The organism is Brumicola pallidula DSM 14239 = ACAM 615, from assembly GCF_000428905.1.
Taxonomy (GTDB): Bacteria; Pseudomonadota; Gammaproteobacteria; order Enterobacterales; family Alteromonadaceae; genus Glaciecola; species Glaciecola pallidula.
This window is the reverse complement of record NZ_KE386814.1, coordinates 365,758-423,428: the sequence shown is the minus strand read 5'-3', so window position 1 is coordinate 423,428 and position 57,671 is coordinate 365,758. Positions and strand designations below refer to the sequence as shown.

The 57,671-nt window shown below is 41.8% G+C and carries 48 protein-coding genes, 1 other RNA gene, 1 pseudogene and 1 riboswitch (1 of these 51 running past the window's edge); of the genes and pseudogenes, 26 read left to right on the top strand and 24 right to left on the bottom strand.

All coding sequences use genetic code 11. The features are described from left to right. Both G399_RS0112740 and G399_RS0112735 read left to right on the top strand, forming a co-directional pair. Positions 1-317, top strand: the final stretch of a protein-coding gene (locus tag G399_RS0112740; protein WP_006012999.1) for a YgiQ family radical SAM protein. It extends 2,005 nt beyond the left edge of the window; 317 of the gene's 2,322 nt are visible here — the last part of the coding sequence; the start codon falls outside the window, past its left edge; its stop codon occupies positions 315-317. 76 nt (positions 318-393) lie between these two features. Then, positions 394-1,122, top strand: coding sequence for a hypothetical protein (locus G399_RS0112735; RefSeq protein ID WP_034897038.1), 729 nt, complete (start codon positions 394-396; stop codon positions 1,120-1,122). On the opposite strand, the gene G399_RS0112730 is transcribed toward G399_RS0112735, so the two are convergent. Then, the gene (locus G399_RS0112730) at positions 1,119-2,054 is read right to left on the bottom strand and encodes a LysR family transcriptional regulator (RefSeq protein WP_006012994.1); all 936 of its coding nucleotides are present in this window, start codon (positions 2,052-2,054) and stop codon (positions 1,119-1,121) included. The genes G399_RS0112735 and G399_RS0112730 overlap by 4 nt on opposite strands. Before the next feature lie 240 nt (positions 2,055-2,294). Here G399_RS0112730 and G399_RS0112725 point away from each other — a divergent pair, with 240 nt between their 5' ends. After that, entirely contained in the window at positions 2,295-3,737 is a 1,443-nt protein-coding gene (locus tag G399_RS0112725; RefSeq protein ID WP_006012992.1) for an NADP-dependent isocitrate dehydrogenase, read from the top strand. Between the two features lie 86 nt (positions 3,738-3,823). Here G399_RS0112725 and acnA read toward each other — a convergent pair whose 3' ends face one another. From acnA to G399_RS0112710, 3 genes are all read right to left on the bottom strand, one after another. Further along, a complete protein-coding gene (acnA, locus tag G399_RS0112720) occupies positions 3,824-6,535 on the bottom strand; it encodes an aconitate hydratase AcnA (RefSeq protein WP_006012989.1) in 2,712 nt (903 codons plus the stop codon). Between the two features lie 46 nt (positions 6,536-6,581). Next, complete coding sequence (locus tag G399_RS0112715; RefSeq protein ID WP_006012987.1) at positions 6,582-7,889, bottom strand: class II fumarate hydratase; 1,308 nt, start codon at positions 7,887-7,889, stop codon at positions 6,582-6,584. A gap of 268 nt (positions 7,890-8,157) precedes the next feature. Further along, entirely contained in the window at positions 8,158-8,886 is a 729-nt protein-coding gene (locus G399_RS0112710; protein ID WP_006012985.1) for a DUF4114 domain-containing protein, read from the bottom strand. Between the two features lie 24 nt (positions 8,887-8,910). Beyond that, a riboswitch (cyclic di-GMP riboswitch) is annotated at positions 8,911-8,992 on the bottom strand. A gap of 1,357 nt (positions 8,993-10,349) precedes the next feature. Between G399_RS0112710 and G399_RS0112700 the strand changes: the two genes are divergently transcribed. From G399_RS0112700 to G399_RS21315, 3 genes are all read left to right on the top strand, one after another. Then, positions 10,350-11,093, top strand: a complete 744-nt coding sequence (locus G399_RS0112700) for a fibro-slime domain-containing protein (RefSeq protein ID WP_006012979.1) — start codon at positions 10,350-10,352, stop codon at positions 11,091-11,093. Between the two features lie 429 nt (positions 11,094-11,522). Next, a complete protein-coding gene (locus G399_RS0112695) occupies positions 11,523-13,001 on the top strand; it encodes a methyl-accepting chemotaxis protein (protein WP_006012977.1) in 1,479 nt (492 codons plus the stop codon). Between the two features lie 4 nt (positions 13,002-13,005). Then, complete coding sequence (locus G399_RS21315; protein ID WP_006012975.1) at positions 13,006-13,542, top strand: DUF6436 domain-containing protein; 537 nt, start codon at positions 13,006-13,008, stop codon at positions 13,540-13,542. Between the two features lie 69 nt (positions 13,543-13,611). Here the strand turns inward: G399_RS21315 and G399_RS0112685 are convergent, their stop codons facing one another. Next, on the bottom strand, positions 13,612-14,565 hold the full coding sequence (locus G399_RS0112685; RefSeq protein ID WP_006012973.1) for a calcium/sodium antiporter: 954 nt from the start codon (positions 14,563-14,565) through the stop codon (positions 13,612-13,614). A gap of 188 nt (positions 14,566-14,753) precedes the next feature. On the opposite strand from G399_RS0112685, the gene G399_RS0112680 reads away from it, so the two are divergent. The 3 genes from G399_RS0112680 to G399_RS0112670 all read left to right on the top strand — a co-directional run bounded on the left by G399_RS0112680 (position 14,754) and on the right by G399_RS0112670 (position 17,447). Next, complete coding sequence (locus G399_RS0112680; protein WP_006012970.1) at positions 14,754-15,749, top strand: potassium channel beta subunit family protein; 996 nt, start codon at positions 14,754-14,756, stop codon at positions 15,747-15,749. A gap of 244 nt (positions 15,750-15,993) precedes the next feature. Then, the gene (locus tag G399_RS0112675) at positions 15,994-16,518 is read left to right on the top strand and encodes a DUF3016 domain-containing protein (RefSeq protein WP_006012968.1); all 525 of its coding nucleotides are present in this window, start codon (positions 15,994-15,996) and stop codon (positions 16,516-16,518) included. Positions 16,519-17,123: 605 nt separating this feature from the next. Then, positions 17,124-17,447 carry a DUF2956 domain-containing protein gene (locus G399_RS0112670; RefSeq protein ID WP_006012966.1) on the top strand — a complete coding sequence of 108 codons (324 nt, stop codon included), beginning with the start codon at positions 17,124-17,126 and terminating at the stop codon, positions 17,445-17,447. Between the two features lie 275 nt (positions 17,448-17,722). Here the strand turns inward: G399_RS0112670 and G399_RS21310 are convergent, their stop codons facing one another. Continuing rightward, positions 17,723-18,328, bottom strand: a complete 606-nt coding sequence (locus tag G399_RS21310) for an Npun_F0296 family exosortase-dependent surface protein (protein WP_006012964.1) — start codon at positions 18,326-18,328, stop codon at positions 17,723-17,725. Positions 18,329-18,749: 421 nt separating this feature from the next. On the opposite strand from G399_RS21310, the gene G399_RS0112660 reads away from it, so the two are divergent. Beyond that, entirely contained in the window at positions 18,750-19,763 is a 1,014-nt protein-coding gene (locus G399_RS0112660; protein ID WP_006012962.1) for a formylglycine-generating enzyme family protein, read from the top strand. A gap of 143 nt (positions 19,764-19,906) precedes the next feature. On the opposite strand, the gene metE is transcribed toward G399_RS0112660, so the two are convergent. Beyond that, the gene (gene metE, locus G399_RS0112655; RefSeq protein ID WP_006012960.1) at positions 19,907-22,198 is read right to left on the bottom strand and encodes a 5-methyltetrahydropteroyltriglutamate--homocysteine S-methyltransferase; all 2,292 of its coding nucleotides are present in this window, start codon (positions 22,196-22,198) and stop codon (positions 19,907-19,909) included. A 134-nt stretch (positions 22,199-22,332) separates the two neighbouring features. On the opposite strand from metE, the gene G399_RS0112650 reads away from it, so the two are divergent. The 3 genes from G399_RS0112650 (at position 22,333) to G399_RS22045 (ending at position 23,857) form a co-directional block, all read left to right on the top strand. Beyond that, positions 22,333-23,220 (top strand): LysR family transcriptional regulator, encoded by an 888-nt coding sequence (locus G399_RS0112650; RefSeq protein WP_006012957.1) that lies wholly within the window; start codon positions 22,333-22,335, stop codon positions 23,218-23,220. A 235-nt stretch (positions 23,221-23,455) separates the two neighbouring features. Next, positions 23,456-23,635, top strand: coding sequence for a hypothetical protein (locus G399_RS0112645; RefSeq protein ID WP_148277437.1), 180 nt, complete (start codon positions 23,456-23,458; stop codon positions 23,633-23,635). A gap of 54 nt (positions 23,636-23,689) precedes the next feature. Continuing rightward, entirely contained in the window at positions 23,690-23,857 is a 168-nt protein-coding gene (locus G399_RS22045) for a hypothetical protein (RefSeq protein WP_154658920.1), read from the top strand. A 57-nt stretch (positions 23,858-23,914) separates the two neighbouring features. Here G399_RS22045 and nhaC read toward each other — a convergent pair whose 3' ends face one another. After that, the gene (gene nhaC, locus G399_RS0112635) at positions 23,915-25,327 is read right to left on the bottom strand and encodes a Na+/H+ antiporter NhaC (RefSeq protein WP_006012951.1); all 1,413 of its coding nucleotides are present in this window, start codon (positions 25,325-25,327) and stop codon (positions 23,915-23,917) included. A 268-nt stretch (positions 25,328-25,595) separates the two neighbouring features. On the opposite strand from nhaC, the gene G399_RS0112630 reads away from it, so the two are divergent. Then, the gene (locus tag G399_RS0112630; protein ID WP_006012949.1) at positions 25,596-26,744 is read left to right on the top strand and encodes an ADP-ribosylglycohydrolase family protein; all 1,149 of its coding nucleotides are present in this window, start codon (positions 25,596-25,598) and stop codon (positions 26,742-26,744) included. Here the strand turns inward: G399_RS0112630 and ovoA are convergent. After that, positions 26,716-28,878 (bottom strand): 5-histidylcysteine sulfoxide synthase, encoded by a 2,163-nt coding sequence (gene ovoA, locus G399_RS0112625; RefSeq protein ID WP_006012946.1) that lies wholly within the window; start codon positions 28,876-28,878, stop codon positions 26,716-26,718. The genes G399_RS0112630 and ovoA overlap by 29 nt on opposite strands. 1,175 nt (positions 28,879-30,053) lie before the next feature. Between ovoA and G399_RS22360 the strand changes: the two genes are divergently transcribed. Further along, positions 30,054-30,320, top strand: coding sequence for an Lrp/AsnC ligand binding domain-containing protein (locus tag G399_RS22360; RefSeq protein ID WP_081585824.1), 267 nt, complete (start codon positions 30,054-30,056; stop codon positions 30,318-30,320). A 650-nt stretch (positions 30,321-30,970) separates the two neighbouring features. On the opposite strand, the gene G399_RS0112600 is transcribed toward G399_RS22360, so the two are convergent. Further along, entirely contained in the window at positions 30,971-31,690 is a 720-nt protein-coding gene (locus G399_RS0112600; RefSeq protein WP_006012941.1) for a hypothetical protein, read from the bottom strand. 351 nt (positions 31,691-32,041) lie between these two features. Beyond that, positions 32,042-32,749 (bottom strand): annotated as a pseudogene (locus G399_RS23000) (IS6 family transposase). A 618-nt stretch (positions 32,750-33,367) separates the two neighbouring features. Here G399_RS23000 and G399_RS0112595 point away from each other — a divergent pair. After that, the gene (locus G399_RS0112595) at positions 33,368-33,973 is read left to right on the top strand and encodes a PEP-CTERM sorting domain-containing protein (protein WP_006012937.1); all 606 of its coding nucleotides are present in this window, start codon (positions 33,368-33,370) and stop codon (positions 33,971-33,973) included. 548 nt (positions 33,974-34,521) lie between these two features. Here G399_RS0112595 and gcvP read toward each other — a convergent pair. The 3 genes from gcvP to gcvT all read right to left on the bottom strand — a co-directional run bounded on the left by gcvP (position 34,522) and on the right by gcvT (position 39,150). Beyond that, on the bottom strand, positions 34,522-37,446 hold the full coding sequence (gene gcvP / locus G399_RS0112590) for an aminomethyl-transferring glycine dehydrogenase (protein ID WP_006012933.1): 2,925 nt from the start codon (positions 37,444-37,446) through the stop codon (positions 34,522-34,524). Positions 37,447-37,590: 144 nt separating this feature from the next. Beyond that, complete coding sequence (gcvH, locus tag G399_RS0112585) at positions 37,591-37,980, bottom strand: glycine cleavage system protein GcvH (protein ID WP_006012931.1); 390 nt, start codon at positions 37,978-37,980, stop codon at positions 37,591-37,593. 87 nt (positions 37,981-38,067) lie between these two features. Then, the gene (gene gcvT / locus G399_RS0112580; RefSeq protein ID WP_006012930.1) at positions 38,068-39,150 is read right to left on the bottom strand and encodes a glycine cleavage system aminomethyltransferase GcvT; all 1,083 of its coding nucleotides are present in this window, start codon (positions 39,148-39,150) and stop codon (positions 38,068-38,070) included. A 283-nt stretch (positions 39,151-39,433) separates the two neighbouring features. On the opposite strand from gcvT, the gene G399_RS22040 reads away from it, so the two are divergent. Both G399_RS22040 and G399_RS0112570 read left to right on the top strand, forming a co-directional pair. Continuing rightward, positions 39,434-39,577: a hypothetical protein gene (locus G399_RS22040; protein WP_154658919.1), complete on the top strand. Its 144-nt coding sequence runs from the start codon at positions 39,434-39,436 to the stop codon at positions 39,575-39,577. Between the two features lie 216 nt (positions 39,578-39,793). After that, positions 39,794-40,639: a LysR family transcriptional regulator gene (locus tag G399_RS0112570; RefSeq protein WP_026843706.1), complete on the top strand. Its 846-nt coding sequence runs from the start codon at positions 39,794-39,796 to the stop codon at positions 40,637-40,639. On the opposite strand, the gene G399_RS0112565 is transcribed toward G399_RS0112570, so the two are convergent. Together G399_RS0112565 and G399_RS0112560 are read right to left on the bottom strand one after the other, a co-directional pair. Next, positions 40,615-41,130, bottom strand: coding sequence for a hypothetical protein (locus G399_RS0112565; RefSeq protein WP_006012736.1), 516 nt, complete (start codon positions 41,128-41,130; stop codon positions 40,615-40,617). The two genes, G399_RS0112570 and G399_RS0112565, sit on opposite strands and share 25 nt — an antisense overlap. Positions 41,131-41,202: 72 nt before the next feature. Further along, entirely contained in the window at positions 41,203-42,327 is a 1,125-nt protein-coding gene (locus G399_RS0112560; protein WP_006012734.1) for an alkaline phosphatase D family protein, read from the bottom strand. 277 nt (positions 42,328-42,604) lie between these two features. Between G399_RS0112560 and G399_RS0112555 the strand changes: the two genes are divergently transcribed. After that, positions 42,605-44,242 (top strand): amidohydrolase family protein, encoded by a 1,638-nt coding sequence (locus tag G399_RS0112555; protein ID WP_006012729.1) that lies wholly within the window; start codon positions 42,605-42,607, stop codon positions 44,240-44,242. An 80-nt stretch (positions 44,243-44,322) separates the two neighbouring features. On the opposite strand, the gene G399_RS0112550 is transcribed toward G399_RS0112555, so the two are convergent. The 3 genes from G399_RS0112550 to G399_RS0112540 all read right to left on the bottom strand — a co-directional run bounded on the left by G399_RS0112550 (position 44,323) and on the right by G399_RS0112540 (position 47,724). After that, a complete protein-coding gene (locus G399_RS0112550; RefSeq protein WP_006012728.1) occupies positions 44,323-45,543 on the bottom strand; it encodes an FAD-dependent oxidoreductase in 1,221 nt (406 codons plus the stop codon). A gap of 113 nt (positions 45,544-45,656) precedes the next feature. Next, on the bottom strand, positions 45,657-47,003 hold the full coding sequence (gene pepP / locus G399_RS0112545) for a Xaa-Pro aminopeptidase (RefSeq protein ID WP_006012727.1): 1,347 nt from the start codon (positions 47,001-47,003) through the stop codon (positions 45,657-45,659). Positions 47,004-47,154: 151 nt separating this feature from the next. Further along, positions 47,155-47,724: a UPF0149 family protein gene (locus tag G399_RS0112540; protein WP_006012724.1), complete on the bottom strand. Its 570-nt coding sequence runs from the start codon at positions 47,722-47,724 to the stop codon at positions 47,155-47,157. A 177-nt stretch (positions 47,725-47,901) separates the two neighbouring features. Here G399_RS0112540 and ssrS point away from each other — a divergent pair. The 6 genes from ssrS (at position 47,902) to serA (ending at position 52,892) form a co-directional block, all read left to right on the top strand. Beyond that, positions 47,902-48,085, top strand: a non-coding RNA gene (gene ssrS / locus G399_RS21670) — 6S RNA. 38 nt (positions 48,086-48,123) lie between these two features. After that, positions 48,124-49,017, top strand: coding sequence for a ribokinase (locus G399_RS0112535; protein ID WP_026843704.1), 894 nt, complete (start codon positions 48,124-48,126; stop codon positions 49,015-49,017). A 110-nt stretch (positions 49,018-49,127) separates the two neighbouring features. Continuing rightward, positions 49,128-50,069, top strand: coding sequence for a nucleoside hydrolase (locus G399_RS0112530; RefSeq protein ID WP_006012718.1), 942 nt, complete (start codon positions 49,128-49,130; stop codon positions 50,067-50,069). Positions 50,070-50,084: 15 nt separating this feature from the next. Continuing rightward, complete coding sequence (locus tag G399_RS0112525) at positions 50,085-50,786, top strand: 5-formyltetrahydrofolate cyclo-ligase (protein ID WP_006012715.1); 702 nt, start codon at positions 50,085-50,087, stop codon at positions 50,784-50,786. Positions 50,787-50,891: 105 nt separating this feature from the next. Beyond that, positions 50,892-51,545 carry a ribose-5-phosphate isomerase RpiA gene (rpiA, locus tag G399_RS0112520; RefSeq protein ID WP_006012712.1) on the top strand — a complete coding sequence of 218 codons (654 nt, stop codon included), beginning with the start codon at positions 50,892-50,894 and terminating at the stop codon, positions 51,543-51,545. Between the two features lie 117 nt (positions 51,546-51,662). Next, a complete protein-coding gene (gene serA, locus G399_RS0112515) occupies positions 51,663-52,892 on the top strand; it encodes a phosphoglycerate dehydrogenase (protein WP_006012711.1) in 1,230 nt (409 codons plus the stop codon). A gap of 146 nt (positions 52,893-53,038) precedes the next feature. Here serA and G399_RS0112510 read toward each other — a convergent pair whose 3' ends face one another. Beyond that, positions 53,039-53,500 (bottom strand): Lrp/AsnC family transcriptional regulator, encoded by a 462-nt coding sequence (locus G399_RS0112510; RefSeq protein ID WP_006012709.1) that lies wholly within the window; start codon positions 53,498-53,500, stop codon positions 53,039-53,041. A 118-nt stretch (positions 53,501-53,618) separates the two neighbouring features. On the opposite strand from G399_RS0112510, the gene G399_RS0112505 reads away from it, so the two are divergent. Beyond that, positions 53,619-54,359 carry a tryptophan 2,3-dioxygenase family protein gene (locus G399_RS0112505; RefSeq protein ID WP_006012707.1) on the top strand — a complete coding sequence of 247 codons (741 nt, stop codon included), beginning with the start codon at positions 53,619-53,621 and terminating at the stop codon, positions 54,357-54,359. Between the two features lie 158 nt (positions 54,360-54,517). On the opposite strand, the gene G399_RS0112495 is transcribed toward G399_RS0112505, so the two are convergent. From G399_RS0112495 to G399_RS0112480, 4 genes are all read right to left on the bottom strand, one after another. After that, positions 54,518-55,267 carry a DUF481 domain-containing protein gene (locus tag G399_RS0112495; protein ID WP_006012704.1) on the bottom strand — a complete coding sequence of 250 codons (750 nt, stop codon included), beginning with the start codon at positions 55,265-55,267 and terminating at the stop codon, positions 54,518-54,520. A 102-nt stretch (positions 55,268-55,369) separates the two neighbouring features. Then, the gene (locus G399_RS0112490; RefSeq protein ID WP_226988987.1) at positions 55,370-56,095 is read right to left on the bottom strand and encodes a DUF481 domain-containing protein; all 726 of its coding nucleotides are present in this window, start codon (positions 56,093-56,095) and stop codon (positions 55,370-55,372) included. Between the two features lie 111 nt (positions 56,096-56,206). Continuing rightward, positions 56,207-57,028 carry an HDOD domain-containing protein gene (locus G399_RS0112485; protein ID WP_006012699.1) on the bottom strand — a complete coding sequence of 274 codons (822 nt, stop codon included), beginning with the start codon at positions 57,026-57,028 and terminating at the stop codon, positions 56,207-56,209. 176 nt (positions 57,029-57,204) lie between these two features. Continuing rightward, the gene (locus G399_RS0112480; protein ID WP_006012697.1) at positions 57,205-57,456 is read right to left on the bottom strand and encodes a DUF1289 domain-containing protein; all 252 of its coding nucleotides are present in this window, start codon (positions 57,454-57,456) and stop codon (positions 57,205-57,207) included. Between the last annotated feature and the right edge of the window lie 215 nt (positions 57,457-57,671).

The following is a 57,671-nucleotide window of genomic DNA, read 5'->3' as shown; positions in this document are numbered from 1 at the left end:
ATCCTGCCAATTGGCCATTGTTGCGTAAAACACTGATTGAAATGGGTAAGGCACATCTTATTGGCAACGGTCCTAAGTGTTTAGTTCCTTATGAGAGCAGAAACGAGCTTAAAGGTAATGAGCAAAAAGAATTTGCTAAACGCTCAGCTAACAAAGCTTATGCTAAAGGTAAAAACTCGAAAACACCTAAACACCAACAAGGTTTAACGCGCTTTAGTGATAACCAGCCACATAATATACAAGGTGGGCAAACTGGTAATACAGAGCTGACTCAAACAGATACAAAGCCGCGCAAGGCGAAGTATAAAAAACGCTAGTGGATGCGCCGCCGGGAAATCGGCGCGCGCAAACACCCAACGATAATATAAAATATATTAATTTGGATAAACAAAATTGCAAAAAATTATTGGCTATACCCTCGCTACTTTATTGATGGCCTTAAGTACTTGTGCCTTCGCGTCTAACACATCAGGAGTGCATGGCCCAGGAGTTAAGGAAGATGATCGAAGCATGCAACTTCGGCTGGCATTGTCACCAAGTGATGATGGTGACCAAGTAGATAATTGGGCTTACCGACTGCATTACCAACATTCTTTTAATGACCGAGTTAGAGGCAGAATTGTAATGCAATATAGAGACCGAGACACATTTGAATACGAATATGTTCGCGCTGAAATGCTGTATAACTTTAAGAAAAAAGAAACCGACGGTATGTGGTCCAGTGGTATTCGTTTCGATGTTCGCCAGCGCCGCAGCGATAATCCTGAAGAATTCGCAATGCACTGGACAAATCAATGGGACCTCAAAAATGGCATAAGAGTTAGAGGCATTGTAGTTGGCTCATGGGAATTCGGCGGTGATAACGCAGGTAGTGGTACTGAAATTCAAACACGCTCAAGTGTCAGCAAAAAATTAGATAACGGACTCACCGTAGGCGTGGAAATGTTTAACGACCTAGGTCGTATCGGTAGTTTTGGTTCTTTTAATAGCCAAAGTCATCAAATTGGGCCAATGGCAGGTGGCACCATCGGTGGCCTCAAGTATGAAGTAAGGTATCTTGCTGGTGTATCCAATGGCAGCAGAGATCACAACTTTGGCTTTCGCATCAACAAATCGTTTTAAGCATGCTCATTTGGCTTTTTGTGAGACAACCCTTGCGTCACGTGCTCACGAAAAGCCATTGCTGCATTTGAAACATGTTTTCCTTTAGGTAAAACCCAGTACCAACTATTCGGTATTGGAAAGCCGTGTACTGGCAACTCTATCAAATTACCAGGGGCCATATGATTTAGTGCATGCTGACTAATAATGGCGATACCCAAGCCCGCCATAACGGACTCTTTTATCGCTTCGTTACTAGCGATCGTTATAGGATTTTGCATTTTTATCCTATTTTCTTTAAAAAAGGCTTCAATTGCATACCTCGTCCCAGACCCATTTTCACGCATCAGCAAACGCTCTCCATACAACTCCTCCCATAAAATGCTTTTTTTATCTTTTAGCGGATGACCTTGCTTGGCTATCACTACCAGCGGATTCTTAGTTAGGAAATCAGTCGTAATATCAAGTTCTCTTGGCGGGTTACTAAATACGTACAAGTCGTCCAAGTTCTGTTTCAAACGTTGAATAATTTCTGCACGGTTGCCTATTTGAAATTCGGGTTCAATATTAGGATATGCTTGGCAAAATTCGCCAAGTAAGCTCGGAATGAGATATTTAGCGGTGGTCACAACGCTAATCTTTAATCGCCCCACGGACAGTCCAGATCTCGCAGCCAAGCGCATTTCTAGGTTATCCATAACATCAAACATAGCGCGTGTGGCGTCAAGAACCTCCTGCCCTGTATCGGTTAAATAGAGTTTTTTGGAGACCAATTCGAACAGTTGACAGTCTAAAGCCTGAGCTAACTTTGCAATTTGTGTGGATACTGTCGGCTGAGCAAGATGCAGCGCTTTAGCTGCCAAAGTAACGCTAGTGTATTGAGCCACTGTCATAAAAATTTCAAGCTGGCGAAACGTAGTTTGCCTTGTATGTAGGCGACGTGTCCAAGTCATATATCTATAATCATCTATACATAAATACGATTTAATCTATTATTACAGATGTAATATATCATTACAATCCTACATTACTTAACAAAACATTTAATTTTTAGCTTTCGCTGCTTTTCTTTCAAGTGCTTTTCTTTTAAGTGCTTTTCTTTTAAGTGTTTTTCTTTTAAGTACCTTAACTCACAGCGCGGGTTAATGAATACATGCTATTACATTGCTACCTAAACTAAAGACGGAGTTTTTATGACACACCCTATTGTTCCTATCACAGTCGCTTATGGCGATGGTATTGGTCCCGAGATTATGCGAGCTACTCTGAAAGTGTTAGAGGCAGCAGGTGCACAAATCGCACCTGAAACTATAGAAATTGGTGAAAAAGTATATTTGAGCGGACAAACTAACGGTATTCAAGCTAGTTCTTGGGGATCATTGAGAAGAACTAAAGTCTTTCTCAAAGCGCCCATTACCACACCTCAAGGCGGCGGCTATAAAAGCCTAAACGTCAGTATGCGCAAAGCGCTAGGCTTATACGCTAACATCCGCCCCTGTATTTCATATGCTCCCTTTGTAAAAACCAAACACCCGATCATGGATTTGGTCATCGTGAGGGAAAACGAAGAAGATTTGTATGCCGGTATTGAACATAGGCAAACTGAGGACGTTTACCAGTGCCTTAAGTTAATTACGCGGCCTGGTTGTGAGCGAATTGTCCGTTATGCTTTCGAATATGCAAAGCAACAAAACCGTAAGCGAGTAACTTGCTTTGTAAAAGACAATATCATGAAGTTAACCGATGGCTTGTTTCACCAAATATTTAAAGATATCGCTGCGCAATATCCTGAGATCCAGCACGACAGCATGATAGTCGACATTGGCGCTGCCAGAGTCGCCGACACGCCAGAGGATTTCGACGTGCTGGTTATGCCAAATTTATATGGCGATATAATTTCAGATGTCGCTGCACAAATTGCCGGGTCTGTCGGCATGGCTGGTTCTGCCAATATTGGTGATCAGTGTGCCATGTTCGAGGCAATTCATGGTTCCGCGCCCGATATTTCAGGTAAGAATATTGCCAACCCATCGGCTTTATTGCATGGTGCAATTCAGATGCTATCGCACATTGGACAAAATGATATTGCTGAAAAAATTCATCATGCTTGGTTAGTCACACTTGAACAAGGTTTGCACACCGCCGACATTTATAAGCAAGGTCAAAGCAACACTTTATTGGGCACCGTTGAGTTTGCCGATGCTGTGATTGCTAACTTAGGCCAGTCACCGAAACAACTTAAAGCGCCGTCATATGAAGGAAGCAAACCGCTTAAACTACCCGTCGTTGGCTACAAAAAACCCTGTAAAAAAGAATTGGTCGGTATTGATATCTTCCTGCAGTGGCAAGATGGGGTGCCTAAGAAACTTGGCGACAAGCTAGTTAACTATGGCACTGCGCAACTTGAGTTGAAATTAATCACCAATCGCGGTGTAAAAGTATGGCCAGAGGGTTTCCCAGAAACGTATTGCGTGGACCACTGGCGTTGCCGTTTTATGTCCCCCACCATGCAATTGAGCTTTGATGAGGTACTCAACGTGCAATCGCGTCTGCATGAAGCTGGGTTTGATGTTGTTAAAACTGAGAATCTATATAACTTTAATGGCGAACCTGGTTATGCAGCGGTGCATGGTTGAGTTATTAGAACGCACTTGGCATATTAAAAAGGCTCTCAACTCATTGTATCGACTAGAATTGAGAGCCTTAATCTACGCTATTTTGTTTACAGTAGTGAGCGGATCACGTACTGCAGGATCCCTCCATGGCGGAAGTATTCGAACTCATTTGGCGTATCAATACGAATATCGGTATCAAAACTGAATTCACTACCATCTTCTCTTAGTACCTTAACCTTGGCTTGCTTTTGCTTAGCTTTGACCGCTTCGATAGAAAACTGCTCGGTGCCGTCTAACTTATAAGTATGCGCTCCTTCCCCTGGTAAAAACTGCAAGGGTAAAATACCCATACCAATAAGATTAGAGCGATGAATACGTTCGTAAGTTTCTGCAATTGCGGCCTTTACACCCAGCAATAGTGGGCCTTTTGCCGCCCAATCTCGAGAACTCCCGGTTCCATATTCTTTACCCGCAATAACAATAGTAGGCACATCATCAGCGATATATTGCTGCGCCGCGTCAAACACAGTCATTTGTTCACCACTGGGTTGCTTGCGGGTGAAACCGCCTTCCGTACCAGGCGCTAATTCATTACGTAACCTGACATTAGCGAACGTGCCTCGCATCATTACTTCGTGATTACCGCGACGCGAACCATACGAGTTAAAATCTTTTGGCTCAACGTGATTGGCACGCAAATATTCAGCTGCAGGCGTATCGTTGCCAATTGCACCCGCTGGCGAGATATGGTCGGTGGTAACACTATCAGCCAACTTTAATAAACAGCGCGCTTTTTCAATCGCTTTTACCGGTTCAGGCTTAGCCTGCATATTGGTAAAAAAGCTGGGTTTTTTTACATAGCTGCTATCAGGCCAGTCATAAATATTTGCATCAACCGTTTCGAGGTTTTGCCATACGTCGCCGCCGTCATAAATACTGCCGTACTTATCGGTAAACATAGCTTCGTTGACGACGTCTGTCACGATGCTCTGAATACTTTCTTGGCTTGGCCATAAATCCCTAAGATAAACCGGTTTGCCGTCGTGACTAGTGCCCAGAGGTTCTTTGGTAATATCGATATTCATGTTACCTGCAATAGCGTAAGCAACCACTAATGGCGGCGAAGCCAAATAGTTAGCTTTTACCTCAGCGTGTATTCTACCCTCAAAGTTACGGTTACCTGATAACACTGCCGTCACCGTTAATTGGCCTTCTCTTATGGCCTCGGAAATAGGTTCTGGTAATGGCCCGGAGTTACCGATACAAGTGGTACAGCCATAACCCACTAAGTTGAAGCCCATTGTATCGAGTTCTTTAGACAAACCGGCTTTATCTAAATATTCGGTTACTACCTGTGAACCCGGTGCGAAACTAGTTTTTACCCAAGGTTTAACCTTCAGACCCAGTTCGTTGGCTTTTTTTGCCACTAATGCAGCGGCCACCAACACCGATGGATTAGACGTATTGGTGCAACTGGTGATAGCAGCGATGACCACAGCGCCTTCATTCAGTTCAAAATCCTGCCCATTCAAATGACAAGAAACGCTATTTTTTGGTGTTTCTCTTAAAGGACCACCTTCACTATCAAAGCGACCTTGCTGAGTATCATCGGGGGCAATAGCCAGAGCTTTTTGCTCCTCTATCCATGCTTTAAATGCGGATGATGCATGGTCTAAATCAATTCTATCTTGTGGTCTTTTAGGTCCTGCAATAGCCGGCACCACTTCACTCAAATTAAGCGTTAAAGTAGCGTGGTATTCGGCATCTTCCTGAGCTTCACTGCCCCACATTCCTTGCGCTTTGGAATAAGCTTCTATTATATCAATTTGCTGTTGACTGCGTCCGGTCAATGCAAGGTACTTACTGGTCTGTTCATCAATCGGAAATAAACCACAGGTTGCGCCATATTCGGGCGACATATTGGCTATTGTTGCACGATCCGCAACGGTTAAGTGTTTTACCCCAGCACCAAAAAATTCAACAAACTTGCCAACAACACCAAATGCTCGCAACTGTTGGGTAACGGCCAATACTAAATCAGTGGCTGTCGTGCCCGCGGGTAATTTACCGGTCAACTGCATACCGATGACTTCTGGTATTAACATGGTTACCGGTTGGCCAAGCATTGCAGCTTCAGCTTCAATACCACCAACGCCCCAGCCAAGGACACCTAAACCATTAATCATGGTGGTGTGAGAATCAGTCCCAACGAGCGTATCAGGAAACAAAACCAACGCGTCTTGCTGCTCTTCAACAAAAGTGACTCGCGCCAAGTATTCTAAATTCACTTGGTGCACAATGCCTTTTCCTGGCGGTACCACTTTAAAATTACTGAAAGCGCTTTGGCCCCACTTCAAAAATTGATAGCGCTCTTTATTGCGCTTAACTTCAATTTCAGTATTATTTTTAAATGAATCTTTACTACCAAACTCATCCACCATAATGGAATGGTCAATAACTAAGTCTACCGGTTTAAGTGGATTTATTTTATTAGGGTCGCCGCCTAAATCTAGCATTGCATCTCGCATGGCAGCCAAGTCTACTATCGCGGGTACACCAGTAAAATCTTGTAATATAACCCGGGATGGTACAAAAGCGATTTCAGTCTGGGATGAAGAGTTTGTATCCCACTTTGCTAGGGTTTGAATATCTTCTGGCTGGACATATTGTTCATTACTATGACGGAGTAAATTTTCTAACAAAATTTTAGCCGTCAGAGGTAGTCGTTTGATGTTGGTACCTGCACTGGATAAATCAAAATATTGATAGTTTTTATCTTGCACAGAAAGTACGGATATATATTTATTTGATGACTTCACTTTGGTTCCTTATTTTGTTTGAAATTTTCACTCTAACGCTTAACAGCTAAACTAAGTTTTTAGGATCCAGTAACTTACTCAGTTCTTGAGGGTCTATATCGGTCATTTCTTTTGCTACATCTATAATCGGCCTTTTAGTAGTATAGGCCCGCTTTGCTATTTCAGCGGCTTTTTCATATCCGATAAGACTGTTTAAAGCCGTCACTAAAATCGGATTATATGCCAATACACTTTGCAAATTTTCTTGGTTTACCTCGAATGTTAAAATCACCTTGGTAACTAATAGTTTTGCGCTATTGGCTAAAATATTGATGCTCTGCAGTAAATTATAGGCTATTACTGGCAAATAGGTATTAAGTTGAAAGTTACCACCTTGGCCGGCAATCGTGATTGTCATGTCATTGCCAATAACTTGCGCGCAAGCCATACAAACCGCTTCTGGAATAACAGGATTGACCTTGCCAGGCATTATGCTGCTGCCTGCCTGTAATTCAGGTAAGGTAATTTCGCCCAGTCCGGCCAACGGCCCACTGTTTTGCCAGCGTATGTCGTTACTGATTTTCATCAGCGACGTTGCTAATGTTTTGAGATGACCACTAACTTCTACTGCCGTGTCTTGACAACTGATTGCTTCGAAAAAGTTATCGTTTGGAGAAAATGTAATGCCCGTAATTTCACTCAACTCAGCACATGCTGAAGCACTAAATGCAGAGCTAGAATTTAAGCCTGTACCAATAGCTGAACCACCGAGTGCGAGCTTACCAAGCCGACTGTAACTCGATTCTAACCTTTCAATATTATTGACGATTTGCTTTTGCCAAGCGCCTAATTCTTGTCCCATAGTCATAGGAAGTGCATCCATTAAATGGGTGCGCCCGGTTTTTATGGTTGTTTGAAGAGAGTTGCTGCGAGTCATTAACGCATCGCTGAGAAGCCGAAGGCTGGGAATGAGATTATTTTTCAAGCCTGAATAAACGCTGACATGAATAGCACTAGGAATAGTGTCATTTGAACTTTGGCTCATGTTAACGTGATCATTAGGGTGTACTATTTCACCATATTCAGATCGACAAAGCTCGCTAAGTACCTCGTTCATGTTCATATTTGTGCTAGTGCCAGACCCCGTTTGAAAAACATCTAACACAAACTGCTCATCATGCTGCCCATTAATTACCTCGGTTGCAGCAGCCTTTATCGCTTTTACTCGTTTACTATCGAGCTTTCCTGTCTTTTGGTTTGCACCTGCACAGGCTTTTTTGATCATAGCCAAGCTGTGAATAAAATCTGTTGGCATGGTTATTCCGCTAATAGGAAAATTATCTAGCGCTTTTTTTGTTTCTTTTCCGTAAAGCATCATCGGTCCTAAGGGCTTAACAAGACTATTGATATAAACACACAAACGAGTTTTAGTACAAACGAACTTGATTTCAGAACAAAGAATAACACAAGGACTTCGGCTCCTAGCGACGACGACGGGGCGAATGAACCGTTTTATTTGGGCATTGCAATGTTGAGTTGGAGACGATATTCAGAGGAAAAAAATAAAAAACCCCATCAATTAAAAATTGATGGGGTTTTCAAGTTGGTCAGAGTTGTTGCTGATGAACAACTACCTTACAACATTACTTTGCGTTATTTTTTCTGCGTCTTGCAAAACCTAAACCGGCTAAACCAAGGCCCAACAATGCTAGCGTAGTTGGAGCTGGAACAGGCTTAGCTGATTCAACAAATATTACCATATCGTTGAAATCTTTATCGCTGCGGCTGTACAGAATGTCTTCAAATGCTAGTAACCAACCGCCCTGAGTCCAAGTTGTTTGATTTGCCCCTGGAAGTTGAATTCTATCAGAACCCTTACCTTGGAATGCTACCATTTGGTCATAACCATCAAGACCGTTTTTGCTTGCTTCAGAATAAAACGTTGTGGTTGGCGTCCCAATATAAAATCCGAATGTCGTTCCATTGAAGTTAACACCAGTATCTGTCACGACGTTCTGGAATATGCTGCCATCACCCATTATTTCAAAAACTGTTCTACTACCGTTTGTCTGACTACCAGAAAATATTTCAAAGAAATTGTTAATATTACTTGGGTCATATATACCAAAACTATTTTGGCTAGCGTTACCTGCCATTTCGGCAACGAAACGAACTGGTGTAATACCTGAATCAGTACTTTCCCAGATTTCATCTGGACTAGCTTGGTCAGTGTTAACGTCAACACTAGAGTTACCACCAACAGTAAAATCGTTCAATATGCCTTGTAAGCTATTACCTTGAATAATTGTTGCGTTCGCACCGGCTGTTGCAATAACAAGGCTCGCCGCGATTAGAATTTTTTTGAAGCTCATAAATATCCCCTTAGTAAGTGCTCTTAATGCAGCTAGGCTACCTTTTACTATCCTAAGGCCCTTGGCTTTCCGTCCCTACTTCACAACAGGTTTGGCTTGTTTATGTGTTTAATTAACAAATCTTATTTTTCACTAATAAGTATTGCTTATCAAAACATGTAGCACGTTCTGTGCCAAATAAAAATAAAGCAATAAAAACAATGAATTAATGAAAAGTAAGGATGTATTTTATGAATTTATATTTTAGAGTGTAAAAATTCTAGACACTATTTATTTTACTTTTATCGTCATTGCTCAGGTTCTTAAAGCCAGGGCGGTTGACGCTGTTGTAAAGAAAACTGACACCATACTGTTTACGCTGTGTCAGCTTGGCTGTAGTAAAAATTTCGATTTATATTCAAACAACACTTATTTTGATACCAACAAGCCAACAGCAGATAACGCGATAACAATTAAACCAAAGACCACGGGTAGCAACAGAGTAAAGAGAATAGATTCGATGCATTACCAAATGCGCCAGGTTCTGGAGGTCAAGAGTCATATAAATAGTTTAAGCCTAAGGATAGGACAGCATTATAGCTCGGATATATTCCATGCTGAAACTCGATGACATATTCAAATCTGAACTTCACAATGTTAATTGTTTATTTTAACAGCTTATCAATGCCTCATCGGCTTTAATATACAGCGTTTAGATAATATGTAGCACCGTGTTTCGTCTATGAAATAAAATTAATGTGTACGCTGTTTCGATACGATACATAGATAAAGCATAACTACTGGCAATAGTTCTTAGGCTTAAATACTCAACGACAGTAATTAATGACAGAACGTAAAGGTAAGCGAATAAATTCAGGTTTTTTTGATCATTGCCAAGCTGTGAATAAAATCTGTTGGCATGGTTATTCCGCTAATAGGAAAGTTATCTAGCGCTTTTTTTGTTTCTTTTCCGTAGAGCATGCGACATCCTAAATTGTTTGGCTTTATTACGTCCACTTATTCGTGTAGACATGTCTGAGTCTTAATTTTAATTAACCTAAGTATAACAACTCTATAGCAACATGCTTGACTGTCATGCGATATAATAGCATCCAGCTTAATATGTTCGTAGCTCCGAATTTTAGAGGAGCCAACCGTTTGGACAACAGTCAACGCTTTTTCATCCGTGTTTATCACTTGCACGAATCCTGCTACTGGTGACCCGCTAGGGCATGTTCTCTCAGCCTATCGATTTCAATGGCCAGCTAGCAAAAATAGACCATAAACAGAAGACTGCTATTCTGTGTCAGCTTTTTATACAATAATATTTTTACAAAAAAAAATACTCAATTAAAACAATTAATTAAAAACTGGTTCAAAATTTGCATCACTAATATTAAAGCACGCACTCAACAAATAACAGCTGTTTGCTTAGAGTCAAAAAAAATAGGTTGTTAACATTTACAATAGAAAAGAGAATTATTATGCAAAAAATGATAAAGCAATTAATAGGTTTAACAATGTTGGTGGCGAGCGGACTGGCTGCGGCCAGCGTCATTACATTAAATGCAACAGTTAGAGATTTTCAGGCGAGCCATCCTAACTTTCAAAATGGCGGTCCTTATGCCGTCTATACTGGTCTCGTGGGAAGTACTTTAGGGCCTGACGGAAAGCCTGTTTACGTGGGCGGCACGACATTAACCAACGCAATTGACTTTAATCAGTGGTACAACAATGTTGCCGGGGTTAATCAGGCCTTTTCAATTTCATTGGCAGCGGCGGAAACATTTGCAGGCTCGGGTATTTACAGTTATACAAATTCCTCGTACTTTCCGATAGACGGTTTGGGCTTTGGAAATGAAGGTAGAAGTCATAATTATCACTTCACTACTGAAATAAATAGTCAATTTACGTATGTAGGCGGAGAAAATTTTTCGTTTTCAGGTGATGATGACGTTTGGGTATATATTAATAACCAACTGGTCCTTGATTTAGGCGGCGTGCATGGTGCTGCTAGTGGTAGTGTTAGTATTGATAATTTAGGCTTAACGGCGGGACAGAATTATAGCTTAGATATATTCCATGCTGAACGTCAAACTACTCAGTCAAACTTCAACTTCACAACATCGGCTCTTTTAGTTCAGGCATCAGCACCTTCTGGCATCGCATTGTTAGGTCTTAGTTTACTAGGACTAGGATGGTCGAGAAAGAGACAACATAAAAACTGATAGTTAAATAATATATAAAGTTTGATTGGCTTATAAATTAAACCAAGCTAATAGATAGAAATTATCGATTAACTTGGTTTTTTTATGTCTGTTATCTAAGTGCATGAAAAGTAATACTAAACATTAGTTTGATGTTTGCTTCACTCTGTTTGATCGAGTTACCTTATTCAACCTGTTCCCCCACCTCCCTATACTCTGCCATCCGTCGGAATTACAATAAGAAGTGTCTATTTTATCAGCTTGTCTATACCTCATCGGCTTTAATATAGGACGTATAGATAATATGTAGCACCTTGTTTCGTCTATGAAATAAAATTAATGTATACGCTGTTTCGATACGATACATAGATAAAGCATAACTACTGGCAATAGTTTTTCTGCTTAAATATTAATCGACAACAATTAACTATAGAACGTAAAGGTAAGCGAATGAATTATCCCTGGCACAAAGAGGCAAACAACATATTTACTGGCGTACTTCTTATTCAGTGGATTGCAACAATTGTAATTGGTTTGTTCACCGACACGTTGGTTGTCGGAGCAACGCTGGGCACACTGATTGTTGCTTTACCATTAGTTTTGACAAGAGTAAGTCCTTATAATGCAGCCACGAGGCATGTCGTTGCGATTGGTACTCAATTAATCACTGCATTGCATATTCAGCAACTCATGGGCTTGACTGAGATGCACTTTGCCGTATTTGCCCTGCTTGCTTTTTTAAGTATCTATAGAGACTGGAAGGTCATCATCACTGGGGTCGCCGTTGTTGCAGTGCATCACTTCTTGTTTTTTGTGTTACAAAGTTCTATTTCTGGAATTTATCTTTTTGAGGATGGTCGTCTAACTTATGGAATGCTGTCAGTTCATGCATTCTTTGCTGTCGCGGAGGGAATTGTGCTTGCCATTTCTGCGCGCAGTGGCGAGTTGGAGTCTAAATCAGGGTTCGAGTTAAGCAACGCTGTTGATGGAATTGTCGGCACAGATAAAATCAACATCGGTAAAAGTGTTACAGGTGATGCTAAATCTATTCAAGACTTTAATCGGTTAATCGCGTCAATCCGCTCATTAGTTATAAACCTTAAAGCCAGTGGCGATAATTCGAAGAACCTATCTGACAGCTTATCTGAAAGCTCAGATAGTTCGATGATGAGGGCGAAAGAAAATCAAAGTGAAGTCGAGCAAATTAGAATGGCGTTAGAGCAAGTTAGCTTGGCAAATGCTGAAGTGTCCAGAAGCGTGGTTGATATTGATAATCTTAGTCAAGAAGCGAGTAAAGGAACTAACAGTGCAAAAAGTATTATTGACAGAAATTCAAACGATGCGAAAAATTTAAAAGCTGATATTGATACCGCCGCCTCTTCAATCGAGAGTTTATCCGCGATGTGTAACAAGATTGATACCGCGATGGCGGCAATTAAAAGTATTTCTGATCAAACAAACTTACTCGCACTGAATGCCGCTATAGAGTCTGCAAGAGCCGGTGAGCATGGCCGAGGCTTTGCTGTAGTCGCTGATGAAGTGAGAACCTTATCTGTTAAAACAGGCCAAAATGCAGAAGAGATAGGCAAAATAACCAGTAAGCTAATTGAAGGCTCTATTGAGGCTGTCGCGATTATGTCAGCTTGCGCAAAACGCGTTGAAGATAACGTCGCTGGCTCAACTGAGGCGAGCAAGAGTATTGGTGAAATAAACACCCTTATCGATAGATTAAGCCAAAACACCAGTTCAGTCGCGGCATCGTCAGAAGAGCAATCTATGATGTCCGTTACTATTTCTGGTTCAGCTAAAAAGTTGTCAGATTTGACTAATCTTCAAGTGAAAGATATTGAAGCTAATCTTTCAGAACTGATGGATTTAAAAGGTGAAATTGCAGCGCTGCACAGCGAGCTTGCTAAGTTCGAAGCCTAGACTGGTGGCGCTAAGTAAAAAAAACGCCCTCTTAGCCGTTATTATTCCTTTATGGTTAATAATCGCTACTGTTGGGCTTTTGTTTTCTAGCAAAAGCACTGAAAAACCTTTTGACCCTAGCGGTGCGCTTTATTTAGCGTCGAATAAACCTGATTTCGACAGTCAAGTTAATCGCATATTACATGGTGCTTTAGCTACTTCTTTAAATAACGTAGTCGTGCATATCACCAGTAATAATGACTGCCTTTGTCAGCTTACTGCCACCAGACATATCAAGTCGGTGAAAGACGCAGCTGAGCATATCGGTAAAAGAAACGAGACCGTCTACTTTGAAAATATTCAAGGCTTATCCTCTATACTAACAAGTACACCAGCCATCGCTGTGTTTGATGACCTCGGCAATCTGAGTTATTTAGGCCCCTATTCAACAGGAATTGGATGTCTCTCTGGCAATGGCACCGTTGAGCCTTATCTTGACGTCAAAAGCACGTTGGGAGCAATCGTTCCTTTGGAATCAACCGGTTGTTATTGCCGTGTTTAGTGCAGGCATTAAAGCCGACGCTAGCTAAAGTTATTGTCAGCATCGTTGGCAACAAAATCATCATCATGTTCAAAAAGCACTGCTGATCAAGTAACCGCTATAGCCGAAAAATACGGTGAGCAGCAAGGCCCCTTCCAACCGGTTGATCCGGCCCTGTTTTTTAAAACCAATACCCAATACAAATAGAGCAATAGTTAAGCCAAACATCAGTGTCCAGTCTCGGCTAAGGACAATGCCATCTACAGGCATTGGCTCAATTAACACCGCAATACCGACCACGGCTAAGGTATTAAATAAGTTAGAACCAATAATGTTGCCTAACGCGATATCGTGCTCACCTTTTTTAATGGCCATTAGTGATGAGGCCAGTTCAGGCAATGAGGTACCAATGGCCACGACGGTTAGGCCAATCACTAAATCACTCACTCCTAAGCCCTGTGCGATATAAACTGCGCCATACACTAGCAGGCGTGAGGCAACGATAAGTAATACCAGGCCTAGCACTAACCAACTGAGCGCTTGTTTTATTGTCATCGTATTGCTGCTTATATCGGTTGCTATTTTATCTTGCGAGTTGCGCAGACCTTGCCAAACCGACCAGCTAATGACAGCAGCAAACAACCCAAGTAGACCCCATGCATCAAATAGACTTAATTGATGGTCCAGCATCTGCCAGCCTGCAAATAGGGTAATTATCAGCAATAGTGGCAGTTCTTTTTTAAGTACTTGTGAGTTCACATTAATGGGGCTAAGCAAAGCAACTAAGCCAATTATTAACGCAATATTAGTAATGTTAGAGCCGTAGGCATTGCCCAGCGCCAATGCAGGGTTGCCATCGAAAGCCGCCATTGCAGACACCACCATTTCGGGTGCCGAGGTACCAAAACCAATCACCAACATACCAATAAGCAGCGGCGACATACCACCATAGCGAGCTGCAGCAACAGCGCCATCGACAAAACGATCCGAACTCCAAACTAACAACGCCAAACCGAAAATCAACGACAGGACTGCCAGCAACATAAGATACTTTCCTTGACTATATTATAAGCTTAAGCTTAGTAGTAATCGGATATTTTGGTATATACGGTCGCTTATTTATTTAGTTATGATTAAATACACTCAATCAGACTGAGCAAGTATTATGAAGCTCAGCTGCTCAGGGTAAGAATTTACTGCCGTGGTTAACATGTTAATTATAAGGAATAAAAATGGAATATCGTCGTTTAGGTAAAGCCGGACTCAAAGTTTCTGCATTGTCACTTGGCTCTTGGGTTACGTTTGGTAAGCAAGTTGATATGAATGATGCCAAGAGTTTGCTAAAAACTGCATACGATGGTGGTATCAATTTTTTTGATAACGCCGAGGGCTATGAAGCGGGCGAATCCGAGAGAATAATGGGTGATGCGATAGCGGGCTTAGGCTTAGCACGCGACACTTTTGCTGTGTCTTCAAAAGTATTTTGGGGTGGCGACAAGCAAATGCAGTTAGGCCTGAGTGCCAAGCATGTTCGCGATGCTTGTGATGCCGCACTAAAACGCTTACGCGTTGATTACCTGGACCTGTATTTTTGCCATCGACCAGATATCGACACTCCAATTGAAGAAACCGTGCGCGCCATGCATAACCTAGTGCAGCAAGGTAAAGTGATATACTGGGGAACTTCTGAATGGTCATCACAACAGATCACTCAAGCACATGCTATTGCAAAACAAGAGCACTTAACTGCCCCCACAATGGAACAACCTCAATATAACTTATTACATCGTGACAAAGTGGATGGCGAGTTTAATACCTTATATGAAGAGTTTGGAATGGGTACCACTATTTGGTCACCACTGGCCAGCGGATTACTAACTGGAAAATACAACGATGGCATTCCAGATGACAGTCGCCTCGCCCTGCCAGGGTACGAATGGTTGCGCGATTTGTGGACTAGCGAAGATGGCAAAAAGAAGCTGGAAAAAATCCGCCAATTAAGCATATTGTCAAAAGAGCTAGACATCAGTATGACGCATTTATCAATTGCTTGGTGCTTGAAGAATCCGAATGTAAGCACGGTTATTCTGGGTGCGTCGCGTTTATCGCAGCTAACGGATAACTTAGGCGCAATGAATGCCGTTGCTAAGCTAACACCAGAGGTAATTGCGCGCATCGAAACAATAGTTGCGAACAAGCCAGCGGCTGCGGAGCGTTTTGGCCAATAGGTAAAACGTTCGCAATTAGCGCATCGAACTGCCAGTATGAATGGCAAGTGAATCGACAAGTTAATGCGATTAAACCAGAGTAATGGAAAAATTGAGCTTATATGCAACTAATCGTCACATTGTGACGTAGTAATATTAGGAGTAATATAAGCAATGAACATTCAGCTGTGGTTCAGGCCATAGCGTCTAAGGTATTAAGTTATAACACCACAAATGCGTAAAATATGCGCCCGGGAGTTCAATCATGAAACATATCGCCATCGCTGCTTTTTCCGTTAGTTTACTGTTTTTTTCAGCCACCAGTCTGGCTCAGGCCGAAGTTGAAATAACTTGGCAAGATCCAGAAAAATTTGATGATGTCAGGTCAACATCTGAATCTCGAGTAAAATTTAGGGAACGTACCTTTAAAGAACTAGACGAATATATCAATGAACTAGCTGAAGATTTACCCAAGGGTCAAAAGTTAGTCATGAACGTCACCAATTTAGACTTAGCCGGTGACGTTTTACCTGCATCCTTTGCAGGCTTAGGTCAGAGCATGTCTGACGTGCGCGTTGTTAAACCTATATATATCCCGCGCATGAGTTTTAGTTATCAGTTATTAAGCAGCGACGGTACCGTGCTGCAAGAGAAAGAGGTGAAATTAAAAGACATGTCATTTTCAAACAGCCACAACCGTTTTTTTTCCAGTGACGCATTACGTTATGAAAAAAACATGATCGCAGATTGGTTTGAGGATGAGTTTGCAAAGTCAGATGCGAATAAATAGACCAAGCTATCGGGTCGTCGTTAATATTTGATGATGCAAAGCCACAAAAGATAGACGTCAAAAAGCCGGAATAATCCGGCTTTTTTTTCTTCGTGGTCAGCTAATTTCCATGCTAATCATGGTCCGTGAACGTTAGTGTCTATCGTTTCACTAACAGTTGGGCCCTTTATAAGGGCAGGATATCCCGAATTAACGGGTTTATTTGCCATCTACTGGCGACCGTCTTGTATGTTAGCTTATTCCTCTAGGTGTAAAACTAACTTTAATGTCATCGCTCACATTTGGACGATACAAAGCATAAACGACGATGACATTTAGCTACTCTTAGTAAGCAATTTTTTTTGCTTAAAGCAACCTGAGTCATGTCTAAAGCATAGTCCAAGATTCCAAATTTGAAAGGTACAATTGCTTCTTTCTTTGCAACAAATAAGACTAACAAAACAGGTTTTTATTACTTAATTCAATTTAGCTATTTTTATAGATTATGATAAAAATTCGCCGTTACACTCCATTCAACGATATGAAGATACGCGTCTAAATCAACCAATTTCAGCTATAAACTGTTAATATTCCCTCTAAGCTCTACTACGTTGTTAAATTTAAATATGAAAAATAAAGTATCACCTGAAGTTGAAGCGCAAGCGATGAAAATGGCCAAAGGCACGCAAAAAGCGGGGCAAACCAAAGACCAAACGAAGTTAATTGCCCAAGGTATTAGAAAAGGGATTGCTGAATATAAAAAACAGCAGGGCAAGAAGTCACGTGAAATGGATAAACAGCGTAAACAAAAGACAAAGCAGCGAGAGAATGAAAGCATTGAAACAGTCGATGAGGTATCGGCTAATAATTCGATAAAAGTTCTGCCATGGGTGTTGCTGGCGCTAAGCTGGTTGGGTTTTGTTGGCTATCTGTTTGTATTTCATGTTTAGTGATTGAGGTGTACTGTCAACTTATTGAATGGGCCTGTAAAAAAAGCACCACTAATTTCTCTGACCTGCTCGATTAACATTACTGCCTGACCGGTTCCCATTTGCGCGTTAACAGCAACTTAGTCTAGGAGCGAAACTCGGCTACAAAGAACGCATGACCGCTATATTACTGGATCCCCGTCTATAGATGTGTAACGGACGGGTTGTTTAATTGGCAAATATAAAAAAGCCACCTTGAATAAGGTGGCCTGAATACTAACTGGATTTATTCAACTTTAGCTACGTATTTTACGACGCGTAAACCCTAGACCAAGAAGTCCTAATCCAAATATAGCGATAATTGCAGGCTCTGGAACGACGCCGAACGAATGGTTATCAGTTTCAAACGCGAAGTTAGTACTTTTCAATCTAACCGTATCGTACATAACACCGCCTGTAAAAAAGAAGTTAATGTAGCGGTTGGAATTAAAACCAGATTGGCCACCATTTGCAAGGAGGGGGGCAACTTGAGACCCCGTATAACTTGCTACTTCCATACCATCATTCCAAAAACTGAGTGTATTGTAAGTATCAATAGAACCCCAGTACAAGCCAAAATAATTGTAATCAGCACCCAAGCCAAACTCAGCTGTGCCGTTACGTATTGGATTTGGAACACTGAGAAAATTACTAGTAATCCCAAAAGGTTGTGCTGACCCTGAGGCACTATTTGGGAATATCGTATAGTCGGCTAAACTCGTTGCAGTATAAGCACCAATAGTGTTGTCATTGAAATCTATTGTGGTCACACCGGCCTGAGTAGATGTTAGCTGTCCACCGCTTTCAAAGGTCAAAATAACCGCTGCACTTGCTGAAGTCGCAACCATACCCAAAGTCAACAACAGTAATCGTTCCTTGCCGATCCGAAAGCACGGCCGAGATAATTCCGTGAAAACGCTGTGCTGGTCATTGCTTCAACCTGCTTATTCAGGGAGCTACTTTGATCGATGTTGAATATATCTGACGTGTGAAACTCTTATATCTCAACCGCTTGCCACTGAGTTTGGTTGGCTAATTTGAATCTCTTTTGAATTGCACTGACCGCCAGTATATCAGGGGCGCCATGATCAAGGAGTATTGTCAGATGGCTGGAAGCTTTAAGTTAGCGAGCGTCCCGGTAAATCTTGGTTAATTAATTAATTTATTCATTATAGAAAGCCGGATTTTATTAACAATGTCAGTTCAATAGCCATAAACCAAGTAAACTCAGCAAGTGCAGAGTACAATAAATACATCGTTACTTTTTACAGATGGACTTTTTATATGGCAAAACGAGTTTTAATCATAGGGTCAATAGGCCTAGTTCTAGCATTTTTAGGCTATCAGTTGTTCGCTACTCAAATGTTTGACATTAAACCGGAACAGAGTTCAAACTCCTGCGCAGAACCAAAAGGAATGGCCTTTGTTGAAGGTGGTACTTTTACGATGGGTGCAGGTGCAGTATACGCAGAAGAGATGCCCGCCATACAAAGAGTAGTAAAAGATTTTTATATGGATCGTCATGAAGTGACCAATTTGCAGTTTGCCGAATTTATTGAAGCGACGGGCTACGTAACGATGGCTCAAAGAGTTCCTAACGCTGACGACTACCCTGATATTCCTGCTGAATTATTAACACCCGGCTCTGCGGTATTTGTTAAACTTTCTCAAGCAGTTGAAGCGTCTACTTTCTTTAATTGGTGGCACTTTACTGAAGGCGCCAATTGGAAAAATCCGTTAGGTCCTAATAGCAATATCCAAGATAAAGACGATTTCCCAGTCATACATATCGCCTATGACGATGCACAGGCATATGCCAAGTGGAAAGGACATCGATTACCAACAGAGGCTGAGTATGAGTATGCAAGTAGAGGGGGCTTAGATGGTGCTAAGTATGCGAGCGGAAGTACGTTACTCAATAATGGAAAATATATAGCCAATACATGGCAAGGTTTATTCCCTTTTAACGACACCGCAGAGGATGGCTATGTAGGTTTAGCGCCAGTGGGTTGCTATCCTGCAAATCATTTTGGCATTCACGACTTAATTGGAAATGTATGGGAATGGACTCAAAGTGTCTATTATCCGCGTCATTTTGATCCCAGTCATCTTCCTGCAAACCTTCCAGCAAAGGGGTATGATGAAAAGCAACCGGGTATTGCGGTTGGCGTTGTAAAGGGAGGTTCGTATTTATGTGCAGAGGATTTTTGCATGCGCTACCGTCCGGCAGCGAGACATGCGCAAGATACTGGGCTGGGAACCAGCCATATTGGATTTAGAACGGTAAAAGATCCTTGATTTCCTAGAGTGACATTTTCTTAAAAATAGGGAAAATCTTAGCTAAGCTGACCTTTTACCGTAATATCTTATACCGCTCCTTCGTCGACGTTAAAAAGCCTAATTTGGCATGTCCAGAGCGTCGAGACTATTAGGTCTGCTAACTAAGCGCTTAAGTGATCAACTCGCAATTGTTTAGCCGCTTCCACCAAATTACGTAATGCCGGTATTACCTCCTTCCACTCACGTGTTTTTAAGCCACAATCTGGATTTATCCAAAGTTGCTGTGCCGGTACTTTCTCTGATGCCGTTAGTATAAGTGCTTTTATGGCCTCGGTCGTGGGAATGTTTTGGCTGTGAATATCATAAACTCCCGGACCGATATCGTTGTTGTAGTTAAACTGAGTAAACGCATCGAGTAATTTCATATTCGATCGTGACGTTTCAATGGTGATGACGTCGGCGTCCATGCGTTGAATATCAGGTAAGATATCGTTAAACTGTGAATAACACATATGCGTGTGTATTTGCGTCGTGCTTGCCACAGAGCTAGAGCAAAGCTTAAACGAATCTACGGCCCAATTAAGGTATGTTTGCCATTCAGACTTTTTGAGGGGTAAGCCTTCTCTCAATGCAGCTTCATCAATTTGTATAATCTTAGTGCCAATTGATTCTAGCTCAATGACTTCGTCTCGCACCGCGAGTGCAATTTGTTTAGTAGTGAGTGACCGAGCTTGATCATCTCTCACAAATGACCAGTTAAGAATAGTCACAGGGCCGGTAAGCATCCCTTTTACTGGCTTTTGGGTAAGCGATTGTGCGTATTGTGTCCACTGAATAGTCATGCTGCTAGCTCTGCTGATATCACCATAAATAACCGGCGGCTTAACACAACGTGAACCATAACTTTGCACCCATCCGAATTGAGTGGTCAGCGCGCCATTCAAAAATGCTGCAAAATATTCAACCATGTCATTGCGTTCAGATTCACCATGCACTAACACGTCTAGCCCTAACGACTCTTGTTGCTGTATGCAGTTGGCTATCTGCGCTTTTAAGGCATTTTCATAAGTAACGTCGGTAATATCACCATTAATAAATTCACGCCGAGTTTTACGTATTTCTGCAGTTTGCGGAAACGAACCGATGGTGGTTGTAGGAAAACGCGGTAAATTTAACAGTGCTTGTTGAGCGTTTATGCGCACCTTATAAGGATCGGATCGTGTTAACCAACTTTGTTGTATCTGTGAAAGTGCTTGTTGAACACTAAAGTTGGTAGCTAAGGTTGACGCTTTGCGAGCAGCTATTATGTTTTGATTGTTTTGTAAAGCCTCGAAAACACTGTTCGATGGCGTATTTGTTAGTGCTTTTTTGAGTATTTCAAGTTCTTCCAGTTTTTGCTCCGCAAATGCTAACCAAGGCCGGATTTCAGCCAATATATTTTGCTCTATGGTGACGTCAACAGGGCAATGCAATAAAGAGCAAGCGGGGGCTAACCAAAGGTTGTTACCCTTAATCTCAGCGATAGGCTTAAGCAATGCCAAAGCGCGATTTAAATCGGTGCGCCATATATTGCGACCATCCACTATGCCTACCGATAAAACCTGGTTAGCATTTAGCTTAGCAGCCAATATCTCAACTTCATGCGGTGCGCGTATAGCATCAATATGAACACCGGCTACCGGCAGCGCGCAGGCTAATTTAAGATTTTTTGCTAGGTCACCAAAGTAAGTAGTCAGCAGTAATTTAACGCCGCTGTCATTTAAGTACTCAAAGGCGTACTTATACGCGAATTGCCATTCATCGCTAAGCTCAGTGACCAGCGCAGGCTCATCTATTTGTACCCACTCCACGCCCTGTTTTGCTAGCGTTTGCAATAGTAATTTGTATTCTTTTAGGAGAGGCTCTAATAACTCCAGTTTATTGCTATTGTCGATAGCTTTGCCTAAATACAAATAGGTTAATGGTCCGATAACAACCGGTTTTACCTCAAACCCTCTGGATCTAACCGTGCGTATTTCTGATATTAATGACTCGCAGTTGAGCATAAATGTAGTACTACTTGAAAATTCAGGCACGATGTAATGATAGTTAGTGTCAAACCATTTAGTCATTTCACCGGCATGAGTGGCACAGCAGTCGTTTTGCTTAGCGCGACCACGAGCAATGCGAAAATAAGCGTCAACATCATTTTCTACGGTATTGTCTACTTTTGCGCGGTCCGGCACATTACCAAATAAGAAACTGGCATCTAGTACATGGTCATATAACGAAAAGTCACCCACTTGTGCGTAGTCTAGAAGATCAAATGCGCTGTAATGTTGTTCTCTCACTTGTGTAATTTGTTTAGTAAATTCTTGCTGCTCGATATCAGTGTTCCAATAAGCCTCAAGTGCGCGTTTTAATTCTCTATGTTTGCCAATCCTAGGGAATCCAAGATTATGTATTTTAGCCATCTATACGTCCAAATAATTAAGTTGAACTGAGTCTACTCGCTGGTAAAAATAAAAAATAATGGTTTATTTTCATCAAACTATGAAATATATTCATGCATCAATAGACATGTTTAACACCTCGGAAAGGACATATCATGCTTGAACGTCAGCACTTACAAATATTAAAAGCGATTTCCTTAAAGGGCACAGTAACAGGAGCAGCAGCTGATTTATTTCTGACTCAATCAGCCTTAAGTCATGCTATTAAAAAATTAGAAAAACAATTTGATGTCAAGGTATGGAACAAAGAGGGCCGGCGGGTAAGGTTAACCCAAGCGGGTGAATTACTATTAGGCTTTGCTAATAGGATAATGCCGCAATTTGAGCATACTGAATTACAACTGCAACAAATAGCCAAAGGAGATAGGGGTATTTTGCGCATTGGCATGGAATGCCATCCTTGTTACCAATGGTTGTTAAAGGTGGTTCAACCGTTTATGCAAAACTTTCCTGATATCGATATAGATGTTAAGCAACAGTTTCAATTTGGCGCATTAGGCGCGTTGTTAGAATACGATATTGATATGATTATAACGCCCGATCCGCTGCAGCATAATGCGATTTCGTATCAAGCCGTATTTGATTATGAGCATGTACTAGCAGTGTGTGGTAAGTCAGTTCTGTCACATAAAGAATACGTAGTGCCAAGCGATATCGCTAACCAAGTATTAATTACCTACCCAGTAGAACAAACTAGATTGGACATCTTTAGTCGATTTTTAACGCCCGCTGGCGCAAGTGTTAAACGCCATAAGATAATCGAAACAACTGAAATAATGTTGCAAATGGTAGCGGCCAATAGAGGGGTAGCGGCTTTGCCTAGGTGGCTAGTAGAAGTGTTCCAAAAAGACTTGGATATTAAAGGAGTGTCGCTAGGCAAAACTAAAATGATGAAGTCAATTTATCTTGGTACGCGCAATGCTGACAAAATGCCTGCCTATATTCAGTCATTTAAACAGTTGGCTAAAGAAACTAGTTTTTAACTAGGACAACATCCACGCCGTTTGTAACTAAACGCCGAGCGCTTTTCATGCTTGCTCGATTGAGCTATTTGCATAAACGTGTGCTATCTTTGTAACGCCTTATCAACTGTTCGCAAAATGGTTTTTCGCTGCCATAAAGGTTTAGCTAAAAAATACTATGATTAAATTGCCCCCCTGTTTCTTAATGATACTTGTTTTGGCTTCAATGATGATTAATGTAGCCGAGGCAAAACGAGTGACTTTTCAAAATGCTGAAGATACCATTTCGGGTCATTATTTATTACCTGACAAGGGTAAACCAAAAGCCGTCATTCTATTTGTACATGGAGATGGTCCTTTAAACTATGACGCTGATGGCTACTACCCACTGATATGGGAGCGATTATTAGAACAGGGCTTGCAGTCAATTGGTTAAAGCAAAGCCGGTTCCTCACACATGTAAGGTTTTTAAAACAAGGGGCACATTCCAGTGAAATTGAGACAGCTAGAGCATTACAGAAGAATGTTAGATGCTAAACATTTTAATGAGCAATCACCTGGCCTGTCATTTTTAATAAAGCTAATGTGGAAACAAGAAAAAGCCTTCTCGCCAGAATTTTATACTGTATTAGATGAGTGGTTAAGTCATCAGAAATAGAGGATACCAATCCTCAGTTAACGTAGGGCTTAGTTTTCGATTTGAGGAGACCAACCCTCAGTTAACGTAGGGCTTAGTTTTCGATTTGAGGAGACCAACCCCAACGGCCGCCATTGCAACGGCAACAATGGCATTGAGATAATTGAAAAAGGCATACGGTAAGTAGTCAAGTACGTCGACGCCTAGCGTGGCGGTATAGAACGCCCCAGCAGTTGTCCATGGAATAAGGCCTGTCGTCATGGTTGAACCCTCCTCGACTGAGCGCGAAAGAACAGCGTTATCTAATTGCTGTTGTTCATATTTGGGCTTAAACAGTTGGCAACTTAGAATAATCGAAATGTAAGCTTCTCCCATAGCAACATTACCTAAAAAACCGGTCAATATGGTGGTGGCAACAAGTGTGGCTGTGCGTTTCACTTTAGCGATAATGCCAGCTAGTAGTGCAGTAAGAAAGCCTGCCCCATGCAAGATCCCACCTAACGCGATAGCCATTAGCGCAAGCAGCAAGGTCCAACTCATGCTGCTAATACCGCCGCGTCCCAATAAGGCATCTAAGTTTGGAATACCCGTAGATTCAGGTTTGTTCTCCCACAACGCATTTAGCACAGACACCGGATTGGCTCCTTGATAGATGACCGCTATCAACACTGCAAGCACAATACTGCATGACATTGTCACCTCTGCTGGCACTTTTCGAATACTCAAGGTTGCTAGCAAAATTAGCGGCAATAAGGTGATCAGTGGCGTAAGGCTGTAATTGCTAGCAAGCGCACTTTGAATGGATGTTACTGCGTCTAGTGCTAGACTTTTATCGGCATAGCTAAATCCGATAAACAGAAATATCACAAAAGTAAGAATAAAGGCAGGGAGCGTAGTGAACAGCATCGAATAAATATGTCGATAAAGATCAGTGCCAGCACTCATGGCCGCTAGATTAGTGGTATCTGAAATAGGCGACATTTTATCGCCAAAAGTAGCACCGCACACAATCATGCCGGCGACTAACGGCAAAGGAATATTCATGGCGGAACCGATACCGATAAAAACAACGCCTAAGGTACCAACTGTGCCCCAAGAAGTTCCGGTAGCGACAGACATCAAAGCGCAAAGCAGCAACCCTGCAGCTAAAAACAAACTCGGACTAAGCAAACTGAGACCATAGTACATCAGGGTGGCGATGGTCCCACTGTGCATGAAGCTTGATATCACCATTCCAATCAAGATAAAGATATAGATTGCAGGCATTGCCCTAGAGAGCGCACTCGTCATCAGATCACGAATTTGTAAATAATTATAGCCAAGACTGTAGGCATGAAGCCCGGTCCATAAAAGACATAAAAACATGAGTGCATGCAGACTAATACCAAAAGCAAAAAGCCCGCCGGCGATGGTCATGACAATAACGCTAAAACAAACAAAAGACTGAAAAAAACGTGGGGAACGCGGCAACACAGCTGTAATTTCTGACATGGGGACACAGTGCATAAAACAAGTGGTAAAATTATAGCATAGCTTTGCAGTTCACAAAGCCAAATTTATTAAGCTGGCGCTTATTTGATCTAAAAGAAGAGCTGCCTTGAATAAAGCATTAGCTTAAGTGCTTTACTTGCACTTTTAATTACAATCCACACCGAAGAAAAGAGCGTGGTCGTAATATAAATTAATGTGGTTGATTTGTATGCGAGCTCGTTATGCTATTAGGTGATATTAGGTCTTATTAGGTCTTAGAGGCAATAACATGAACCATCGGTCTTCTCAGTCATCGCGCGTCGACTCTGCGCTTAAAACATCATTTATTGCTGATTCTCTTGCCATGCCGGTGCATTGGTACTATCAGCCCCTCGAAATAGAACGCGATTTTATTGGCGGCATTCAGCGGTTTGAGGCCGCGCCTGAATTCCATCCATCTTCAATTATGTCTTTGCATTCAAAACGCAAAGGCGGCCGGCAATCAAAAGAGGCCTCAACTTCCGGCTATTCGTCTAAAAATAACGCATCTCAAGATCATTCAACTCAAGTGGTAGGCGACATTATTTTACAGGACAAGGCGCAATTCTGGGACACTCCCAACGTACATTATCATCAAGGAATGCAGGCCGGCGAAAACACCCTAAACGCACACTGCACGAGGCTTTTAATGCGCACGCTGAGTCACACGCCTGAACATTACAATCGACAGGAGTTTGTTAGCGCCTACATTGACTTTATGACAGCGCAACCACCAAAGCACCCCGATACCTATGCGGAATCGTATCATCGCGGATTTTTTGCCAACTTAGCACTCGGTCGTAAACCAGAGAAGTGCGCGATGAAAACACATGATACAGCGTCTATTGGCGGCTTGGTGACAATAGCGCCATTGGTGTTTTCAGAACGACTTAAGGGGGGCAGTGAAGCAGATATACAAGTTGCATGTCGCCAGCATCTTGCATTAACGCATCCAGACGAATCCTTGATGCAGGTATGTGATCGCTACGTTCAACTACTCTGTGGCCTGATGCAAGGACCAGATGAGGCAGGTGTTAGAGCACTCTTGAGAGAAGCAAGTAAGAGCAATTCAGGACTCGATTTAGACAGTCTGCTCAAGCGCAACTTACCAGACCACCAAGTTGTCGGGCATTTGTTTTCACGCGCATGCTATATTTCGGACTCTTGGCCTGTTGTGCTTTACTTAGCTTATAAATATCAAGATGATCCTTGGCGGGCACTTCGGGTGAACACCAATCTAGGTGGCGACAACGTGCACAGAGGTATGGTGCTAGGAACGCTGTTGGGACTACAAACTGATTCTGTGGCCGCCAGCTGGTTTGAACAACTGGCTGACCACAAAGTAATTACTCAAGAGATTGACGCCCTGATTAGCGCGGCAAGCGCTCCCACACAGTAAGTTCAGACAAGGTATGCTGAAACTTATGCTGAGTTTCACGAATAACGAACGGCACTTTGCGCGGTTCACCCACTAGTTTGAAGTGGCTTGAAAGTTCATCTTTCAGGCCATCCAAAGTTGTGTAGTTCTCCCCGTCCTTCTTAAACCCGCCTATCCACTCTTCCTTCGGCGTATGCTCCTCTAGCCAAGTGTACGGCGATGCAATAATTAGTAAGCCGCCATCATTGATGCGCTGCGTAATATCTTTGAGAAAGCGCTTTGGCTGATATAGTCGGTCAATCAAATTGGCCGCTAAGACTAAATCATAACCCGTAAATTGCGGCTTGAGGTTACAAGCATCTCCTTGGTGAAAGGAAACTCGGTCTGCGTAAGCATCCAGACCCAAGTGTTTTAATGTGCGAGTATGGTAACTAACCAATTCGCCTTCTTCTGTTAGCGCATAACGAACCGCTCCTTGCTCCGCCATTTTAGCGCCTAAACGCGTAAAGTTAGCTGAGAAGTCGATACCGTCTACATGTTCAAACTGTCGGGCCAACTCAAAGCTTGCTCGACCACAGGCACAGCCTAGGTCCAACGCCCTACCCGTGGGTTTTCCTTTTCTTGCCTCGAGCGCAATATCGGCGAGTGCTTTCGGGAAATTTTCTACGCCATACCACTGCTCACCGAAGTGAAATTCTGCATACTCCGACAATAATCGATTGCTTTCGTAATACGCATTCGGATCGACAGGTTCGGCGTCGGAGGCAATATAACGAAACCCGGCGTGCTGGGGGAAATGCTGCCTAAACGCATACCGCGCAGAGAGTCTAGTTTCATTGCCACTAGATGCCCAAGAACCGCCTTTGATCAGGTTGTGCTTACCGTCAAAAGTAGGCGTGGTGAAATCATCATAAAGAGGGTGCACTTTGAACTTGTCAAATGGATATATTGGCGTTTCAGTCCACTGCCAAACATTGCCCACAACATCAAACCATTCGCCGTGTTGATAATGAGTGACGGGACAGCAAGAGGCGTAATGATCAATATGCAAATTAGCATTCGCCGACTCGTTGTTAATTTCTTCAACGCCTGCTTGTGCGCACAATCTATGCCACTCATCTTCCGTAGGCATACGAATAAGTCGTCCGGTTTGCTCGGCTTTCCACTCACAAAACGCCTTAGCTTCATGATAGTTAACTTCAGCAGGCCAGTCCCACGCCATGTCAATTTCTTCGGTCATCAGGCGTAGTCGCCAACCGTCGTGCCAACGCCAAAAATTGGGGTGCTTGGCCTCGGTAAACTGTCGCCATGAAAGACCATCTTCACTCCAGAATCGATTGTGTTCATAACCACCGGCTTCAACAAACTCTAGGAACTCTTGGTTACTCACTAAATACTGACTTGCTTTGAATTCAGCTACCTCAGCCTCATGTTGACCGTATTCGTTGTCCCAGCCGAAGTAGGCATCATCAAAATTTTTGCCTAAGCGAAGCAAGCCCGCAGGTACGGTAATTAACTTGTTTTTCGGCGCCTCACCGCTGTCTTTGCAAGCCGGCCATTGTGGCTGCTGGCGGACATTGGCAAGTGCGTGCTGACGGATCAGAACCGAGGATGTTTCAAGATGAATACGCTCGTGCTCAATACCCATGACCACTGGCCACCAAGGACTTTTCCAATTAATCGGCAAAGTAAGGTCTAAGGTATCAATCAAGTGCAATACTCTAGCTCGCACTTTGGCGCGATAGTCTCTTACCTCTACAACGCTTGGCCAGTCGTAATTCTCTTCGCCTAAGTCGTCCCAGCTCATTTCGTCAACGCCCACGGCAAACACTGACTCCATGTGAGGGTCAATTCGTTCAGATATCAGTTTTGCCAATAAAAACTTGTTGATAAAGAACGTAGCAGTATGCCCGAAATAGAAAATAAGTGGGTGGCGCAAGGGTGTAGACTTTTGGTAGAAAGCGGCGTCATCAGCCAAACAATCAAAAAGTTGAGTATAGGTATCAAATGTGTTGGTGAAATAAAGGGCTATTTCTTTGCGCTTGTCGTCTTCAGCGCCACTGCATAGCTCTGGTGTTCTGCGTAACGCTAGTGAACTACCAAACGTTGCGGTTCGTTTGGATAATTCTTGAGCGTTTTTTATAAGTAATGTCATCGTCGAACACGATCCTTTAGTTTTTAGTCTACACTACTACGGTCATTTACCGCATGACGGTTCAACCTTTTATTTTATATTGGCTATATTTGGCATAAAACCGTACAAGATAAAGGGAAACTTTTTTTCAACTTCCCGACAAACCTTACCATTTTTAATTTACCGTTGACCACCATTTAACTCAGGTTAATCTTTATTGTCGCCACACAGCTGTAAACAACTATTTTTGATTTCATTAAAAAAAGTAGCCTTGCATTAAGCACTGCTGCTCTTTACAAAAAATATAGTTTTCAACTATGTCAACGCCTTCTTGTACTACAATATTCGCTTTTCTTTTTATCATTTCACCATATGTTTTAATAAAATCTTGTCATTCTCATGCAGATCCCAAAAAAGCTCTTTGGACATTTCGACTGCATCAAAATTCATCACATTCATTAAATCAAAATTTGAACGCTCAGTTCCAAAGGCATCTAACCAAATACGTACCCTAGAACCTTTCCTTATTTCATCTAATCTGTCTTGAACTTCGATTATTGATTCCAGAGGGCTACTTTCTGCCAGCTACAGAACCAACGTATCACCACCAAATTCGGATAAAAGCATATTAACGTAATTTGTTTCTAAAAAATTAATACTCATATTAAGTGAAACCGCTGCCATTGTTTGCTTTATTATATTTTCCAGTATGCGACGATAAATTATATAAATTTCTCGACTGTCTAAGTCATTAAAACAACGCACCGGGCATTGCTATATCAAATCTTCCATAACGAGGCATAACAGCTCATATATAATGTGCTTACTCGACAGACAGTCGGTAATTAACTTGACTCTAGGGTAAATATTATATTGTCTACCATCGTGTTTGATAGATATTGAAGGAATTTTTATTATCCAAAGATTGCTCCACTCTTATTCGCCATCTGATATCCTTTTCCATGGACTTTAATTCTTTCCAAATTGCATTGGTTTCTCAGTAAAGTCCTTAATTCAGATATTGCAACAGTCACATATGCAGAAAGATGCCACGTTGTGTTTGGAGAAATTACCAGCCGTATGCAATTTATCCATTCCCTCTTTGCAACGCCGGTTAAAACAGTTACGTGAGCTAAATATAATTGATAAGGAAATAGCGGTATTAAATCCTAATCCACTAGGTCATAAAATGTCATTTGTCATTTGTCATTTTAGTTGAACTAGAGCGCCAAAGTGTGAGGAAATTAGACGCGTTTCGGCTTATGGTGTTTAAAGAAGAGAGAGTTCAGCAGTGTTATTTTGTAACAGGAGACGGGGATTTCACATTGATTTGTACTGCACGTGATATGGAAGACTTTGAAGATTTAAGATATACGCTATTCACTAATGATCCAAACGTGAGGCGATTTCGCACGTCAGTTGTCACGGAAAGAACAAAGGTGAGCCTAGAAGTTCCCAACTAGCGTTATTTTTCTTTCTAAGTAATTTTACAAGAAAGCCTCCAACTGTAATTTTTAGACGAGTGCGCATTTCGGTGAAAACAGTCAGTCATTTCGGTTTTATCTGAAACATGCAGACGAGAATACGAAGCTTACAAGATGGGTATTTGTGCAATTTTTTGGGCTAATGCTTACTCTCAAAATACGCAAGATGACAATAAGCCAAAGAAAGCAAAACTTGAGATAAAAGGTCTAAATGCGTGAGATTTTTATGAGCAAGCGGCTGAGCATTTACACAAATTGGCAAACGTTCCTGATCCTATATTATTATCGACACAAGCTAGAGCCCTCGCACTGGATAACTTCGACTTGTTCAATTGGGATTTTTGTGAGTCTGTTTTTAAAGAGAGTACAGAGACAGCCAAAATGCTAATACTATTAAGAAATGCGAAATTTGATGTTTTTTCCGGGGTTAGAGAGTTTAATTAACGTAAGCGTATCGTAAAGACATATAGTCACTATTCACATTCTGTGGCAAAAGCAGCTCGAAATAGGGCTGACGGTGAAAGTCTCACTAAAAGTGCATCGAACTGAAAATATGAATGGCGAGTAAATCGATTAGGTATTGGTAATAAAAAACCCACCGCAGTGGGCTTTGACCTTTGGCGTTTTGTCTAGGCCTTCTTGCGCCTTGACCATCCGAGTCGCGCAAGTCCAATACCAAATATGGCAAGAGTGGCGGGAGCAGAAGCAGGCATAGGATTCGGCATAGAACGTGCAATACTCAGACCGTCGAGCCAAAAATTCTCATAGCTACCGGTAACATTACGAATGGCATCACCATGAACAAACTTGAATGAACTAATCTCAACTGTCGAAATAAAGCCAATGAATGGCGCTATGGCGTCGTCAGAACTTAAGTCTGAGGGAGAAGTCAGGCCAAGTATGTCGCTTAATAGGAATCCAAAACCATCTATTATAATAGCAATTTCATGAAGATTTACCATAGGATCGGATGACTCATTAGCGGTCAGATTCAAAAGCGCAAATCCGTAGAATACAGTCGATTTGATATTAATCTCTAGACCTTGGCCTGATGAAATCGAAGATGAGTCGACCTCAAACTCCAATTGTCCTGACCCGGTCAGTCCAGTTGGGCCGGTATCATTTGTGCCGCCAATTAAGTCCAACGTTAAATTAGTTCCAATAATGTTGTCGCTTGTGTTTTCGTCAAAGCTCGAAGACGCACCGTCGAAAGTTTCTGTCGTAACTGCCGCACCACTGAGCGCCGCCAGCCAGCTCGATTGACTCGTGTACGTTATCACCGTCGCTGAAGCCTGGCCTGCAAACACCAATGCTGCTAACATAAACGCTAATTTACTAATTCTTATCATCTAATTATCTCGATTTAAGTTGTTAAAAATACATACCATTCTTCGAATCTCTTCGTTTGGTTCCTATCACTTATCCTAAAGCTAATGTTTCGCTCGAAAGAATCTTGCTAAAACTCGTTAGACGAAGATAAATTATTTACCTTGCATAACTAGAAACAAACGTTATTAAACATTAAGCACATTTTGCGCCAGACTGGCAAGCCGAGGCTGGGTAAGATATCTGAAAAAACGCAAATCCTGTTATACCTGTAAGTGTAAAAAAACCTGACATATTTATTGTAGACAAAAGTTGCAGTGGCTGAGCATTGTCAACTTATCGAATATGCGTGATAAAAACTGGTTCTCAGTCACTTAAACCAAATTCTGGACGCAACTCACCCTAGTCCATTCATTAAATGCTCGTTCTCGGAGCATTCTATAATTCTTTGCCTTCATTAGATGGCGGCCAAGCCTGAAGAGTTTATTGACAACCCCTTGACACGATAGAAACCGTTGAGCTCGGCCTTGTGATGTAAATCGCCGCATTTGGCGTTCTTGTTGTCTAGTCGGCTGATGAGACAATTCACAGCGGTTGTTTTCGTATTGTTCGGTTGAATACTCAACGCTGGGCATGATTTCTCTTTTCGCAGCCGAATAACTTCGCATTTTATCGGTGACCATTTTTAATGGCGCTGCCTACTGGTCCTTCAATAATTTTTTGAAGAACTTCATGGCTGCCTTTTTTTTACGACGTTTTTGAACGATAATATCTAGCTCATCGCCATCTTGATCGACGGCACGTCAAAGGTAATGCAAAACACCATTTATGTTAATAAATACCTCATCCAAGTACCACATATCACCCAGTTGACCGCGCTTTTTCCTAATTCGGCTACAATATTAGTTACCAAACTTAAGGCACCAATTTCTCACCGTTTCGTAACTTACAATGATCCCTCTGGCAGCCAATAACTCTTCAATATCTTTGAAGCTAAGTGTAAATCGATGGTAAAGCCAAACTGCGTGACTAATGACCTGAGATGGGTAGCGATAACTCGCGTACACTTTAGTATTTTTCATATCCGAATTATCTGACAGTTACTGGGGTCTGCGATAACTTGACACTACCTGCTATATACATAATAGACTTGAACTAAGAAAATCGGTAAAAACGAGCGTCAGTATTTTTTACAGATAATGCTCGTCTGGACGCATTAAGATTAAGTTCATATTTTCCTTATCAAAATTCTGATAACGAGAACCCTGCAGCATGGTCATATTTTAGGCCATTGCGATTGTGTTGCTATTGGCTTTTGTATCTGCGTCTTTTGCCTCTACAGCTCTTTCTCTCTGATATTTTAAACGTTTTGGGTGTTTAAATTGTGAAGCTAAATAAATACGGCACAGCAGTACTAAAGTTTCATTAAAGCAGGCTTGAAGTGTGCCTGAATATAGCTATTTATTCTGATTATTTAGATTCAGCCCTCTTAAGTTCAGGTGTCTAGATTTTATACAACTTTAGCGAGTGTTTTATTGCCACAACCGTATCTTATTGTAAATAATAGGAAAATAATTATGGACTGTTATTTGCATAAAGTTAGTAGGTGATTAATTAATACTCACTTGGCGATTGATTTGCGGTCAATTCATATGGTGGTTTAGGCGTAAAATTTACGCATTAGTGATTAAGGAATAAATATGAACAGAATTATTAAAACATTACTCGCTGTTACAGCTCTTGTATTAGCGGGCACAGCGTCTGCAACTTTGATTGTATCTGGAGCAGGCAACGGCGTATGTACAACCAATCAATATACGAGTACCTGTACTTTAGTAAACATTACTCCTCATAGTGCGTGGCAAACCAATAATCCTTTTGGTAATGGTGCAGTTTGGGTTTCGTCGCTTGATTCAGGTATTGGTGGCATAACAATTCCTAGTTCAAACACGACACCATATATGACTATCACTGAAATGTTCTGGGGTAATGCCTTTAGTTTAGATATTTGGGCGGATGATACTGCATCAGTTTATGTTGATGGCCTGCTAGTTATAAGTGAAAATTTATCTCAGGGCACTTGCGCTATTGGTTCTATTGGTTGTGAACCAAATGAGAATGGTTCAGTAAGCGGTAGTTGGGGTGTCAATGCTTGGCACACTGTGCGAATTGATGTTTACCAGACCGGTGGAAGTGTTGCAGGTGCATTATATTCAGGCTCTTACAACGTTCCAGTTTCTGGTTCATTAGCTTTGCTAGGTTTAGGGCTTGTTGGATTAATGATTAGTCGTAAAAAGAAAGCTTAAGTAATAATCCTTTAAGATACGAAGGTTTAAGATACTTAATAAAGCCCGCGCAACGCGGGCTTTATTATTTGATATCTGCACGCAGCCGCAAAGCGACTCTATCCTCAAATGCCTTAATCTGCGCATTTAGTAAGGCTAGGGGTTGCGCATATTTAAGGCTATCTAACTGTTGCATCAATGCTAAGGCAGCGTAGGCACATCTCTACGAACCTGCGACACACGCTTTTTATGCCTTTGCCATTATCCTTTCTGAAGTCAGCAATTGTTTTAAAGTCTGGCATAAGTCGACATAGCAATCACATCAACTCAACGTTGCGATGACATTTAATAATCAAACAACTTTCAGTAGAAAACAAACTATGCGGTATCAATGCAAATCATATTTTAATATATCGTATCTTGTTCCGTCCATCTCACTAATAAAGTTAGATAAGCCAATCGAAGTTCATGGCAGCAATACAAAAAGGCCTTTCGGCCCTTTTTGTAATTTCGTCTTTCACAGATACCCATTATAGATTGGGAATCCCAAGCTATAACAATCATTGCCATTATTCAGCAAAATCCCGATAACTATCTAAATCCGGGCAAGAACAAATTAAATTCCTGTCGCCATAAACGTCATCAATACGATTCACTGTTGGCCAAAATTTATCCTTGGCAACCGCATCAACTGGATAAGCGGCTACTTTACGATCGTAGCTTCTGGTCCAGTTATTATCGCAAATATCGGCCAATGTGTGCGGTGCGTTATGCAATGGGTTATCTGTTGCATCCCATTCACCTGACTCTACTTTGGCTATTTCATGACGAATGCAAACCATTGCTTCAATGAATCTATCTAGCTCAGCTTTGGCTTCAGACTCAGTTGGCTCAATCATCAGCGTACCGGCTACTGGAAAGCTCATAGTTGGCGCGTGAAAACCATAGTCATTTAAGCGCTTGGCAACATCCATTTCAGTCACACCGGAGGCTTCTTTTAACGGACGTAAGTCAATAATACATTCGTGGGCTACACGACCATTATTGCCTTTGTAAAGAATCGGGTAATGGCCTTCAAGCTTCTGGGCAATGTAATTAGCGTTCAATATGGCAACTTCAGTGGCTTTCTTCAAGCCTTCGCTACCCATCATTTTGATGTACATATAACTAATAGGAAGAATTGATGCACTGCCCCATGGCGCAGCTGAAATAGCGCCATTGGTGCCTAAATCTTCACCGGTACCACCTGCTTCCAAACCAATTAAAGTATGGCTAGGTAAAAATGGTGCTAAGTGCGCCTTAACGCCAATAGGACCCATACCCGGACCGCCACCACCATGTGGAATGCAGAAAGTTTTGTGCAAGTTTAAGTGCGACACATCAGAACCAATCAAGCCAGGCGAAGTCACGCCCACTTGGGCGTTCATGTTTGCGCCATCCATATAAACCTGCCCACCAAATTCATGCACTATGTCACAAATTTCTTTGACGGTTTCTTCATACACACCGTGAGTTGACGGGTATGTGATCATCGCACAGCTTAAGTTATCTTTTACTTCTTCAGCTTTAGCACGAAGGTCAGCTAAGTCAACGTTGCCCTTCGCATCGCAGTTAACAACAACCACTTTTAAGCTCAACATTTGTGCTGAAGCAGGGTTAGTTCCATGTGCTGATTGCGGAATTAAGCACACGTTTCTGTGACTATTACCCAAACTCGCATGATAACGAGTAATGGCTAGCAAACCCGCATATTCGCCTTGTGCGCCAGAGTTTGGCTGCATGGATAATGAATCGTAACCAGTGATGTTAATTAACCAATCGCTGAGTTCGTCAATCATGTGCTTGTAACCAAGTGCTTGATTCAACGGGGCAAATGGATGTAGTTGACCAAATTCAGGCCACGTTACCGGGATCATTTCGGCAACAGCATTCAGCTTCATTGTGCAAGAACCCAATGAAATCATACTGTGGTTTAAGGCTAAATCTTTATTTTCGAGCGACTTTATATAGCGCAACATTTCAGTTTCTGAATGGTAGCTATTAAATACTTTATGCGTTAAGAATGCACTGGTGCGCACTAATTCTTGCGGAATAGACGTTGACCCGTTCGCCATAATATCTGTATCGAGCGCTTCAACACTCAGTCCATGGCCTTCGCCAATAAGTACGTCAAACAAATCTAGAATATCTTGGCGCGTCGAGGTTTCATCAAAGCTAATACCCACGGTGCCTTCAAGATCAGCGCGCAAGTTCATGCCTTTAGCCAATGCTTTTTGTAAGGTTTCGGCTTTATTTGCTACTTTCACTGTTAGTGTGTCAAACCAAGTATCATGTGCTAGTTCAACACCTTTACTAACCAAGCCTGCACCTAAGATATCAGCAAAGCGGTGAATCCGATTAGCGATAGTCGTTATGCCTACGGGACCGTGATACACAGCATAGAACGAGGCCATATTCGCCAGCAATACCTGAGCTGTGCAAATGTTTGAATTGGCTTTTTCGCGGCGAATATGTTGCTCACGTGTTTGCAATGCCATGCGCAATGCAGGGCGACCGCGTGTGTCTTTTGACACGCCAATGATACGACCTGGCAAGGAGCGCTTATATTCGTCTCTGGTGGCGAAGAAGGCAGCATGTGGGCCGCCGTAACCCATTGGGACACCAAAGCGTTGTGCGCTTCCTAGCACGACATCAGCGCCAAGTTCACCCGGAGGCGTCAACATGGTTAACGCCATTAGGTCTGAAGCAACAGCAACAATGCCTTTATTTGCTTGCACATCAGTAATTATTTGCTGAATATTTTTAATTTCGCCGGTTGAGCTTGGGTATTGTAACAACGCACCAAACACATCGTGACTTGCAGCGTCGAGTGCATCACCAACAATGACTTCAAAACCAAACATTTCTGCGCGTGTTCTTACTACATCTAGTGTTTGAGGATGAACACCTTGTGAAACGAAAAAGCTGTTGGACTTTTTGTTTTTAGAAACGCGTTTAGCCAACCCCATTGCTTCGGCTGCAGCCGTTGCTTCATCTAACAATGAAGCGGATGCTAATGGCAACCCTGTGAGGTCAATCGTCACTTGCTGGAAGTTAAGAATGGCTTGTAATCGACCTTGTGCAATTTCTGGCTGATAAGGCGTGTATGCGGTATACCAGCCTGGGTTCTCCAGTACATTTCGCAAAATAACGTTAGGTGTAAATGTATTACTGTAACCCATACCAATGAAGGAACGATTAATCACGTTCTTTTTTGAAACCGCTTTCAATTCAGCGAGTGCATTCACTTCGGTTTGCGCCTCGCCTACGGTAAGCGGCTCTGGCAAACGAATACCGACAGGCACAGTTTGCTGCATTAAATCGTCTAATGAATCAGCGCCAACAAACGACAGCATTTCTTCCATTTCACCCTTGCCTGGACCGATGTGACGGCGGATAAAATCGTTCGGTTGTTCTAAATCCAACAACGAAGCAGGTGTATTTGAGTTATTCATATACTAGCGACCTAAAAACAAAATTTAAAAATAAGAATGCCGAACTTCGCACTAAAAGCGGAAGCTCAGATTGAGCGATATTAACTAATACTATTTCAAGTGAGGCTAAAGTAGACTCACTTCAAAACTAGCGTGAAGTAACTATTATTCGTCGGCGATTGACGTACCGTATGATTCTGCGTCCATCAAACCTTCGACTTCAGTAGGATCATCCGCTTTTATTTTAAACATCCAGCCTTCACCAAATGAATCCGAGTTAACCAACTCTGGTGAATTTTCTAACTGACTGTTTATTTCAATAACTTCGCCGGTAATAGGAGCGTAGATATCAGACGCTGCTTTTACTGATTCAGCAACAGCGCAGTCATCACCCGTTGTAACGGCATCGCCTACATCGGGCAAATCAACAAACACCATATCACCAAGCAAGTCTTGTGCATGCTCAGTAATGCCGACGGTAAATACGCCGTCACCGTCTGATCGAACCCACTCATGAGTACTGGCATAACGTAATTCTGTTGGTATATTGCTCATAATGTTTCCTAACTGTTGTTGAATAATTAATAATAAGTATTTTTGTTGCGAGTCTTTTTCAGACCTATTTCTAAATCTTGGTGATGCCTATAACACGCTTTTTCCGTTACGAACAAAGCTAGGCTTCACCACGCTCACTGTGACTAACTTTTTGCGCATTTCTACTTCAACTGTACTACCAATTTCAGTTCCTGCAGGCACTCTTGCCATCGCAATACTGTAACCTAATGTGGGTGAAAATGTGCCTGATGTTATAACGCCCTCGCCCGTTGTTGCGATCACTTTTAGACCCGCACGCAGTACGCCTTTATCAGTCATTACGAGGCCCACTAATTTTTCATGACCCGCCGCTTTCTGTACTTCTAAGGCTTTACGGCCCATAAAATCGCGTTCAGTTGGCTCCCACGTTATTGTCCAAGCCATGTTGGCAGCTAATGGAGAAATCGTTTCGTTCATATCTTGACCATACAAATTCATACCCGCTTCTAAACGAAGTGTATCACGAGCGCCCAAACCACATGGCACAACACCCGCTGCTAATAATTGGTCCCAAAATTCCTCTGCACGGCCAACCGGCACCATAATTTCATATCCGGCTTCGCCAGTGTAACCGGTGGTGGCAATAAACAAATCTTCCGCCTGCACACCAAAGAAGGGCTTCATCCCCTCAACGGCTTCTTTTTGAGCTGCAGAAAATAAGCTCTGCGCCTTTGCTTGCGCACTCGGGCCTTGCACCGCAATCATGGCAAATTCATCACGTTCAGTAATGGAAACATCGAAACCTTCAGCGACCTTGTTCAACCAATTCAAGTCTTTTTCTTTAGTAGCAGAGTTAACCACTAAACGGTAATTAGTCGACTCAAAATGATATACGATAAGGTCATCAACAACGCCGCCCTCTTCATTCAGCATACCGCTATACAAGGCTTTGCCTTTAAGTTGGAGCTTTTCAACATCGTTGGCCAGCAAATAACGTAAATAGTCCTTCGCCTGAACACCAATAACATCGACGATCGTCATGTGAGATACATCAAACATACCAGCGTCTTGACGCACGGCATGATGCTCTTCAATTTGTGAACCGTAGTTGATTGGCATATTCCAACCAAAGAAATCGACCATCTTCGCGCCAGCTTTGATGTGCGCGCCATGAAGAGCTGTAGTATTCATTTGCAGTATCTCATTATAAAATTTCGTAATCTCAGTATAGAAATCGCAATGCAGAAGATCCAATTAAAAGTCCTAATGAATACATTTACTTTTTAAATGTATTAGTTAGAATGCATTTAAACTCCTGATAATACCTACACTTTACGAATGAAAGAGATTATATGGGATCCGACAAACAACAACACACGCGATGCTAGGTAAAACATAAATAACGAGAAGCACATGCAATTCGGCAAACAACAATACACGCGATGCTAAATAAAACATAAATAACAAGAAGCACATGCGATCTCTTTTACTGCTAAAAAGTGTCAATCGGCAGGACGCCGATTGCCAAGCGCCACATGGATGTGCTCGCAGCGACTTTTTAGCAGTAAAAGTGATTGCATGGGATCCGGCAAACAACAATACACGCGATGCTAAATAAAACATAAATAACAAGAAGCACATGCGATCTCTTTTACTGCTAAAAAGTGTCAATCGGCAGGACGCCGATTGCCAAGCGCCACATGGATGTGCTCGCAGCGACTTTTTAGCAGTAAAAGAGATTGCATGGGATTCGGCAAACAACAATACACGCGATGCTAAAGAGACATTGAATAAAGAGACATTGAATAAAGAGGCATTGAATAAAGAGAGGCACATGAAACAGCTATCATTAGACAACTTACGCACCTTTGTCGGCATTATAGAACTGGGTGGTTACAGCAAAGCTGGTGAACTGCTTGGCCGCTCGCAACCTGCCATCAGTTTGCAAATAAAGAAGCTCGAAAACCAGCTTGGCAAAAAACTCTTCGACAAGGTTGGTCAGCGCCATCAAGCCAATGCAGATGGTCAATGGCTATATGAGCAAGCCAAACAAATGCTCGCTATCAATGATGATATTTTTCGGCGCTTAGAAGACGGACAACTTAGAGGGCGATTAAGACTCGGTATTCCCGGCGAATTCGCAACACGGCTATTGCCCAGTATTGTCGGTGAGTTTAGTGTACGCTACCCTGATGTTTCCCTTGATGTTACCTCCGCACTTAGCCGACAACTACTGAATGCTAATAATAGAAAAGACTTTGACCTCATTCTAGCGCTAGTTAATCCTGAGGACCCTATTGAAGGCGAACTGCTTATAGAAGATGACTTAGTTTGGGTCGGTGATGCCAAACAACCGCTGAATTCAAGCAATTTGTCTTTAGTATTAGCGCCCGATGGCTGTGTGTATCGCTCTCGAGTTATTCAACAACTAAAGCAGCAAACGAATGCTTGGAAGATTAGCTACACTAATGCCGATTTGTACGGTTTAATTGCAGCCATTAAACAAGGATTAGGAGTCACCGTGCTGGCTAAAAGTAGCGTGCCACCAGAGCTAGACATTCTTAAGAATAAACGCCTGCCTGCCTTGGGGAAAATAAAGATTTGCTTATTCAACCAAGACACCCAACACCCGCAAGTCAGCAAAACATTATCGGACTACATTCGATCAAGAATTACCTGAAAATTGTATTTTTTAGCGGCTTGCTCAATAAGTTCGAGTAATTCAGGGTGGGAAATTTGATAGTCACTGGGGTACAAGCTCATTGGGCTTGGCAACTTGGACTCCTGCGCGTCTAGCACAAAATCATAAACCACGTATTTTGAGCGTCCTACTTTTTTAGACAAGTCGACAATATTCACTTCACGAATAAATGACCATTTTACTCGCACATTTTTATGCTTATTTACCCATGCAATAAAATCAGAATTGATACTTAATATACTGCGTTTAGCGCGCACATGGCAGGTCCATAAATAGACAGAGAACACCGACAAAACAGATGCTGCGATAAGCAGGAAAATAAATTCATAAGGCTTAACTGCTGGTTCGTTGATTAAAAATAGCAGGACAATTAAACACAAGGTAGCAACCGTGTTGATACTCGCTTTTAATAAAATGTGCCGGCCATTAAAAGGCACATTAACGTTAACTTGGGCCAGTGTGCTAGTCATCTCGTCATCTCTAATTTTTAATCACGCCTGTTAAACGCATTTGTTAACGTACGCTTGTAAAGTCGGCGCAGTCTACATTTGCAATTCACGTAATGACACCGTTTGTTGATTTAGCACTGCGCCATTGCGGTCTCTGGCAGTTAATACGATGTTGGAGTTTAATGTATTATCAGCCCAATTGATCACGACCTCACCAAAGTTAGTGTCTCTTACGACAGCACCCTGTCTAAATGTATTGTCTTCATTCACTTCAGACAACGTTCTGGTGATGTCACTCGAGGTAAAATCCCACATTGGGTAAGGTACTTTATGACCCAATTGACCTTCATCTTTTGAAATTTCCATCAAGTGACGGTCACCGCTAATGAATACAACGCCGTTAGCTTGCTTCTCAGCTATTAGTTGATACATACGATCACGTTCATGCGGAAACAGTCCCCAGCCTTCCCAAGAATGCTCATAGGCAACAATTTGAATACTGGTAACAATAAGGCGAAAATCCGCAGGTTTTTCTAACTGTTGGGATAGCCACAACCATTGCTTATCACCGAGTATGGTTGCCGATTTGTCGGCGGTAGGTAAATAAGGACCCTTGTTTTCAGGCCTGCCATTGGGATCTTTAATGATGGCGTCACGATGATAGCGCGTGTCTAAGACAATAACCTGAACTTGACGGCCATCATCGTTGAACATTCTTGAGTGATAAATACCCTCTTGCTGTCGAATAGGGTCGTCTTTTGAAAATTCAAAAAAGTCGAGAAAGGCCTGTTGGCTTTCCTTTTTCATCGCAAATTCTTTACCACCATCGTTTACGCCATAATCGTGATCATCCCAAGTACCTAACATCACAGGCACCTGCTTTCTGAATGCGGCAAACTCAGGGATCGCATTCGCTTGTGCATAGGCTTCATCAAACCTTGCTCTCGTGGTAACAGGCTGCATGCTGCGTTTGCCATTGACTTCGTACACGTCAGCATAAACGTTATCGCCAATGTACAAAAACACGTCTGGGTCTACTTTAGCTATTTCAGTCCAAATAGGCTGGGGTTGATTTTCGCGAGCACATGAAGCAAAAGCAAGCGTGAAAACACCATCGTCTGGTATAGCAACATTGGATGGTTTATGCGCACAGCCAGTGAATGCAAATATACAAAGCACGCTGAGAGTAATAAAAAGAAATCTATTTTTGATGAACATCTTGTCGTTCCTGATCAATGGTAATGTGGAGTTAAAATACAGAATAATGCTTTTATTTAAACTACAAATATGAAGTAAGATTTGAATATAACACCTTATGATTTAGAGAATAGTGGCCTCTTTGACTTTACATTGCATCAATTAAAATTCAGACACCATTTGAGGTAAAACTAACAACGCTTGATGGCTAATGATACAAAACAAGAAAAACTGCGGCTTGTTATGTCCATTCGGTAGTGTCATCGTATACTGTAAAAAAATAAAACGGAAGGGAATCATGTTAACTAAAATCATCTCGTTATTTACCCAAAAATGTATAGCCACTAGCGCACTCGCTATTACCTTGAGTTTGGTCTCAGGAATGGTAGTTTCAGCGCCTGGTGCGTCGGCGCCGGACAAGCAAGGTAGCGAAGGCGATGGGCCGTATAATCGATTAATTTTACGTGCAGTAACTATCATCAATGGAGAAGGAGCGCCTGCTCGTGGTCCAGTTGATGTTGTGATTGAAAAAAATCGCATCACCAATATTGTTGACGTCGGTCACCCAGATGTTCCTATTAAGTCAAATAATCGACCGCAACTGCGCGATGGCGACAAAGAAATGGTGTTGCCCGGTTATTTTGTATTCCCTGGTTTTATTGATATGCACGGTCATATTGGTGGTTCAGCCGAAGATATACCTGCCGAATATGTTTTTAAACTTTGGTTAGGACATGGCATTACAACGGTGCGTGAACCCGGCAGTTTCAATGGCCTAGATTGGGTCCTTGACCATGTTGAGCGCAGTGCAAAAAACACCATCGTTGCACCTCGAATTATTCCTTATTTAGGTTTCGGAATGGGCAGTGAAAAACCGATTTCTACAGCGAAACAAGCGCGTGACTGGGTTAAGAACGCAGCCAAGCAAGGCGCCAAAGGAGTTAAGTTTTTTGGCGCAACGCCAAAGGTCATGGAAGCGGCGCTAGATGAAGCCAGAATGCAGAACCTTGGTACCATGATGCACCACGCTCAACTTAATGTCATGAGCATGAATGCATTAGATTCAGCAAGGCTTGGCTTAACTACCATGGAACATTGGTATGGCTTGCCTGAAGCACTTTTTGAAGATCAGGTTATCCAAAACTATCCGGCAACTTATAATTATAATAATGAACAAGACCGATTTTCAGAAGCCGGTAAGTTGTGGAAACAAGCTGCTCCATTTGGTTCTGAAAAATGGAACGACGTTCGCGATGAGCTCATTGAACTTGATTTTACCATTAATCCTACCATGACAATTTATCAGGCCAGCCGCGATTTAATGCGCGAACGCAACGCCGACTGGCATGACGAATATACATTGCCAACATTATGGGAGTTTTTCAAACCCAGTCGTTATGCACATGGTTCATATTGGTTCGATTGGACTACTGATGAAGAAATTTCATGGAAGGAAAATTTCAGATTATGGATGCAGTTTTTAAACGACTATAAAAACCATGGCGGAAGAGTAACCACGGGATCTGACTCCGGTTATATTTATAAAATTTATGGCTTCGGCTATATCAGCGAATTAGAATTATTGCGCGAAGCAGGCTTCAATCCTTATGAAGTGATTCAAGCGGCGACCTTAAACGGCGCACAAGCTCTAGGCATGGACGATGAGATTGGCTCACTTAGTATTGGCAAATTAGCCGACATGGTGATTATTAAAGAAAATCCATTACGCAATTTTAAAGTATTGTATGGCACAGGCCACTATCAGCTTGATGAAAACAACCAACCGACACGCAAAGGTGGTGTTGATTACACCATAAAAGACGGCATTGTGTATGACGCAAAAGTACTATTAAGTGACGTAAGAAAAATGGTTGAAAAAGCTAAAAAAGAAGCCATGAAAGAAGAACATATTAAAGAAGAGCACACAGAAAAATAAATAACGACCAATTTGCACTTTTGCTTGCTGCCACGGCTTTGTCAAGACGCGGCATATTGAGCATTACCGACTTCAATTCACTAGTGTGATGTGTTGTTTAGTTTAGCTAAATCAGGCATTTTTCCTGCATTACCCATTGCTTGTTGAATAAAAAACTTTTTGATTGGGGGTATTGCATTGGCTGCTTTTAGGCCCACATTTCTGGCCAGTCTTGCTGCGGGGTCTCTGCCGCTAAAGAGTCGTTTGAAGCCTTCCATCGTTGCCACTACTTTCGCCGCTTCGGCTTTTCTCCAACGCTCATATGAACGCAAGGCTTTTTTAGTATGAAATGGTTTACCTGCTAGTTTTAACGCACTCAGTTCTTGCGCTAAGGCAGCCACATCCAACAAGCCTAAATTAGCTCCCTGCCCCGCCAGGGGATGAATTGTATGCGCTGCGTCACCAACTAACACGATACCATCGTCGACCCATTGCTGAGAGTACTGCATTTTTAAAGGGTAGTTAGAACGTTTACTCAACAGTTCACATTTGCCGAGTTGATTGTCGAGCGCCACCTGCAGCGATTTACAAAATTCTGCATCCGATAATGCCAACAAACGCTCGGCTTCTTGAGTGTCTTGCGACCATACAATCGAGCACGCATTTGGCTTTGACAGCGGTAAAAAAGCCAAGGGGCCGGTTGGCGTAAATGCTTGTCTTGCGATGCGTTCATGGGGTAATTCAGTTTCAATATTAACCACGATTGCAACGTGATCATAATCCCAAAACGTAACTGCAAAACCGGCTGTTTTGCGCACAAATGAATTACCGCCATCCGCACCCACAATTAACTTAGCGGCAATTATGCTCCCATTTTCAAGATTAATTAATTGCTGGTCTTGGCTGCGATTAATCGCAGATATTTTTTGTGCACTGAATAATTGAATGTTTTCTATGCTTGAAACGGTCTCGAATAAGCCTTGAATAATGCAATTATTCTCAATGATATGACCCAAGTTGTCGACTTTATTTTCGTCAGCAGAAAAGGCAATATGACCAAAAGCCTGATCTTCCCAAACGTGCATATGGGTATAAGCTTGCATGCGCTGTATGTTTTGCCAAGCACCAACATTTTTTAGTATTTGTTCACTGACTTTGCTGATCGCGCTAACCCTTGGCGAAAACTCATCAGTGATATTTTGCGATATATCGTTAGCATCGATGATCGCCACACTAAAATTTTGTTGAGCTAGCGCCAAGGCAAGTGTTTGCCCAGCAATACCCGCTCCGACAATAGCTATGTCAACATTAACCAAACTCACCTAGCACTCTCCCATGGCAAAACTTGCCAATGTATTTTTTAATTCGGGGTTATTATATAAAAAAATCAAGCTCAATTTACAGGCCATTGCGACACCATCATGGCTGTTGCCGTTCAGCTTGCCATCAACGCTTCGATATCGCTGACTGCTTTTGGCGCTTTGCTTGTCATAATATGATTGCCACTTGGGGTGATCACAATATCATCTTCAATGCGTATACCGATGCCTTTGAACTTATCATCAACTCTTGCCGATGCTGGAATATACAGTCCCGGTTCAACGGTCATCACCATACCTACTTGCAAAGGACGGTCGATATTATTAATTTTATAAATACCAACATCATGCACATCCAGTCCAAGCCAATGACCGAGGCCGTGCATAAAGTAGGTACGCCAAGTTTCTTTTTCTATATTGGCTGCAACCGAGCCGCGCAGAATATTCAGGTCAACGAGCCCTTGCACGATCACTTGAACGCAAGCTTGCATAGCTTGTGAAATAGTATTGCCAGGTTTAAGCATGCCCAAAGCCGCTTCTTGTGAATCTAATACCAGTTGATATAGCTGCTTTTGCGCGGGGCTGAATTTACCATTCACAGGAAATGTGCGGGTAATGTCAGCGGCATAGCCTTCAAGTTCACAACCAGCATCAATTAATACTAAATCGCCTGATGCAAGTTTCCCTGCGTTTTCGGTGTAATGTAAAATACAGGCGTTCTCACCACTACCCACAATTGTACCATAGGCGGGATAGCGAGCACCTTGCATTGCAAACTCATGATGAATTTCTGCCTCTAGCTGATATTCAAACTTTTCTGCTTGGCTAAACAGCATTGCTCTTACGTGAGCCATTGCTGAGATGTCAGCCGCACGCTGCATGATACTTAATTCAGCGTCCGACTTTAGTAAACGCATGGCATGTAAAATCGCTTGAATATCGTGCACACTGGAAGGCGCAAATTTGCTTTGTTTAGGTGAATTCCTGCACTCCCCAAGCGCTTCGTTTATAGTCGATTGAATACTCGGTTCAGCATCCAATGAAAAATAAATATGCTCATGACCATCAATAATATCGACTAACTCTTCATGAATATCATCAACATCAAAGGCTAAATCAGTACCTAGCTTTGCCGCCGCGTTTTCCACTCCTAAACGCCTACCATGCCAAATTTCAGCATGTGCATCACTGGGTTCAACAAATATCATTGACGATTTTTTACTCTGGGTAGTCAATGCATTAGAGATGTTTCGTGCAACTGAGCCATTCGACAAAATTAGAAACGAGTTGGGTTCATTGAAGCCCGTTAAATACCAAAAATCGCTATTTTGGCGAAACGGGTATTCAGTATCATTGCTTCTTGTCACGAGTGAACTGGCGGCAACTATGCAAATACTGTTGGGCTCGCATTGCGCTAGTAAGCAATCTCGGCGCTGCTGAAATTCTGCCAGTAATATTGTCATTCTTAAGCGGCTTCCCTTTACTTCGTATTTTACAGTTTTGATTAATGCATCATTGCTTGTCGCATCGTTAGTTTGCGTATCGTTAGTTGGTGCCCCCTAAACAAGTGGTAACGAGGGCTTTGCCGAATACCCGCTAGTCACTCTTTTACGTTCAATGCACCGAATTGGTCACATTTTCTGATTCGAGAGGTGATTTACCTAATTCATGGAAGCAAAGCATGGCAGTAATACGAACGTATTCCATGACCTCAAATAAAGCTTGCTCAGATTCTTCATCGTCCTTCATTTTTTCGTCCATGCGCGCAATTTCGGTAAAATCTTCTAATGCTTCTTTCACATCTTCAGAGCAACCAGTTAAGTCGGCTTGATGTAAACCAAAACCCAATAAAAAGCCATGTACCCAATTCAACAATGCACTGCCTCTGTCGTTAATCGGTGAGGCATCATCAGGAAGACAAAGTGCAAGTGTAAAATCAGGGTCAACGTACTGCTGACAAATTTCGTTAAATAACCCCACTATCTGAGTTTTGGCTTTACCACTAAAACCATCGCCTTGATTAACCACATCACTTAGTGCTTCAATCCAAGACTGGTCGTCAGCAGTCATGCCACCAGCTAACATGCCACACAAGATACCTTGTACTTCAGCAGCATCAACAATGATGTTTTCTTGAGAGAGCATGGCAGAAAAAGTTTCATAATCCGTAGAAGTAATTGACATGAATTCATCCTTTAGTCGATAATTGGGTATCGTAACAAATAGGTAATCAAAGTGGAATCTTCGTCGGTCTTTTTGGCGTCCACAATAAAATACTAAAAAACTGTTTTGAGAAACACTTCATTCATTCCTTAGTTTCCTGTAGTATTGCGTTCCCCTAGCGGAATTCGCAGGGGTCAATGCTTCCTGGAATGTTTGCGAATGCATTTCATGTTCCTTGCCGATGCTAAAAACTTAGGAAGTTGACATTATTACTATTGTGTAAGCTCGACTCGTATCGAGAAACCTGCGGTAATGTAGATACCTCCACCGTGTCCTTATCGGCACACGGACGAAAAGTGCATGGCGACATTTTGGGAAGCACCATTTCATTTTAAACACTTGATTGTACAAGGCATAACCATGGCAGTTTTTAACTTTGGCTCAATTAATATTGACCACGTGTATTCTGTTCCCCATTTCGTACAACCCGGCGAAACACTCTCTTCCAGCAATTACCAATCCATTTTAGGTGGCAAGGGAGCAAATCAGTCCGTGGCGTTAGCCAAAGCCAGTAGTCAAGTGTTCCATGTTGGTGCCATCGGAGCATCTGACCGTGGCTTTACTGAACAAATGAAAGAGGCTGGCGTAAATTGTGATTTCATTCGTAAAATGAGTGATATTGCTTCCGGTCATGCGATCATTCAGGTCACTCCTGATGCAGAAAACAGTATTATTTTATTTGGTGGCGCTAATCAAACAATCAGTAATGAACACATTGTTAGCGCGCTAGCAGAAGCCAAACCAAATGATTGGGTATTACTGCAAAACGAAACCAATGCCATCGAAAAGATAATTGAAGAAGCACACAAACGAAATTTAAACATTGCGTTTAACCCAGCTCCAATGACTGCATCGGTAAAACAACTGCCGCTTAATAAGCTAACATTATTGATTGTAAACGAAGTGGAAGCCGAGCAACTGACCGGTGAAAGTGATGTTGAAGCTATCAAAGTTTCACTCAAATCAAGTTACCCGACGACCAAAATTCTACTAACACTAGGCAAAGCCGGAGTTTGGTTTGTCGAGGGCGGTGTTGAGGAGTTTTGTGCTGCATTTAAAGTCGATGCAATTGATACGACTGCAGCCGGTGATACCTTCATTGGTTTTTTCTTGGCAGCTTATCAGTCAAACATGGCCATTGCCGAGGCCTTAAAGTATGCATGCGCTGCATCTGCATTAGCCGTCATGAAATCCGGAGCTGGACCTTCGATACCAAGCGTTGACCAAGTCACTGCTTTTTTACAAGCACAGTAGTCTTTGTGTGGGGTCGCTTATCGAATTTCAATTAGAATAATTAAAAGAGATTATTTGCGTTGAGCATATAATCATAAAAAAAGAATAGAGACAACTATGACATATAAAATATGACACACAAGATTATATTGGACACGGATCCGGGCATTGACGATGCAATGGCGATATTTTTTGCATTTCAATCGCCTGATATTGACGTATTAGGCTTAACCACTGTTTATGGCAATGTGCCTGCGACTATGGCAGCGAAGAACGCACTCAGTTTGTGTGAACTTGCTGAAGTAGATATTCCGGTATGCAAGGGTGTCGCGATGCCATGGGTTGGTCCTGAATCAAAGTATGCTCATTTTGTGCATGGCGACGATGGTTTTGGTAATATTAACCATCCTGCCCCTGTCGGCAAAATCGATCCTCGCAGCTCCGCTGAGTTTATCGTTGAAATGGCGCTTAAATATCCTGGTGAGATCACCATTGTGGCTGTCGGTCCTTTAGGTAACTTAGCGCTAGCACTGCGCCTAGAGCCAGACTTACCTAAGTTAGTAAAAGCGGTCAATATTATGGGCGGAGCCGTTTTTGTGCCCGGCAATGTAACCCCTGTTGCCGAAGCCAATATTTGGAATGATGCGTACGCTGCTGAAATAGTCTTAGGTGCTGACTGGACACTCAACATGTTTGGCTTAGACGTTACCTATGACCTTCCGTTTGCACCCAACTTTACCAACATTTTAGCGCAGAAAAATCCTAAACTAGGCGGCTTTGTAGAAAAAGCGGCTAAGTTCTATATGGACTTTTATTCTGCAGGCAAGGAAACCAGACAGTGCTATTTTCACGATGCGTTTCCAATTGCCTACATCGTCGACCCAACGTTGTTTGGCATGACCGAGGGCAATGTTAGAGTCTCCACTGATAAATTGAATCAAGGACAAACAAGCTTCGCTCCACATGGCTCCACGATCAGTCCTGACTGGTTAGAAGCTTCTAGCATCAATGTAGCCACAACAGTTGACCACCCTCGACTAACCGACTTACTTATTAACCGGTACGCTCTGTAACGTGCCGTGTAAACCTTGGCTGTTGATAAAGTGACTGCTGACTCTAAAGCAAAAAAAGCAAAAAAAGCAAAAATACGACGCTCTGAAACAGATGCTTTTGAAACAGATGCTCTTGAGGCAGATGCTCTTGAAGTAAGAAAGCGCTTGCGCAAGACGTTTCGCGACAAGCGCCTTTCTTTGTCAAGAGAGCAGCAAACACAGGCAGCACAAAAACTGCTTGAACAATTCCAGCAACTTACCTTGTTTCACGGTGCTCAAAACGTCGCTTTATATTTATCCTTCAATGGCGAAATTAATACGCAGCCGCTAATTGACTATTTATGGTCAATTAAATGTAGAGTATTTGTGCCTATTTTACATCCTTTTTGCAAAGGCCATTTACTGTTTCAAGAATTCAGTCAACACACACCAATGCATAAAAATAATTTTGGTATTTCACAGCCCAAGTTAGATGTTCAACGAGTATGCCCTTTAGAAAACCTTCACGTTTTATTTACCCCCTTAGTCGCCTTCGATTTAGCCGGCAATAGACTCGGAATGGGTGGTGGTTTTTACGACCGCACTTTAGCCGGCTTAGCAAATATGGAAAAGAATGACCAACCGATCGTAGTAGGACTCGCACACGATTTGCAATTAACGTCAACTTTACCCACAGCAACTTGGGATATAGGACTGCCTTATGTACTCACCTCAAACAAACTCTATTGTTTTTTGTAAATCCTTTGTATTCGCGCCTATTTAAGACTAAATTTAGTGTATTAACATTAGTTGTTTTATCGCCCCAACCGGTACTAATTGTAATGACAACCTAAGGATATTTAAGTGGACCAAAATCAGAAGAAAAAAGCGGCTGCTGAAGCGGCACTCGAATTCGTTAAACAAGACAGTATTGTTGGCGTTGGAACGGGTTCTACTGTTAACTTTTTCATTGATGCACTGGCGACTAAAAAGCATGATATCGCCGGCGCTGTTTCAAGCTCGGATGCCTCAACTGAAAGATTAAAGAACCTCGGAATTGAGGTATTTGATATGAATTCTGTCGACAACCTCGATATCTATGTAGACGGCGCTGATGAAATTACAGAGCACAAGCACATGATTAAAGGAGGCGGTGCAGCCTTAACTAGAGAAAAAATCGTTGCCGCTGTTGCTAAAACGTTCATCTGCATTATTGACGATACAAAGCATGTTCCTATTTTAGGTCATTTCCCATTACCCGTGGAAGTGATACCAATGGCAAGGTCTTATGTCGCTCGAGAGATCGTTAAATTGGGCGGTGATCCGGCTTATCGCCAAGGTGTTGTGACTGACAATGGTAATGTTATTATTGACGTCTACAACTTAGAAATTTTAAATCCCGTTGAGTTAGAAAAAAAGCTCAATAATATCGTTGGTGTCGTTACCAATGGCTTATTTGCTGATCGCGGCGCAGATGTTGTTCTTACGGGCACGGAGCAAGGTGTTATAAAGAGTTAATAATGCGCCAATTAAAACTGTGCAGTGTGGTTCTAATTTGTTATATTAGCATCCTCCTGCCCAACAGACGTCTAGATGTCTGAATGTATCTATATTACGAGTTAAGGTTTTTGCTCCATGACTAAAGTGTCACTCCCTAAAGAAAAAATTAAAATCTTGTTACTTGAAGGTTTACATCCCAGTACGCTTGAAACTTTACAAGCTAATGGTTACACCAATATCGAAACCTTAAAAACGTCACTGACTGAAGATGAATTGATTAAGAAAATCAAAAATGTTCATTTCATTGGTATTCGCTCCAGAACACAACTGAACGAAAAAGTCATTGCTGCCGCTAAAAAGCTAGTAGCCGTTGGTTGTTTTTGTATTGGTACCAATCAAGTTGATTTAAAAGCGACATTAATACGCGGTATTCCGGTTTTTAATGCGCCTTTTTCGAATACACGTTCGGTCGCTGAATTAGTGCTAGGCCAAATCATTATCTTATTAAGAGGCATCCCTGCTAAAAACGCAAAAGCGCACAGAGGTGAATGGGATAAATCAGCAATAGGCTCTTACGAGGCACGCGGAAAAACACTTGGTATTATTGGTTACGGCCACATTGGCACACAATTGAGTATTCTTGCCGAGCATTTAGGTATGCGGGTTCAATTTTATGACATTGAAGATAAATTAGTCTTGGGCAATTCAATTCAATTGAAATCGTTAAAACAACTACTCAATACCTCTGATATTGTTTCCCTGCACGTGCCCGAAACAACTCATACGCAAAACATGATCGGCGCAAGCGAACTGGCAGAAATGAAGCAAGGCTCTATTCTGATCAATGCGTCACGTGGCTCCGTCATTGACATCGATGCATTGGTCGCTGCACTTGAGTCAGGAAAGCTTAATGGCGCCGCTATAGATGTTTTCCCAGTTGAACCACAATCAAACAATGAAGCGTTTGAGTCTCCATTATGTGCTTTTGATAACGTCATTTTGACTCCTCATGTGGGCGGAAGTACACAGGAAGCGCAAGAAAATATTGGCATTGAAGTAGCTGGTAAACTGGCCAAGTATAGTGACAACGGCTCAACCCTATCAGCGGTGAATTTTCCGGAAGTGTCACTTCCTTCGCATATCAATCGCTCTCGCTTATTGCACATACACGAGAACCGCCCTGGCGTGCTTAGACAAATTAACCAAGCCTTTGCTGATCAAAACATCAACATTGCTGCTCAGTATTTGCAAACAATCGAAGAAATTGGTTATGTCGTTGTGGATGTTGAAGCAGATAGAGCGTACGACGCATTTGCTCAACTAGAAGCAATTGAAGGAACTATAAAAACCCGATTATTGCATTAGAGCTTAAGTTCGCTCGATACAAAAGCGATTGAGTGGCAAAATAAATTGACCATATAAAGCCAGCTAGCCTTTGCGCATCAGAGTAGCTGGCTTTTTTGTTTCCCTGCTCTTTACTTTGCTCTTTACTTTGCTCTTTACTTTGCTCACTACCTTCGACTCACACCTTTTGCCGCTTTAATAACACGAGTAGAAATTGAGGTTGTAAAACGATGCACACCGGGCAAACCACTAAGTTCTTCACGTAACAAGCTGTCTAGTTCACCAATATTGTCCGCCAACACATGCATAATGTAATCAAACTCGCCGGTAATGGCTTGGCACCAGTTAATACTGCGGTGTTTATTGACGGCTTGTTCGAAAGCTTTGTAATCCGCAAATTCAACAATCACTTGTACCAAAGCACGCACTTCTAATCCTAGCTTGTGTGGATTAATACGCGCACCATAACCTTCAATTACGCCTGCATTTTGTAGACGGTTGACGCGATTCCAGCAAGGTGTTTTACTTAATCCTACCTTTTCACCCAACAACGAAAAAGACTGCCTGCCATCTTCTTCAAGTAAACGAATAATGTGCAAATCTAAATCATCAAGAACGATACTCTTCATTTTTAATCACTTTTAGTAATTACGTTCTGCATAGTCTAGTTTCAATGAAACATAAAGAACAATGTTTTTTACAATAACGAATACTATAAACGTCACGTATATAAATTCAGAGTCAATAATGTTTCGCGAAAAATACAGCAAAGAATTGAACAATCCGCAAATGCTCGACTATGGCGTTTACTTGCAATGCGATAAATTATTGTCCTGCCAAAAACCCTTAGCTGAACTTTCCACCCATGATGAATTACAGTTTCAACTGGTGCATCAAGTAGAAGAACTGTGGATGAAGCAAATTATTTTTACGCTAATTGATGTGCTGGAAAAGATACAATTAAATAAGTCCATACCTATCCTTTCACAAATGCGACGGGTACACATGATCCAGCGCCTGATGATCCAACAATTAGATTTACTAGAAACCATGTCACCAAAAGAATATCAGCAGATTAGACTGCAATTGGGCAATGGTAGTGGTCAAGAATCTCCCGGGTTTGTTACATTGCTAAAAATGCCAAAGGATATTTGGCAACTGTTTGAAAAACATTATTTACATGAGCGAAAGCAAACCGTGCAAGACATTTATGACGAACAATTCAGCCATTGTGATGCCTATGCTGTAGCAGAAGCATTAATTGAATTTGACGAATTAATGCAGAAATTCAGATGGGATCACATGTTTTTGATCCGCCGCTCAATTGGCATTAATTCTAATTCACTCAAAGGGCGTCCTGTAGAAGTACTGCAAAACGGCGCACGTCAGCAATTCTTCCCTGAACTTTGGGATGTTCGCAGTCAAATGAGTGATACTTGGGGCCAAGAGTATGGCAAAGTACGTGATTCAATTAGTAAGAAAAAATAAAAAGCTCCGCATCAAGAATATTGCATAGCGGAGGCTTTGATAACACTGCTAATAGTACTGTTAATAATACTGTTAATAATACTGTTAATATCGCTAATAATGGCACTGAACCCAAGTTTTTCATGCCGAATGCTTAGCTTATTTGTCAGCTTTAGTGTTTAAAAGAACGTGTAAACCAAGTTAACCGAAGTTTCAGTATCTAAGTTATCACGAATGCCTGTTACATCTGAGTTGTGATCAAATTTGATTGCAACTTTCATTGACAATCCACCTGCGATTTTTGCACTCACCGCGCTTTCTGCGCGAGACTTAGTGTTATCAGCACCGACTTCTGTTGAAAAGGATTGTGTAAATTTAGCGGTCTCTGAAAGGCTATAAGCATAAGCAAAAGCACCACGAACAACCACACCGTTTTCTGATTCGGTTGTTAGATTACCATCGACATCAGTAACAAATCGGTCAGCGAATGAGTAACCAGGGCCGACACTGAATTCAAAGCTGCTGGTGTCGTCTTCCCAAAGCTTTTGGTTCCAACCAACAGCGAGTGTTGATTGATAATCAAATTCACTAAAACGGTCATCTTCATACGAGGCAAAGCCGAATAAACGATGATCAGGATTGTCTAATTTATAGTTAGCCTGAGCAGAGGCAAACTTCTTATCGGCTGAGGTTGTTTCAACACCATCTACTGTGTCCTTCTTATATAAAGCTTTGAAGGTATATTCATTACTCCACATCTCAAGCTCTTGTTTGGCGTTTAACGCAGCATTAGCGGATGTCGTTTCGGTGTTACCAGAGGTGAAGATGAAGCCAAGTTCACCATCCATTGTAAATGTTGCATCTTTTGCCTGTGCACCAGACGCAAAAAGACCGAGGGTAACCACTACCGATATAGTTAAAAGTTTCATAAATTTTTCCATATTGTGTATTTAAGATGCCTAGAAACAGCGAATAGCATAGCCTTAAAGAAAAGCGGGCAACATTTTATCGTTTTTTTTAATTTAGGCAAGTTAAAAAAACTGATAAACCAATGAAATGCTGGTTTCTGTGCTCAAATCTTCGTTTCTTTGCAGCGTTCCGTCGTTATAAATCATCACAAAAGACAGTTTCATTGCTAAAGATTCAATAATACTGGCGGTCAGCGTTGTTTCAGAGCGGGAGCGGTTTGTCTCCTGACCAGCCTCCGTGCTGATAAACTGTCTGAACCTTGCTGAGTCGCTCAAGGATAAGCGATAATCAAGTGAGGCTCTTATGATCATCTCGTTAAAAACACCATACGACTTTCGCTCATTCTCATCTATCACTTCTCTTTGTGCGTATGCATACCCTGGCCCAATACTATATCTAAATTGGCTTTCTTGATTTTTCCAAGCATGCGAGCTCCACCCTGCCGCAAATGCGCTTTGGTAACGGAAACCACTGAATCTGTCGTTGTTATATTCGGCAAAAATAAATAAACGATTATTTTTCGAAGGCAACTTATAATCTAGCTGTGCATTTATTAAAAATCGTTGTGCCGTGACGATAGTATCGGTAGCAGTTTTGTTCTGTTTATAAACTATTTCACTTTGATAACTGTTACTCCACCGCGGCAATTCATGCTCTGAAGTTAATGCAGCCTTAAACGTGCTTGTATTGGTATTGCCACTTGCAGTTAACACACCAAATTCACCGCTTAGTGATATACCTTGTGCCTTTTGTTTTAGTTTTTTTTCTTTCAGGTAGAGTTTTTTCAAGATGTCGCTAGACGCGTTCGCCTGAAATGACAAAATGAGACAAACACAAAAAAAGCCAATAAAGGCTGTTACTTTTAATCTAGGCATGTTTTTGGTAGAGCTATTTAAAGTTTACGAATTTATCAAGTTCGCAATTTTAGACGTTTCCGAACGCGAATAGCTGATAATCATATCATAATCTTCATCGGTCAAGCCAACCATCTCTATTGCTTGAAGATTAATTTGTGGAAGATTTTCCATTTTAATGTTGTCGCCTTCAACTTCACAAATGGCGATAGCAATGTAGAGAATACTTCCATCCAAACTCATTTTTTCACTTGGCGGGTGCTTCAACGTTTTCAGCGGTACAACTAATGACAGCGGTAATTTCCACTCTTCGATAATCAGTCCACTGCATTCTGGAAAGGTAAATCTAAAGTGTTTCATTTGTTTTGCTAATGGTGCCGCAATCTCTTCATCATTCTTAAACTTGGTGTAAGCCTGCGTGTGCTTACTTGCAACAATTAGCTCACTTAAAGATTGCAGAATACCCAACACAAAAAAACGTTCACTACCTCGTAACTGTTTTTGTTGAGCAATACTTTTCGCAATCACACCGCACATAACCGCTTTTTGCCAGTAGGCAGCAAAGTTGATAACCGATGAATTAAAAGTTTTAAATGCGATGTTTGCCGTTTCAGCAATAGAAATATTATAAGCCGCTTCACCCCCAATGACGTTCAGTGCTTTTGTCACAGTTTCAATTTGACTAGGAAATCTAAACAAGGCGCTATTCGCTAATTTTAAGATTTTTCCACTTAACGAAGGGTCAACAGAAATTAATTGAGCAATGTCAGCCATGTCTTTTCTGGGGTCATCTAGGGCGACCCTGAGATTCACACAAGTATCTGGAAGCGTAAATGATTTTGACGCAAATTTAACAAGAGGCTGCATTGGCATAGTTCCGGTCTTGATTTATAACGATATACCGATTATACCCAATACAGTTTTTTGAAGGGTGGTGTTGATAATACCTTGTTTAAGTAATCTATACCTTAAATAGCTAGCGTAAACCTAAGTTGATTATATGCTTAGTATTTATCACAATAAAAATAATAAATTAAAATAAATTAAAATAAATCTTGTTGTTCACCCAGCTTATTTTGTAGTTTGGGCTCAACTTTTTTACGCAACCATGCTTGTTTGCGGCGGTTACAAGCTTTCACCACTATTCTTTTAGTTTGATCATCTATTTGTAACCAATGAAGCCTCTCTTCTCGACTTCTAAAACATCCTTTGCAATAGCCTCGTGGCCCCGATTGGCAAACACCAATACATGGGCTCGGGATAGCAAAGAACTCTAGTTGCTGCATATCGCTCATAATGACCAATGTCTCGAATTAATAGGATACTTCATACAAACTCATCATTATTATTAGCACACAACTGGCTGATCTGTGAATAAAATAACAGCAGTAAACTCTGTGTTACGGGGATTATTACCTACATGGTACGACTTCTAGGGCTAAAAAGTGCTGTTTTATTTATTTTACATCGTTGTGGCTTTTCATGGGCCGTAATCTACAGCAGAATCTCA

Excerpts from the sequence above, each read along its gene's own strand:
- G399_RS0112730 (WP_006012994.1), bottom strand. The coding sequence starts at position 2,054 with ATGACTTGGACACGTCGCCTACATACAAGGCAAACTACGTTTCGCCAG.
- G399_RS0112725 (WP_006012992.1), top strand. The coding sequence starts at position 2,295 with ATGACACACCCTATTGTTCCTATCACAGTCGCTTATGGCGATGGTATT.
- G399_RS0112715 (WP_006012987.1), bottom strand. The coding sequence starts at position 7,889 with ATGCTTTACGGAAAAGAAACAAAAAAAGCGCTAGATAATTTTCCTATT.
- G399_RS0112710 (WP_006012985.1), bottom strand. The coding sequence starts at position 8,886 with ATGAGCTTCAAAAAAATTCTAATCGCGGCGAGCCTTGTTATTGCAACA.
- G399_RS0112700 (WP_006012979.1), top strand. The coding sequence starts at position 10,350 with ATGCAAAAAATGATAAAGCAATTAATAGGTTTAACAATGTTGGTGGCG.
- G399_RS0112695 (WP_006012977.1), top strand. The coding sequence starts at position 11,523 with ATGAATTATCCCTGGCACAAAGAGGCAAACAACATATTTACTGGCGTA.
- G399_RS0112685 (WP_006012973.1), bottom strand. The coding sequence starts at position 14,565 with ATGTTGCTGGCAGTCCTGTCGTTGATTTTCGGTTTGGCGTTGTTAGTT.
- G399_RS0112680 (WP_006012970.1), top strand. The coding sequence starts at position 14,754 with ATGGAATATCGTCGTTTAGGTAAAGCCGGACTCAAAGTTTCTGCATTG.
- G399_RS0112675 (WP_006012968.1), top strand. The coding sequence starts at position 15,994 with ATGAAACATATCGCCATCGCTGCTTTTTCCGTTAGTTTACTGTTTTTT.
- G399_RS0112670 (WP_006012966.1), top strand. The coding sequence starts at position 17,124 with ATGAAAAATAAAGTATCACCTGAAGTTGAAGCGCAAGCGATGAAAATG.
- G399_RS0112660 (WP_006012962.1), top strand. The coding sequence starts at position 18,750 with ATGGCAAAACGAGTTTTAATCATAGGGTCAATAGGCCTAGTTCTAGCA.
- metE (WP_006012960.1), bottom strand. The coding sequence starts at position 22,198 with ATGGCTAAAATACATAATCTTGGATTCCCTAGGATTGGCAAACATAGA.
- G399_RS0112650 (WP_006012957.1), top strand. The coding sequence starts at position 22,333 with ATGCTTGAACGTCAGCACTTACAAATATTAAAAGCGATTTCCTTAAAG.
- nhaC (WP_006012951.1), bottom strand. The coding sequence starts at position 25,327 with ATGTCAGAAATTACAGCTGTGTTGCCGCGTTCCCCACGTTTTTTTCAG.
- G399_RS0112630 (WP_006012949.1), top strand. The coding sequence starts at position 25,596 with ATGAACCATCGGTCTTCTCAGTCATCGCGCGTCGACTCTGCGCTTAAA.
- ovoA (WP_006012946.1), bottom strand. The coding sequence starts at position 28,878 with ATGACATTACTTATAAAAAACGCTCAAGAATTATCCAAACGAACCGCA.
- G399_RS0112600 (WP_006012941.1), bottom strand. The coding sequence starts at position 31,690 with ATGATAAGAATTAGTAAATTAGCGTTTATGTTAGCAGCATTGGTGTTT.
- G399_RS0112595 (WP_006012937.1), top strand. The coding sequence starts at position 33,368 with ATGAACAGAATTATTAAAACATTACTCGCTGTTACAGCTCTTGTATTA.
- gcvP (WP_006012933.1), bottom strand. The coding sequence starts at position 37,446 with ATGAATAACTCAAATACACCTGCTTCGTTGTTGGATTTAGAACAACCG.
- gcvH (WP_006012931.1), bottom strand. The coding sequence starts at position 37,980 with ATGAGCAATATACCAACAGAATTACGTTATGCCAGTACTCATGAGTGG.
- gcvT (WP_006012930.1), bottom strand. The coding sequence starts at position 39,150 with ATGAATACTACAGCTCTTCATGGCGCGCACATCAAAGCTGGCGCGAAG.
- G399_RS22040 (WP_154658919.1), top strand. The coding sequence starts at position 39,434 with ATGCGATCTCTTTTACTGCTAAAAAGTGTCAATCGGCAGGACGCCGAT.
- G399_RS0112570 (WP_026843706.1), top strand. The coding sequence starts at position 39,794 with ATGAAACAGCTATCATTAGACAACTTACGCACCTTTGTCGGCATTATA.
- G399_RS0112565 (WP_006012736.1), bottom strand. The coding sequence starts at position 41,130 with ATGACTAGCACACTGGCCCAAGTTAACGTTAATGTGCCTTTTAATGGC.
- G399_RS0112560 (WP_006012734.1), bottom strand. The coding sequence starts at position 42,327 with ATGTTCATCAAAAATAGATTTCTTTTTATTACTCTCAGCGTGCTTTGT.
- G399_RS0112555 (WP_006012729.1), top strand. The coding sequence starts at position 42,605 with ATGTTAACTAAAATCATCTCGTTATTTACCCAAAAATGTATAGCCACT.
- pepP (WP_006012727.1), bottom strand. The coding sequence starts at position 47,003 with ATGACAATATTACTGGCAGAATTTCAGCAGCGCCGAGATTGCTTACTA.
- G399_RS0112540 (WP_006012724.1), bottom strand. The coding sequence starts at position 47,724 with ATGTCAATTACTTCTACGGATTATGAAACTTTTTCTGCCATGCTCTCT.
- G399_RS0112535 (WP_026843704.1), top strand. The coding sequence starts at position 48,124 with ATGGCAGTTTTTAACTTTGGCTCAATTAATATTGACCACGTGTATTCT.
- G399_RS0112530 (WP_006012718.1), top strand. The coding sequence starts at position 49,128 with ATGACACACAAGATTATATTGGACACGGATCCGGGCATTGACGATGCA.
- serA (WP_006012711.1), top strand. The coding sequence starts at position 51,663 with ATGACTAAAGTGTCACTCCCTAAAGAAAAAATTAAAATCTTGTTACTT.
- G399_RS0112510 (WP_006012709.1), bottom strand. The coding sequence starts at position 53,500 with ATGAAGAGTATCGTTCTTGATGATTTAGATTTGCACATTATTCGTTTA.
- G399_RS0112505 (WP_006012707.1), top strand. The coding sequence starts at position 53,619 with ATGTTTCGCGAAAAATACAGCAAAGAATTGAACAATCCGCAAATGCTC.
- G399_RS0112495 (WP_006012704.1), bottom strand. The coding sequence starts at position 55,267 with ATGAAACTTTTAACTATATCGGTAGTGGTTACCCTCGGTCTTTTTGCG.
- G399_RS0112485 (WP_006012699.1), bottom strand. The coding sequence starts at position 57,028 with ATGCAGCCTCTTGTTAAATTTGCGTCAAAATCATTTACGCTTCCAGAT.
- G399_RS0112480 (WP_006012697.1), bottom strand. The coding sequence starts at position 57,456 with ATGAGCGATATGCAGCAACTAGAGTTCTTTGCTATCCCGAGCCCATGT.